General features: G+C 54.3%; 66 protein-coding genes (1 of these 66 cut by a window edge). 15 read left to right on the top strand and 51 right to left on the bottom strand.

From position 1 onward, the window contains the following. The 3 genes in view from ggt to ftsH are tightly spaced (at most 41 nt apart) and all read left to right on the top strand, a layout consistent with a single transcriptional unit that may run on beyond the window. Window positions 1-1,152, top strand: partial view of a gamma-glutamyltransferase gene (gene ggt / locus FCS96_RS14215; protein WP_138441053.1) — the 3' portion only. It extends 612 nt beyond the left edge of the window; only the last 1,152 of its 1,764 coding nucleotides appear in the window; the start codon falls outside the window, past its left edge; it ends in the stop codon at window positions 1,150-1,152. A gap of 41 nt (window positions 1,153-1,193) precedes the next feature. After that, complete coding sequence (locus FCS96_RS14210; protein ID WP_138441052.1) at window positions 1,194-1,442, top strand: YkoF family thiamine/hydroxymethylpyrimidine-binding protein; 249 nt, start codon at window positions 1,194-1,196, stop codon at window positions 1,440-1,442. Then, on the top strand, window positions 1,439-3,304 hold the full coding sequence (ftsH, locus tag FCS96_RS14205) for an ATP-dependent zinc metalloprotease FtsH (protein ID WP_138441051.1): 1,866 nt from the start codon (window positions 1,439-1,441) through the stop codon (window positions 3,302-3,304). Before FCS96_RS14210 ends, ftsH begins: the two co-directional genes overlap by 4 nt. A 36-nt stretch (window positions 3,305-3,340) precedes the next feature. Here the strand turns inward: ftsH and yghU are convergent, their stop codons facing one another. Then, a complete protein-coding gene (gene yghU, locus FCS96_RS14200; protein WP_138441050.1) occupies window positions 3,341-4,222 on the bottom strand; it encodes a glutathione-dependent disulfide-bond oxidoreductase in 882 nt (293 codons plus the stop codon). A 303-nt stretch (window positions 4,223-4,525) separates the two neighbouring features. Between yghU and FCS96_RS14195 the strand changes: the two genes are divergently transcribed. Beyond that, entirely contained in the window at window positions 4,526-4,903 is a 378-nt protein-coding gene (locus FCS96_RS14195) for a DUF4398 domain-containing protein (RefSeq protein WP_138441049.1), read from the top strand. A gap of 23 nt (window positions 4,904-4,926) precedes the next feature. Further along, complete coding sequence (locus FCS96_RS14190; RefSeq protein ID WP_138441048.1) at window positions 4,927-5,712, top strand: OmpA family protein; 786 nt, start codon at window positions 4,927-4,929, stop codon at window positions 5,710-5,712. 30 nt (window positions 5,713-5,742) lie between these two features. Here the strand turns inward: FCS96_RS14190 and FCS96_RS14185 are convergent, their stop codons facing one another. Beyond that, window positions 5,743-6,534, bottom strand: a complete 792-nt coding sequence (locus FCS96_RS14185; protein ID WP_138441047.1) for a bestrophin-like domain — start codon at window positions 6,532-6,534, stop codon at window positions 5,743-5,745. 232 nt (window positions 6,535-6,766) lie between these two features. Here FCS96_RS14185 and FCS96_RS14180 point away from each other — a divergent pair, with 232 nt between their 5' ends. After that, complete coding sequence (locus FCS96_RS14180; protein WP_138441046.1) at window positions 6,767-7,333, top strand: DUF2845 domain-containing protein; 567 nt, start codon at window positions 6,767-6,769, stop codon at window positions 7,331-7,333. A gap of 62 nt (window positions 7,334-7,395) precedes the next feature. Here the strand turns inward: FCS96_RS14180 and FCS96_RS14175 are convergent, their stop codons facing one another. The 3 genes from FCS96_RS14175 to FCS96_RS14165 form a co-directional block, all read right to left on the bottom strand. Further along, complete coding sequence (locus FCS96_RS14175) at window positions 7,396-9,582, bottom strand: OsmC domain/YcaO domain-containing protein (protein ID WP_138441045.1); 2,187 nt, start codon at window positions 9,580-9,582, stop codon at window positions 7,396-7,398. Window positions 9,583-9,776: 194 nt separating this feature from the next. Next, on the bottom strand, window positions 9,777-10,475 hold the full coding sequence (locus FCS96_RS14170; RefSeq protein WP_138441044.1) for a hypothetical protein: 699 nt from the start codon (window positions 10,473-10,475) through the stop codon (window positions 9,777-9,779). 178 nt (window positions 10,476-10,653) lie between these two features. Next, window positions 10,654-11,250: a hypothetical protein gene (locus FCS96_RS14165; RefSeq protein WP_138441043.1), complete on the bottom strand. Its 597-nt coding sequence runs from the start codon at window positions 11,248-11,250 to the stop codon at window positions 10,654-10,656. 191 nt (window positions 11,251-11,441) lie between these two features. Between FCS96_RS14165 and rrtA the strand changes: the two genes are divergently transcribed. The 4 genes from rrtA to FCS96_RS14145 all read left to right on the top strand — a co-directional run bounded on the left by rrtA (window position 11,442) and on the right by FCS96_RS14145 (window position 14,680). Next, window positions 11,442-12,056 (top strand): rhombosortase, encoded by a 615-nt coding sequence (gene rrtA, locus FCS96_RS14160; protein ID WP_138441042.1) that lies wholly within the window; start codon window positions 11,442-11,444, stop codon window positions 12,054-12,056. A 189-nt stretch (window positions 12,057-12,245) separates the two neighbouring features. Continuing rightward, window positions 12,246-13,418, top strand: coding sequence for an ADP-ribosylglycohydrolase family protein (locus tag FCS96_RS14155; protein WP_138441041.1), 1,173 nt, complete (start codon window positions 12,246-12,248; stop codon window positions 13,416-13,418). A gap of 55 nt (window positions 13,419-13,473) precedes the next feature. Beyond that, window positions 13,474-13,935: a MarR family winged helix-turn-helix transcriptional regulator gene (locus FCS96_RS14150; protein ID WP_138441040.1), complete on the top strand. Its 462-nt coding sequence runs from the start codon at window positions 13,474-13,476 to the stop codon at window positions 13,933-13,935. Beyond that, on the top strand, window positions 13,928-14,680 hold the full coding sequence (locus FCS96_RS14145; protein ID WP_138441039.1) for a siderophore-interacting protein: 753 nt from the start codon (window positions 13,928-13,930) through the stop codon (window positions 14,678-14,680). The genes FCS96_RS14150 and FCS96_RS14145 overlap by 8 nt, the downstream gene beginning before the upstream one ends. 36 nt (window positions 14,681-14,716) lie before the next feature. Here the strand turns inward: FCS96_RS14145 and FCS96_RS14140 are convergent, their stop codons facing one another. From FCS96_RS14140 to FCS96_RS14015, 26 genes are all read right to left on the bottom strand, one after another. Beyond that, on the bottom strand, window positions 14,717-15,463 hold the full coding sequence (locus tag FCS96_RS14140; RefSeq protein WP_138441038.1) for an SDR family oxidoreductase: 747 nt from the start codon (window positions 15,461-15,463) through the stop codon (window positions 14,717-14,719). 179 nt (window positions 15,464-15,642) lie between these two features. Continuing rightward, a complete protein-coding gene (locus FCS96_RS14135) occupies window positions 15,643-16,287 on the bottom strand; it encodes an FMN-binding negative transcriptional regulator (protein ID WP_138441037.1) in 645 nt (214 codons plus the stop codon). Window positions 16,288-16,353: 66 nt separating this feature from the next. Next, window positions 16,354-16,758 carry a VOC family protein gene (locus FCS96_RS14130; protein WP_138441036.1) on the bottom strand — a complete coding sequence of 135 codons (405 nt, stop codon included), beginning with the start codon at window positions 16,756-16,758 and terminating at the stop codon, window positions 16,354-16,356. 47 nt (window positions 16,759-16,805) lie between these two features. Next, entirely contained in the window at window positions 16,806-17,861 is a 1,056-nt protein-coding gene (locus FCS96_RS14125) for a LacI family DNA-binding transcriptional regulator (protein WP_138441035.1), read from the bottom strand. A 13-nt stretch (window positions 17,862-17,874) separates the two neighbouring features. Further along, entirely contained in the window at window positions 17,875-19,017 is a 1,143-nt protein-coding gene (locus tag FCS96_RS14120) for an ABC transporter ATP-binding protein (RefSeq protein ID WP_138441034.1), read from the bottom strand. Between the two features lie 50 nt (window positions 19,018-19,067). Further along, on the bottom strand, window positions 19,068-20,687 hold the full coding sequence (locus FCS96_RS14115) for an alpha-amylase family glycosyl hydrolase (protein ID WP_138441033.1): 1,620 nt from the start codon (window positions 20,685-20,687) through the stop codon (window positions 19,068-19,070). 15 nt (window positions 20,688-20,702) lie between these two features. After that, a complete protein-coding gene (locus tag FCS96_RS14110; RefSeq protein WP_138441032.1) occupies window positions 20,703-21,545 on the bottom strand; it encodes a carbohydrate ABC transporter permease in 843 nt (280 codons plus the stop codon). Then, window positions 21,542-22,534, bottom strand: coding sequence for a carbohydrate ABC transporter permease (locus FCS96_RS14105; RefSeq protein ID WP_138441031.1), 993 nt, complete (start codon window positions 22,532-22,534; stop codon window positions 21,542-21,544). The genes FCS96_RS14110 and FCS96_RS14105 overlap by 4 nt, the downstream gene beginning before the upstream one ends. Window positions 22,535-22,540: 6 nt before the next feature. After that, complete coding sequence (locus tag FCS96_RS14100) at window positions 22,541-23,812, bottom strand: ABC transporter substrate-binding protein (RefSeq protein WP_212747091.1); 1,272 nt, start codon at window positions 23,810-23,812, stop codon at window positions 22,541-22,543. Window positions 23,813-23,842: 30 nt separating this feature from the next. Continuing rightward, window positions 23,843-25,246 (bottom strand): carbohydrate porin, encoded by a 1,404-nt coding sequence (locus FCS96_RS14095; RefSeq protein ID WP_138441030.1) that lies wholly within the window; start codon window positions 25,244-25,246, stop codon window positions 23,843-23,845. Between the two features lie 316 nt (window positions 25,247-25,562). After that, window positions 25,563-26,315: an ABC transporter permease gene (locus FCS96_RS14090; RefSeq protein WP_138441029.1), complete on the bottom strand. Its 753-nt coding sequence runs from the start codon at window positions 26,313-26,315 to the stop codon at window positions 25,563-25,565. Next, window positions 26,315-27,262 (bottom strand): ABC transporter ATP-binding protein, encoded by a 948-nt coding sequence (locus FCS96_RS14085; RefSeq protein WP_138441028.1) that lies wholly within the window; start codon window positions 27,260-27,262, stop codon window positions 26,315-26,317. The genes FCS96_RS14090 and FCS96_RS14085 overlap by 1 nt, the downstream gene beginning before the upstream one ends. Before the next feature lie 21 nt (window positions 27,263-27,283). Beyond that, entirely contained in the window at window positions 27,284-28,441 is a 1,158-nt protein-coding gene (locus tag FCS96_RS14080; RefSeq protein WP_138441419.1) for an ABC transporter permease, read from the bottom strand. Window positions 28,442-28,474: 33 nt separating this feature from the next. Continuing rightward, on the bottom strand, window positions 28,475-29,398 hold the full coding sequence (gene osmF, locus FCS96_RS14075) for a glycine betaine ABC transporter substrate-binding protein OsmF (protein ID WP_138441027.1): 924 nt from the start codon (window positions 29,396-29,398) through the stop codon (window positions 28,475-28,477). Between the two features lie 118 nt (window positions 29,399-29,516). After that, window positions 29,517-30,053, bottom strand: coding sequence for a GNAT family N-acetyltransferase (locus tag FCS96_RS14070; RefSeq protein WP_138441026.1), 537 nt, complete (start codon window positions 30,051-30,053; stop codon window positions 29,517-29,519). Window positions 30,054-30,128: 75 nt separating this feature from the next. Further along, window positions 30,129-30,425 carry a hypothetical protein gene (locus FCS96_RS14065; protein ID WP_138441025.1) on the bottom strand — a complete coding sequence of 99 codons (297 nt, stop codon included), beginning with the start codon at window positions 30,423-30,425 and terminating at the stop codon, window positions 30,129-30,131. A 29-nt stretch (window positions 30,426-30,454) separates the two neighbouring features. Beyond that, window positions 30,455-30,880 carry an SRPBCC family protein gene (locus tag FCS96_RS14060; protein WP_138441024.1) on the bottom strand — a complete coding sequence of 142 codons (426 nt, stop codon included), beginning with the start codon at window positions 30,878-30,880 and terminating at the stop codon, window positions 30,455-30,457. 284 nt (window positions 30,881-31,164) lie between these two features. Continuing rightward, a complete protein-coding gene (locus tag FCS96_RS14055) occupies window positions 31,165-31,494 on the bottom strand; it encodes a DUF2834 domain-containing protein (protein ID WP_171040795.1) in 330 nt (109 codons plus the stop codon). Window positions 31,495-31,642: 148 nt separating this feature from the next. Continuing rightward, entirely contained in the window at window positions 31,643-31,981 is a 339-nt protein-coding gene (locus FCS96_RS14050; protein WP_138441023.1) for a TfoX/Sxy family protein, read from the bottom strand. 17 nt (window positions 31,982-31,998) lie between these two features. After that, the gene (locus FCS96_RS14045; RefSeq protein ID WP_138441022.1) at window positions 31,999-32,367 is read right to left on the bottom strand and encodes a VOC family protein; all 369 of its coding nucleotides are present in this window, start codon (window positions 32,365-32,367) and stop codon (window positions 31,999-32,001) included. A 74-nt stretch (window positions 32,368-32,441) separates the two neighbouring features. Next, window positions 32,442-32,843, bottom strand: a complete 402-nt coding sequence (locus FCS96_RS14040; RefSeq protein ID WP_228264134.1) for a methyltransferase family protein — start codon at window positions 32,841-32,843, stop codon at window positions 32,442-32,444. A gap of 216 nt (window positions 32,844-33,059) precedes the next feature. Further along, the gene (locus tag FCS96_RS14035; RefSeq protein ID WP_138441020.1) at window positions 33,060-33,578 is read right to left on the bottom strand and encodes a hypothetical protein; all 519 of its coding nucleotides are present in this window, start codon (window positions 33,576-33,578) and stop codon (window positions 33,060-33,062) included. 107 nt (window positions 33,579-33,685) lie between these two features. Then, complete coding sequence (locus FCS96_RS14030) at window positions 33,686-34,018, bottom strand: YnfA family protein (protein WP_138441019.1); 333 nt, start codon at window positions 34,016-34,018, stop codon at window positions 33,686-33,688. 15 nt (window positions 34,019-34,033) lie between these two features. Beyond that, window positions 34,034-34,957: a M14 family metallopeptidase gene (locus tag FCS96_RS14025; RefSeq protein ID WP_138441018.1), complete on the bottom strand. Its 924-nt coding sequence runs from the start codon at window positions 34,955-34,957 to the stop codon at window positions 34,034-34,036. Between the two features lie 45 nt (window positions 34,958-35,002). Then, window positions 35,003-35,665, bottom strand: coding sequence for a glutathione S-transferase (locus FCS96_RS14020; protein WP_407658113.1), 663 nt, complete (start codon window positions 35,663-35,665; stop codon window positions 35,003-35,005). Window positions 35,666-35,731: 66 nt separating this feature from the next. Then, on the bottom strand, window positions 35,732-36,082 hold the full coding sequence (locus FCS96_RS14015; RefSeq protein WP_138441016.1) for a RidA family protein: 351 nt from the start codon (window positions 36,080-36,082) through the stop codon (window positions 35,732-35,734). Between the two features lie 151 nt (window positions 36,083-36,233). Between FCS96_RS14015 and rlmF the strand changes: the two genes are divergently transcribed. After that, window positions 36,234-37,166 (top strand): 23S rRNA (adenine(1618)-N(6))-methyltransferase RlmF, encoded by a 933-nt coding sequence (rlmF, locus tag FCS96_RS14010; RefSeq protein WP_138441015.1) that lies wholly within the window; start codon window positions 36,234-36,236, stop codon window positions 37,164-37,166. Window positions 37,167-37,236: 70 nt separating this feature from the next. Here rlmF and FCS96_RS14005 read toward each other — a convergent pair whose 3' ends face one another. Together FCS96_RS14005 and FCS96_RS14000 are read right to left on the bottom strand one after the other, a co-directional pair. Further along, window positions 37,237-38,595 (bottom strand): sensor histidine kinase, encoded by a 1,359-nt coding sequence (locus FCS96_RS14005; RefSeq protein ID WP_138441014.1) that lies wholly within the window; start codon window positions 38,593-38,595, stop codon window positions 37,237-37,239. A gap of 395 nt (window positions 38,596-38,990) precedes the next feature. Next, window positions 38,991-39,227: a DUF1059 domain-containing protein gene (locus FCS96_RS14000; protein ID WP_138441013.1), complete on the bottom strand. Its 237-nt coding sequence runs from the start codon at window positions 39,225-39,227 to the stop codon at window positions 38,991-38,993. A 161-nt stretch (window positions 39,228-39,388) separates the two neighbouring features. On the opposite strand from FCS96_RS14000, the gene FCS96_RS13995 reads away from it, so the two are divergent. From FCS96_RS13995 to FCS96_RS13980, 4 genes are all read left to right on the top strand, one after another. Then, window positions 39,389-39,634, top strand: a complete 246-nt coding sequence (locus FCS96_RS13995; RefSeq protein WP_138441012.1) for a type II toxin-antitoxin system CcdA family antitoxin — start codon at window positions 39,389-39,391, stop codon at window positions 39,632-39,634. Then, entirely contained in the window at window positions 39,634-39,951 is a 318-nt protein-coding gene (locus FCS96_RS13990; protein WP_138441011.1) for a CcdB family protein, read from the top strand. The genes FCS96_RS13995 and FCS96_RS13990 overlap by 1 nt, the downstream gene beginning before the upstream one ends. Before the next feature lie 125 nt (window positions 39,952-40,076). Continuing rightward, window positions 40,077-40,349: a type II toxin-antitoxin system Phd/YefM family antitoxin gene (locus tag FCS96_RS13985; RefSeq protein WP_138441010.1), complete on the top strand. Its 273-nt coding sequence runs from the start codon at window positions 40,077-40,079 to the stop codon at window positions 40,347-40,349. After that, window positions 40,330-40,602: a Txe/YoeB family addiction module toxin gene (locus tag FCS96_RS13980; RefSeq protein ID WP_138441009.1), complete on the top strand. Its 273-nt coding sequence runs from the start codon at window positions 40,330-40,332 to the stop codon at window positions 40,600-40,602. Before FCS96_RS13985 ends, FCS96_RS13980 begins: the two co-directional genes overlap by 20 nt. 25 nt (window positions 40,603-40,627) lie before the next feature. On the opposite strand, the gene FCS96_RS13975 is transcribed toward FCS96_RS13980, so the two are convergent. The 18 genes from FCS96_RS13975 to FCS96_RS13890 all read right to left on the bottom strand — a co-directional run bounded on the left by FCS96_RS13975 (window position 40,628) and on the right by FCS96_RS13890 (window position 55,067). Further along, window positions 40,628-41,032, bottom strand: a complete 405-nt coding sequence (locus FCS96_RS13975; RefSeq protein ID WP_138441008.1) for a GFA family protein — start codon at window positions 41,030-41,032, stop codon at window positions 40,628-40,630. A gap of 38 nt (window positions 41,033-41,070) precedes the next feature. Beyond that, entirely contained in the window at window positions 41,071-41,358 is a 288-nt protein-coding gene (locus FCS96_RS13970; RefSeq protein WP_036148342.1) for a HigA family addiction module antitoxin, read from the bottom strand. Between the two features lie 10 nt (window positions 41,359-41,368). Continuing rightward, on the bottom strand, window positions 41,369-41,647 hold the full coding sequence (locus FCS96_RS13965) for a type II toxin-antitoxin system RelE/ParE family toxin (protein WP_138441007.1): 279 nt from the start codon (window positions 41,645-41,647) through the stop codon (window positions 41,369-41,371). 138 nt (window positions 41,648-41,785) lie between these two features. Then, a complete protein-coding gene (ltrA, locus tag FCS96_RS13960) occupies window positions 41,786-43,111 on the bottom strand; it encodes a group II intron reverse transcriptase/maturase (RefSeq protein WP_138441006.1) in 1,326 nt (441 codons plus the stop codon). A gap of 1,036 nt (window positions 43,112-44,147) precedes the next feature. After that, window positions 44,148-44,711, bottom strand: coding sequence for an Nmad2 family putative nucleotide modification protein (locus tag FCS96_RS13955; protein WP_228264132.1), 564 nt, complete (start codon window positions 44,709-44,711; stop codon window positions 44,148-44,150). A gap of 165 nt (window positions 44,712-44,876) precedes the next feature. Continuing rightward, the gene (locus tag FCS96_RS13950; protein ID WP_138441004.1) at window positions 44,877-45,563 is read right to left on the bottom strand and encodes a hypothetical protein; all 687 of its coding nucleotides are present in this window, start codon (window positions 45,561-45,563) and stop codon (window positions 44,877-44,879) included. Window positions 45,564-45,653: 90 nt separating this feature from the next. Continuing rightward, window positions 45,654-46,760 (bottom strand): DUF4238 domain-containing protein, encoded by a 1,107-nt coding sequence (locus tag FCS96_RS13945; protein WP_138441003.1) that lies wholly within the window; start codon window positions 46,758-46,760, stop codon window positions 45,654-45,656. 101 nt (window positions 46,761-46,861) lie between these two features. Beyond that, window positions 46,862-47,812: a hypothetical protein gene (locus FCS96_RS13940; protein WP_138441002.1), complete on the bottom strand. Its 951-nt coding sequence runs from the start codon at window positions 47,810-47,812 to the stop codon at window positions 46,862-46,864. Between the two features lie 107 nt (window positions 47,813-47,919). After that, on the bottom strand, window positions 47,920-48,336 hold the full coding sequence (locus FCS96_RS13935; RefSeq protein WP_138441001.1) for a hypothetical protein: 417 nt from the start codon (window positions 48,334-48,336) through the stop codon (window positions 47,920-47,922). Window positions 48,337-48,532: 196 nt separating this feature from the next. After that, window positions 48,533-50,104 (bottom strand): IS1182 family transposase, encoded by a 1,572-nt coding sequence (locus tag FCS96_RS13930; RefSeq protein ID WP_138441000.1) that lies wholly within the window; start codon window positions 50,102-50,104, stop codon window positions 48,533-48,535. Window positions 50,105-50,243: 139 nt separating this feature from the next. After that, entirely contained in the window at window positions 50,244-50,771 is a 528-nt protein-coding gene (locus tag FCS96_RS13925) for a hypothetical protein (protein WP_138440999.1), read from the bottom strand. A gap of 94 nt (window positions 50,772-50,865) precedes the next feature. After that, entirely contained in the window at window positions 50,866-51,192 is a 327-nt protein-coding gene (locus FCS96_RS13920) for a DUF2834 domain-containing protein (protein WP_138440998.1), read from the bottom strand. Between the two features lie 363 nt (window positions 51,193-51,555). Further along, on the bottom strand, window positions 51,556-52,101 hold the full coding sequence (locus FCS96_RS13915; RefSeq protein ID WP_138440997.1) for a DUF6624 domain-containing protein: 546 nt from the start codon (window positions 52,099-52,101) through the stop codon (window positions 51,556-51,558). 83 nt (window positions 52,102-52,184) lie between these two features. After that, on the bottom strand, window positions 52,185-52,598 hold the full coding sequence (locus FCS96_RS13910) for a GNAT family N-acetyltransferase (protein WP_138440996.1): 414 nt from the start codon (window positions 52,596-52,598) through the stop codon (window positions 52,185-52,187). A 112-nt stretch (window positions 52,599-52,710) separates the two neighbouring features. After that, window positions 52,711-53,193, bottom strand: coding sequence for a hypothetical protein (locus FCS96_RS13905; protein ID WP_138440995.1), 483 nt, complete (start codon window positions 53,191-53,193; stop codon window positions 52,711-52,713). 101 nt (window positions 53,194-53,294) lie between these two features. After that, window positions 53,295-53,732 carry a hypothetical protein gene (locus FCS96_RS13900; RefSeq protein ID WP_138440994.1) on the bottom strand — a complete coding sequence of 146 codons (438 nt, stop codon included), beginning with the start codon at window positions 53,730-53,732 and terminating at the stop codon, window positions 53,295-53,297. A gap of 270 nt (window positions 53,733-54,002) precedes the next feature. After that, entirely contained in the window at window positions 54,003-54,221 is a 219-nt protein-coding gene (locus FCS96_RS13895) for a hypothetical protein (protein ID WP_138440993.1), read from the bottom strand. A 402-nt stretch (window positions 54,222-54,623) separates the two neighbouring features. Then, complete coding sequence (locus FCS96_RS13890) at window positions 54,624-55,067, bottom strand: hypothetical protein (protein ID WP_138440992.1); 444 nt, start codon at window positions 55,065-55,067, stop codon at window positions 54,624-54,626. Between the last annotated feature and the right edge of the window lie 143 nt (window positions 55,068-55,210).

Genomic DNA, 55,210 nt, shown 5'->3' with positions numbered 1-55,210 from the left:
CTCGAACGATGGCCGGTGACACTGTCGACCTTCTACAAGGCCGATGGCAGTGCCTACCAACCAGGCGATACCTTTCAACAGCCGGCCCTGGCTGCCACGCTTCAACGCATTGCGGACCAGGGGGTAGACGGTTTTTACGAGGGTGAAACCGCTGATTTGATTGTTGCGGAAATGGAACGTCACGGAGGTCTCATTACCGAGGCTGACTTGAGCACCTACGAGCCGGTGGTTCGCAAACCCGTGCATGGCACCTATCACGGCTATGACGTTTACTCCATGTCGCCGCCCTCCTCTGGTGGCACCCACATCGTGCAGATCCTGAACATCCTGGAGGGCTATCCGCTCCGGGAGTCAGGCCATAATACCGCAGACACCATTCACTGGATGGCCGAGGCAATGAAACTGGCCTACGCCGACCGCTCCCAGTACCTCGGCGATACCGATTATGTGGATGTGCCCCTGGCAGGTCTGACCAGCAAGGCCTACGCCGAGACGCTGAGGAAGGACATCACAACCGAGCGGGCACGTCAGGCCAGCGAGATCGGGCCAGGCCAGCCCGCGACCTATGAAAGCCCCGAGACCACCCACTTCTCGGTAGTCGATAAATGGGGCAATGCGGTTTCTAACACCTACACCATCAACTTCAGTTACGGCTCTGGCATCACCGTGGAAGGTGCCGGCTTCCTGCTCAATAACGAAATGGACGATTTCAGTGCCAAGCCCGGCGTCCCCAACGCCTACGGCCTGATTGGTGGCGAGGCAAACAAAGTGGAGCCCGGCAAACGCATGCTCAGCTCGATGTCGCCCACCATTGTGAAAAAACAGGGTAAGAATTTCCTGGTCACCGGTAGTCCAGGCGGCTCACGCATCATCACCACCACCCTTCAGGTGATCCTGAACGTGATCGACCACGACATGAACATCCAGACCGCTGTCAGTGCGCCGCGGGTACATCATCAGTGGTTGCCGGATGAACTGCGCATTGAACAGGGTATCAGCGGCGACACTGTTAAACTGCTGGAAAGCCGTGGCCATGCCGTGGTCACCAATTCGGCGATGGGGGCCATTCAGAGTATTATGGTAGGAGAGGACGGAACACTTTACGGGGGTGCTGATCCGCGGCGTAGTACGTCTTCGGCTCAGGGTTACTGACACCGCCGCCGCGCCCGCCCCATCGAAACCAGGAGGCGATAATGTATTTGTCTGTACAATTGAGCTGCTATCCACTCAAGGAAGACTACAAGCAACCGATCCGGGACCTGATTGCCCGCCTGGAACAAACCGGGCTGGAGGTCTACCCGGGCCGCATGAGCACGGAGATCTTCGGAGAGTACGACGAAGTCATGAAAGTGCTCTCGGATACCATGAAATGGTCATTCGAAACTTACGGAAAATCCGTATTTGTGGCCAAAATCATGGAGGGTGACCGGAGACCAAAATGACCGCACCCAAAGAACCGGGCGACCGGAAACCGTCGGACTCACCTCAACCGGCCATTCCAAATCAGTACTCCTTCCTATGGCTGAGTGCTGCCATCTTTTTGATGGTGCTCTGGCTACAGGATAGCGGGCAGCCCAAGCTGCAGGAATTGGCTTACTCCGAGTTCAAGACCGCGGTCATCAATGGCCAGGTGGCCGCCGTTACTCTGAAGGACGAGCGTATCAGCGGCCAGTTTTCCGACGCCGATGCCGGATTCCAGACCATCCGCCCGCCGATGGAAGACCCGGCATTACTAAACCTGCTTGAAGAATCCGACGTCACCATCTCGGCGGCCCCATCCGGGCTGCCCTGGTGGCAGGAACTGATTCGCGGTTTTCTGCCCTGGATTCTGCTGCTGGCACTGATGTTCTGGTTCTGGGGCGTGGCCCAGAAACGGATCAGCCAAGGCGGTGGCCCCTTCGATTACGGCAAGTCGAAAGCCCGCCTGGCCCGACGGGAAACCTCCACCACCACTCTGGATGACGTCGCCGGCATCGAATCGGCGAAACGCGAGATCGCCGAGATCATCGATTTCCTCAAATCCCCTGAAAAATACCGGGCCCTGGGCGCCGAAATGCCCAAGGGCGTGCTCTTGGTGGGGCCACCGGGCACCGGCAAAACCCTTTTGGCGCGCGCCATTGCCGGCGAGGCCGAGGTGCCCTTCTTCAGCATCAGTGCCTCGGAATTTATCGAAATGTTTGTGGGTGTCGGCGCCGCCCGGGTAAGGGACATGTTCCTGAACGCCCGCAAGGCCGCGCCAGCGCTGATTTTCATCGACGAACTGGACGCTATCGGGCGGTCCCGGGGCACCGGGCTCGGCGGTGGCCACGACGAACGGGAACAGACCCTGAACCAGATCCTCACGGAGATGGATGGCTTCGAACCCCACGAGAATATCCTGGTACTGGCCGCCACCAACCGGCCAGATGTACTGGATACCGCCCTGCTCCGGCCCGGGCGATTCGACCGAAAAATCACCCTGGACCGCCCCCACAAGGAAGCCCGTACCGAAATCCTGAAAGTACACGTGCGCAAAGTGCCCCTCGCCGACGATGTCGACCTGGAACAGATCGCGGCGCGCACCATTGGCTTCTCCGGTGCGGACTTGAAAAACCTGGTCAACGAGGCCGCCCTGACTGCCGCCCGGGAAAACCTGCACGAAGTCACCGCCCACTGCTTTGAACTGGCCCGAGACCGAATCATTTTGGGAGAGGAGCGTGACGCCCACCTCTCTCCTGCAGAGCGCGAGGCCGTGGCCTACCACGAATGCGGCCACGCCATCATGGCCTACTACCTGCCCAAAGCCGACCCGCTAACCAAGCTCACCATCATCCCTCACGGCATGGCCATGGGTGTCACCGAGCAAACCCCCAGGGACGATCAGTACAGTTACACCGAAAGCTATCTGAAAGATCGGATCAAAGTCATGCTGGGTGGCCGCTCGGCCGAAAAGGTGATCTATGGCGAGGTCAGCACCGGCGCCCAGAACGACCTTAAAGAAGCCACCACGCTGATCCGCAAAATGATTGGCCAATGGGGTATGAGTGAAAAAATCGGACCTCTGGGCCTGAGCATTGGCGAGGAGCACGTATTTCTTGGCCGCGAAATGGGCCTGCCAAGGGAATTCAGCGAAAAAACCGCGGAGCTGATTGATGCAGAAATTCAGGCTCAGTTGATGGCGCTGGAAAAAGCCACGCTCGATTTCCTGACCGAGCACCGGAGCCAACTGGAAGCCCTGGCCAAAGCCGTGCTGAAACAGGAGACCCTGTCAGCGGAAGAGGTTGATAAAATTCTCAAGCGGGAAGACGACCGCAAGATTGCCTGAGCAGCCGCACGGCTGCCCAGGCCAAAGCCATCCCGATCAGGAATGGCCCAGAATTGCTGCCAGTTTGTCCTGAGTTTTCTCCTCGAAATCACTGGCATCATGGCGTTCGTGCAGCTGTTCCTCTGGCTCGCCCCACGTCCGGTTAACCATTCGCCCACGCCGTACCGCCGGGCGATGGGCAATTTCTTCCATCCAGCGCACCACGTTGGTGTAGGTATGGGCCTCCAGGAATTCGGCCGCATCGTAAACTTTATTGGCCACCAGGGCGCCGTACCAGGGCCAGATCGCCATATCGGCGATGGTGTACTCGTCACCCGCAATGTAGCGATTATTCGCCAGCTGACGATCCAGCACATCCAGCTGCCGCTTCACCTCCATGGTGTAACGGTTAATCGGGTACTCATATTTTTCCGGTGCATAGGCGTAGAAGTGGCCAAAGCCGCCACCCAGCATGGGCGCGCTGCCCATTTGCCAAAATAGCCAGTTCAGGGTTTCCGTGCGCTTGGCAATGTCCTTGGGCAGGAAAGCGCCGAACTTCTCCGCCAGGTACAACAGGATGTTGCCGGATTCAAACACCCTGATGGCTGGATCGGCACTGCGATCCACCAAAGCCGGAATCTTGGAGTTCGGATTCAATTCGACAAAGCCACTGCCAAACTGGTCGCCGTCACCAATTTTGATCGGGTAAGCATCGTATTCCGCGCCCTTGATGCCCTGCTCCAACAGCTCTTCGAGCATAACCGTGACTTTGACCCCATTCGGCGTTGCCAACGAGTAAAGCTGCAACGGATGCTCGCCCACCGGCAACTCCTGGTCATGGGTGGGCCCGGCAATCGGCCGATTGATTTTGGCAAAGGTACCGCCACTCTCAGACTCCCATTTCCAGACTTTGGGAGGGGTGTAGGTCGGGTCACTCATAACGAAATGCTCTCCTAACGGGCAAATGGACAACGTTGAATGGTCGCCCTTTGGATTTGCTGTAAGTGATACGCCGCTTAAGGCGGACAGGACCAGTCGGTCAAAAAATACCGATAACTCACAGGTATTGGGCCGGAAACAGGGGATTCAAGCACGGCACCTTATTGGGGATTACACGCACTGGCGCTACCACAGCAAGTTCCGAATTGACTGCTATAGTTGCATGGGTGCATTTCACAATTTTTGACAATCTTGTTCACACCGTCCAGTGACGGATTCCACTGTAAACAAGGGAGTTCACCCATGAAGCCAATCAATCATTCAGCACGGCCCTGGCTACTCGTTGCGATGTCCACTCTTTTGGTCGCCTGTGCCGGTCCAGGACCCAAACCGGACAGCGAGTTACAGGCTGCCGAGTCGTCGGTCCAGCAGGCAGAGTCGGCAGACGCCCGCAAATTCGAGCCGGTTTTGCTGAACCAGGCTCAGAATAAAGTAGCGGATGCCCGTGAGTTAATGGATCGGGAGGACTATCGGAAGGCAGAACGAATGCTGGAGCAAGCCGCTGTGGACGCTCAACTGGCCGCTGCTCGCTCAGAAACCGAGAAAGCCCGGCGCGCAGTCGCAGAGATCAACCGCTCTATCGATGAGTTGCAGGATCAGATCAACACCAACGAATCGTAAGCCCGAACCAGGAGATTGAGATAATGACTCGCACCTTTGCCACCAGCATCGCAGTCGGGCTGATTACTCTGATCACCGGCTGTGCCAGCACCCCACCCTACAACGCCAAGGTCGACCAGGCCCGCACCCTGTACCTGAACATCGAACAGGATCCGGATGTCGCCCGCAGTGGCGCCAGACAACTGCGGGCCGCCAAGCGGGAGCTTGACCGGGCGGAATCGTTGCTGGAAGAAGACGCCGATCTCGTCGCCATTGAACACGCCGCCTATCTTGCCAGCCGGCACGCGGAAATTGCCCAGCAACAGGGGCTACGCGCATCACTGGAAGACGAAATCAGCTCCGCTGAAGAGCGTCGACAGAAGATCATGCTGCAGATCAAAACCAACGAGGCCGATGCACTGCGAGCCCAGATGGCAGCCCTGCAGGCGGAAAAGACCGAACGCGGCATGGTATTGACGCTCGGGGATGTTCTGTTCGACCTGAACAAGGCCGACCTGAAAGCCTCGGGCCAGCGAACCGTGGCTCGATTGGCGGAATTCATGCTGCAGTACGACGACCGCCGTGTTCGGATTGAGGGTTACACTGACAGCACCGGCGAAGAATCCTACAACCAGCGGTTGTCTGAGCGTCGTGCCATGGCTGTCTATGACGAATTACTCAGCCACGGCGTTTCCAGCAGCCGTGTCGAGGTGGAAGGCTATGGCGAAGCCTATCCGGTGACCAGTAACGACACCAACGCCGGGCGACAGCAAAACCGGCGTGTCGAAATCGTGATTTCAGACGAAACCGGCCAGATTGAACGCCGCTAACGCAAACCAGGCCCGGAGGCGTGCATGATGCTATCGATTCAAACTGCCCAGCACCTCAACCATCGGGGCCTGGTTAACCTGAATGAAACCGCGCTTTGGCCGGTCCAGATCAATAATCAGAAACACAATCAGGGTAATCAGCAAAGACACCAGCATGATGGGGACGACCATCCGTTGCCCGCTCAACCCCGAGGAGTATCCCATGATCCCCCCGGACGCTATAAAGACGACAAACAGAAGGATCAGCACCACTTCCGGCACGTGCATCTGAAGTAAGGCATTGCGCTTGCCCTGGCTGTCGATGGCATCGTTCAGGGATTTGACAAACGCCCCCGTCGTAACCGGACGCGGATCAACGTTGGTAGCCGCAACCGCCAGCGCCCACAGCTCACTCTGCAGCTCGGCAATCTTGGCGTTGTATTCGTTGCGCTCATCAACCTTGGTCAGGTCAACCTGGCCTACCTCCACCCGTACCTGCGCATAATCACGCCACAGCTGTTTGGCCTCATTCTGAAATTCCTGCGGCAGCAACTCCACCCGCAGTACCGCCGTTCCGATGGCATTGGCTTCATCAATGACAGCAATGCTGCGATTGTCATAGCGCTGCATCGACATGCTGAAGGTAAAGCCCAGCAGCAATGCCAACAAACCCAGAATACTGGCCTGAACAGACCCTGTGAGCTCCTTCATTTCCGACGTAGTGCGAGCCTGAGTGAAACGGCCGGTTCTGAAACCCAGCTCGTTGCAGACAACAATTGCGACGAAAAGCGCCGCGGCAATCAGAACGCTGCTGAAACCGTACAGTACTTCCTGTTCGTTCATGGTCATTTCCAGGTGAGGCGAAAAGCGGAGGAAGGCGAGGAGTTGCCGCTCAGTGAGGCCATAACAACATACTCATTTTGGGCGACATTAAAGCATGGGAACGAGGCTTTCGCTAAATCCCCATGAGAAGGAGAAATCCGTAAAAGAGTGCGCTATCCCCGGCCATTTAGTCCATACGGGTGGCCCAGGAGTACAATGGTAGTAGACCACCTTGTGGAACAGTGATCAGACCATGACCAGCTATCGACGATTCCTATGGATGTTTTTGCTGATCGTCCTCGCTCCTAGCGTTCAGGGCGCCCTACGCTGCGGGACCTATCTGGTCGACAACGACGCCTGGCCCATTGAGGTGGAGGAGCGCTGCGGGCCGCCGGACTATGTGGTGGAATACCCCACGGCAACAATCCCCGGGCTGGGCGTGGTGCAAACCGAGATGCACTGGTACTACAACCCCGGGCCCCAGCGGTTCATAAGGCGCTTAACCTTCCGCAATGGCAAGTTGGCGCAGGTGGAAAGCCTGGGTTACGGATTCCACGTTTCCGACCGGGCCAGCTGCAACCTCAGTACCCTCCGGCACGCCCGAACCGAGTACGAGTTAATCGCCCGTTGCGGCGAACCCATTTCAAAACGGGTGGAATGGCAAACACCCAAGCCCAGACGCCGCCTGGAGACCTGGCAGGGATTGCGGCCGGTACTGGTCCAGCTATGGCTGTATGACCTCGCCGACAACCAGTTCCGGCAGGTGGTCACCCTGAGAAACGGACAGGTGGTGGACATTGAGTCCCGCCCCAACCGGTAACGTATCCGACCTCAGGATAACCCCGTCCAGCTGCCCTACCCGTTTTCGGGGTCAGGCGCGGACTAGCGTGCTGCCCGCGCTGCTCTCGCCGCATGCAACTTCTTATAGCTCTCAACCAGGCGCAGGTGCTTATCGAGGCCTTCAAGCTGCGAATTAGTTGGGGTAAGGCCGTAAAAGCGTGTACTGCCATTCACTGAGCCAACCACCGCGTCCATGGTTTCATCTCCGTACATACGCTTGAGATTGAACACGTAATCGTCCAGTTCAAGCTCATCATCCAGGGTGATTTCCAGCACCGCGTTCACCGCCCGGTAGAACAGGTTGCGCTCAACGGTGTTGTCGTTGAACTGCAGGAACATGTCGACGAACTCCAGCGCTTCCTCGTGCCACTCCAGCGCCAGGCAGATCAGCAGTTTCAGCTCCAGAATCGTCAGCTGCCCCCACACAGTGTTCTCGTCGAACTCAATGCCGATCAGGCTGATGATCGTCATGTAGTTGTCGAGCTGGCTGGCTTCCAGGCGCTCCGCCAGATCGGCAAGCTGCTCGTCGGTCAGGGAATGCAGATTGAGAATGTCCTGACGGTAGTCCAGGGCCATGTTGGTGTTATCCATGATCAGGTCCTCGACCGGATACACCTCGGAGTAGCCAGGCACCAGAATACGGCAGGTTGGCGCGCCCAGGTCTTCGTAAACCGCGACATACACCTCTTTGCCCATTTCCTTGAGGATATTGAACAAGCCGACGGATTCTTCTTCATTGGTGCCGGAGAAATCCCACTCACAGAACTCGTAATCCTGCTTGGCACTGAAGAATCGCCACGACACCACACCGGTCGAATCAATGAAGTGTTCAACAAAATTGTTGGGCTCAGACACCGCCAGGCTGTTGAATGTGGGCGGCGGCACATCGTTCAGGCCTTCAAAGCTCCGGCCCTGCATCAGTTCAGTCAGGCTGCGCTCCAACGCTACCTCAAAGCTCGGATGTGCACCAAAGGAGGCAAACACACCGCCGGTACGCGGGTTCATCAGCGTTACGCACATAACCGGGAACTGGCCGCCCAGGGAGGCATCCTTGACCAGGATCGGGAAACCCTGAGCTTCCAGCGCATCAATGCCCTCAAGAATATCGGGGTACTTTTCCAGCACGCTGCGAGGTATGTCCGGCAGCGCAATTTCCTCTTCGATGATCTGCCGCTTCACGGCCCGCTCGAAGATCTCTGACAGGCACTGCACTTCCGCTTCGAACAGCGTGTTGCCCGCACTCATGCCGTTGCTGAGGAACAGATTCTCGATCAGGTTGGAGGGGAAGTACACCACCTCACCATCGGACTGCCGAACGAACGGCAGGGAAACAATACCCCGCTCTGCATTGCCGGAGTTAGTATCGATCAGGTTGGAGCCACCCAGTTCGCCATCCGGGTTATAGATGGCCAGGCAGTAGTCGTCCAGAATGCCCTCGGGCAGCCCGTCTTCGGGCCCGGGCTTGAACCACTCCTCATTCGGGTAATGCACGAACTCGCTGTTGGCGATCTCTTCGCCGAAGAACTGATCGTTGTAGAAGAAGTTGCAGTTCAGGCGCTCAATGAACTCACCCAGCGCGGAACACAAGGCACTTTCCTTGGTGGCACCCTTGCCGTTGGTAAAGCACATAGGCGAAGCCGCGTCGCGAATATGCAGTGACCATACGTGCGGCACAATGTTGCGCCAGGAGGCGATCTCAATTTTCATGCCCAGATCCGCCAGGATTCCGGTCATGTTGGCGATGGTCTGCTCCAGCGGCAGGTCCTTGCCTTCGATGTAGGTGCGGGCATCGCCGTCTGGCTCCACCATGAGCAGAGCCTGGGCATCTTCGTCCAGGTTATCGACCTGTTCAATCTGGAACTCTGGGCCGGTCTGAACCACCTTCTTGACGGTGCAACGATCGATCGACCGAAGGATGCCCTGACGATCCTTGTCGGAAATGTCCTCCGGCAATTCAACCTGAATCTTGAAGATCTGGTTGTAGCGGTTTTCCGGGTCGACGATGTTGTTCTGGGACAGGCGGATGTTGTCCATGGGAATATCCCGCGCCTTGCAATACACCCGCACGAAATAAGCCGCACACAGCGCCGAGGATGCCAGGAAGTAATCGAAAGGACTGGGGGCTGAGCCGTCGCCCTTATAGCGGATAGGTTGGTCAGTAACGACAGTGAAATCGTCAAACTTGGCTTCAAGTCTGAGATTGTCGAGAAAGTTGACGTTGATTTCCATTACGAGGGTACCAGGATTGGAGAATTTGGCGCGCCGTGGCCTTATATTCCCGCCATTATCCAGTTTTTGGTGCCGCTCGTCTTGGGCATTGGCTTAACACCAATGCTCTGTAACGAAAGAAATGATCTGAACCGCAAGGCCGCAAAGCCTGCCAATCGAGAAAGCTCATCTCAATCAGCAGGCTGGCCCACCTCTTAACTGTTTAACTTTCGATTTCGAAGCTTGAAGGCAGCCAACGGTAGCAAAAGCATCAACCATCCGGCAGCTCCGCCACCGCCTTTCGGTTTCACCGCAGCCTCAAGAACTTCCAGCTCTTTCTCTGCCATATTCACCGGAGATTCAACTTCGTTGAGTCGAGTAAGCTGTTCTTGAAAAAGTCCCAAATCCAACTGCTCTTTTATGAGCACATCGGATTCTGCAATCGCATTGGCAACATGGACCAGGCGTCGTTTGAGCTCGGCACTTCCAAGACTAACCTGACCATCCGCTATCGTTGAGCCAATGCCCACTGCAACACCGGAGTTTGCAGTTCCTCCAGTTACCACGGCATCTCGCTGGATATAGCTACGGTAGGTTTGACAAAAAATCTCATCTTCAGCGGGCACTCCCTCAGGAATTACTCCTATTACAGGCTTCGGATCCGAAGAAGGAGTGGAGCAGTCATAGTCCGGAGCAGTGCCATCGCTATAAACCAGGTAATCTTCGAGGCTTTGCTGGTTAAAGTAGAAATAATTGTCACCACCATTGATGGACTGGTTCGCTTCCACCCTCCAGGACTGACCTATCACACCATAAACGAAGGTATTTTCGAGGCCATGTCGAATCAATCCACCTGGCATAACAGAGCTGTCGTACCACCGAATTCGCGTATTGTTTTCCTTGAGCTTTAGCACACCACCGGTAAGGTCTTCACCGTTATTGCAATCTTAGCCGACACACAGGTTTTGTTGCACAATCAGGTCATCCGATATGAGCTGATCTGCAAAAGACACTGACGCAGTCAAAGCGCTAATCAAACACAATGCATAATTTCGTACTTTCATGAGCAGAATTCCCAACTGAACCGACGTTTTAATTAACCTGAGCCGCAACGGCTTCAAGCCGCTCAACCAGATCAGTCAGACGCGATTCCAGCTCAGACAAACGAGTTTCAAGTGCAGTTACCTCTGTAGAAACCGAAGCCGTAGCTGTGGTTTTGAACGCGTTAAACTGGCTCAAAGTCACGGCATCGGAGTCATCAACAGCGTCAGCTACGGACGTGACCCTTCGCTCCATTCCCAAATCCCCAACCGACACCGCCCCCTCGACCACTTCTGCACCCGCTCCCAGGGCTACGTCACCCTCGGGTGAAATCATCAACGTGGTAAGTTCGGTTGTTAGGTTCTTGATGAAAAACGATGAAGGCATTGCGGTGCCCCCATCAGAAATGCCCATCACCCAATCCTGAGTAGGAAAGCTGGCAGAGGTACTGGTGTCCTGAAATAAAATCTGAGGTGTTGGCGATTGCAGGCGTAAAGTATCGAAACCGAATTCTGCGTCTACGACACAATCTTCCCCGGCACAAAGACTGCTTTGGACAATCAGGTCGTCCAGGATGACCTCATCCGCCTGTGTACTGAAGGGTAAAGCTAACGCTACAACGGGCACCACATAAAAGAAGCTTCGCATTCAAGTATCCCTATTTGATCGAACTACTGCTTATGATGGCCGTTCACAAATAACGTCGGCCGTCGGTCCATTCTCACCAGCCCCAAGGACTGGCGAACCGAAAGAGTTTATGTCAAAAAGTTAATAAAACAACATGAAACATTGTGAAACATTCAGTAACCCTGAGCGGAATCCCAAAATAAGCGCTAAAAATGAATGAACTATCACCTAAACTCGCTCAAGCGATTGCACGATTAACGTTTCCTGCCCTTTTAGGAGCATTGGCAATTGTGGTGTGGGCGTCGGGGCCTGAAATCGCGGGAGTGTTTCAGTATCAGCGTGAGGCACTTATTGAGGGGCAATACTGGCGACTGTTAACAGGCCATTGGGTCCATTTGGGGTGGCAACATCTCACAATGAATCTGGGCGGATTGGCGGTAATCTGGCTATTATTTGGCGACGCTTTGGGCGGCATTAAAGCCTGGATCATGACCGCCGGGATCGCGCTTTTTACCTCAGCTTCCCTACTTTTCGTTCAGCCTGAGATCGAATGGTACGTAGGCCTTTCAGGACTGCTACATGGACTGCTTTCGGCGGGAGCACTTCTATCATTGCGAGCCATTCCTGTCGTTTCCTCGTTAGCACTCGTATTGTTGGTAGGGAAACTCAGCGTTGAACTTGCGAGTGGTGGGAGTAGCCAAGTCGAAGCAATTATTGGAGGACCGATACTAATACATGCCCATCTCTATGGTTCGCTAGGAGGGGGCCTCTGTGCTGCGATTTTCGCGCTGAATCGATTGGCGAACACACTCAATATCCTCAGGTAACTTGAGTGCTTCAATGCAAACTACGCGTGCCTGAAAGCCGTCTCCCTGAACTATGGTCGAAGACAACCTCAACGTCCTACCAATGTTCTTGAATAGTAGGTGCCACACTCGGATCAAACGAACCAAACTGCCGGTGAGCCACGTATACCGATTTTAACTGACCATTCAGCTTCCTATTTTGCAGGCATCATGATGAACAAATTGCCGAAAGATACCCAAACACGCATGACCGCTGCCCTCGCAGGCGGCTGGGTCGCAGATGCCGCCAGCCTTGGATTGCACTGGCTCTATGACAGCAACCGGATACTGGAGGTTGGTGGCCAGGAGCCAGAGTTTCTAACGCCCAGCGCTGATTACTTTGGAAAAGGCTTCGGGTTCTTTGCCCACGGTGGCAAACAGGCCGGTGATGTCAGTCATTATGGTGCCGCAACCAAGGTGCTCACTGACAGCCTGCTGGCCTGCCGGGGTAAGCTCAGTGTGCGGGATTACCAACGCCGCTTTTTAGCCTACTTTGGTCCCGGTGGTGACTGGCGGGGCTACATCGACAACCCCACCCGCATCACTCTGCAAAACCTCGTCGCCAACGAACAGAAGGCCATTGGAGCAGGCCAAGCGTCCATCCAGACGCCCTTGACCGACAAACAGAAGCGCATCCTGGTACAGAAAGTACTGCCCTACACACGCCGGCTGAGTGGTGACCAGTTGGCGAAGCCTGTCCGCGAAGCCATCAGCCTCACCTATCAAGAACCTGAGATACAGGAAGCGGGAGTCTTGTTGGCTGAAGCCATTGACCAGCAGTTGCTGCCCGAAAGTGGCGCCGATGACATGCAATTGCCCGCAGTATCCAAACTGCCGCCCCTGGTTGCCTGCTATGCAGGACAGGATGACCTCATGGCACAGGTCGAAGCGGCAGTGCGAGTGACCAATCACAACGACGATGCCGTGGCCTGGGCCCGGTGCGCGGCACGGCTACTGGAGCAGCTGTATCTCGGTCAGTCACTGGCGGAGGCGATAGACAAGGCCGCCGCAGAAGCGCCTGATCGCAAGAATCTGGACCAGGCCCTCTCGGCGACGTCACTGGATGCAATAAACGCTGGGAATACCTTCGGCCGCACCTGTTACCTCCACGAGGCCATGCCGGTGATCTTCCACATCATCAGCCAGGCTAGCTCCTTCACTGAGGTCATTCGGGCAAACATACACTGCGGAGGCGATTCCTGTGGTCGCGCCTGGATTATCGGGCCAGTCATAGCCGCTCTCCATGGCGCAGGCACTTCCCAGGGCGTGCCGTTAAGTTGGCTTGCGCGGGTCACGGATGCTGCCAGCCTTTATGATGATGCAGAAGCGCTCACAAGTAGTTGACAAAGTCCACCAAAATGAATAAGGTTGACTCTATCAACTATCTATAGAGAGCAAAATGGCAAACTCCTCCCTCAGCGATGCTTTGCACCGACTTATTCACGCTTACAAGCGACAGCTCAGAGCGGGTATCCAACAGCAGCAAATCCCACTTCCCATCACTCACATCCGCGTTCTGAAAGGCATCTGCCGGCTCCCCGATGCCACCGCGCGCTCGATTGCCCAACGCATGAATCAGGACAAAGCACAGATCACGCGCGTATTGAATGAGTTGATGCAGTCAGGGCTGATCGAAAAAACCGAGAACCCCGACGATCGCCGCAGCCAATTCCTGACCCCGACTTGCGATGGAAAGGAAATGATGTCGAAAATCGATGCTCTCGAAGAGCAGGCAGCGGAACACATGACCCGCAACCTGAGCAATAGCGAACTCGACACTTTCGTTCGCATCGCCGGCACCATGATCGAGAATTCAACAAGTGATAGCACCACAGACAAAGGAGCGACCGACAATGGCTAGGCCTCCCACGAAAGAGTTGGTGGTTGTTCGTTCCGCACAGTTAACAGAGCACATGCTGCGCATTACCCTTGGTGGGGAACAACTAGCGCACCTCCCGGAAGATCAGGAAAGCGCCTACATCAAACTGATTTTTCCTCAGGGTGAAGGCGAGCGCCCTCTGATGAGGACATACACCATCAGGCATCAGCGGCAGTCTGAAATCGATGTCGACTTTGCCCTGCACGACCAAATGGGGCCAGCGTCACGTTGGGCACTCAACGCCCAACCGGGGGACAGGATTCTGATTGGTGGCCCAGGCCCCAGGAAACTGATCAATCCTCAAGCTGACTGGTTTCTGTTGGTCGGCGATATGACTGCGCTCCCGGCCATCAGCGTCAATCTGGCTGAGTTACCAGCCAATGCTTCCGGGTATGCGGTGATAGAAGTAACCAGCGAATCAGACATCCAGACTCTGGATCATCCGGAGGATGTGGAGCTGCACTGGGTGATCAACCCCCATCCTGACCCTGAGGGCATGTCTCTTGTCTCCAGAGTTAAAGCCCTGCCCTGGCTTTCAGGACAAGTCGCGGTGTGGGCCGCCTGCGAATTCAATGGAATGCGTGCGTTGAGGAAGTTCTTCAAACAGGAACGAGAGATTGCCAAGAGCCATCTTTACATCTCAAGTTACTGGAAACTGGGTCAATCGGAAGATGGGCATAAGCTGGCAAAAAAACAGGACTGTGAACAGTTAGCAACGGCCGTTTGAGACCTCACTGCTCAACCGCGCGCCCCGAGATGGATGCTATTTTCCACCAGCCAGATCAATGAACGTGCCCGTGGTGTAAGAGGCTTCATCAGACAGCAGCCACAGGATTGCATTGGCAACTTCGGAGGGGTGCCCGCCACGTTTCATCGGCAGGGATTCCGCAATGCGGTCCACTCGGCCCGGCTCGCCACCGTCGGCGTGCATGTCGGTGTAGATAAACGCAGGGCGTACGGCATTTACGCGGATGCCCTCTTCCGCCACCTCCCGTGACAAGCCGATGGTTAACGTATCAATCGCGCCTTTGGAGGCTGCGTAGTCCACATACTCCCCTGCGGCCCCGAGTCGTGCTGCCGCCGACGATACATTGACGATTGCTCCACCTTGGCCGCCGTGCTTTTTCGACATGCGCTTCACAGCCTCTCGCGCACACAGGAACGAGCCGACGACATTGGCCTCGAAAATCCGTTTCAATCGCGCCGCGTCGATCGCTTCAACTCGCATTTGTTGCTCAAGGATGCCGGCGTTGTTGACCAGTGCGGTGATCGGCCCCAGCTCCTCGTCGACGGAGCTGAACAGGCGCTTTACATCCGATTCATCTGACACATCTGCCTGAACCGCAATCGCAGCTCCTCCGGCTGCCGTAATGTCATCAACAACCTGATTGGCCGCAGCCTCGTTCTTGTGAAAATCCACACAGACCTGATAGCCGCGCGACGCCGCGAGCTTTGCTGTCACGGCGCCAATTCCGCGGCTGCCGCCGGTTACTATCATTACCTTCTTCATGCGCACCGATCCTTGCAGATCTTCTCAAAGCCCCAGACCCAGGGACAAACCGAAGCTGTCGACACCGATCCATGTATGAAGCAATGCCACCAGTACACCAACGATGCCCATATCCTTATTCACCCCATAATTAAATCTTCAACCGAGACTGCAGAAACGTTACCGGACGAAGCCGGCCATCATTCCTTGGTATCCGGCTCGCTGATCAAGTCAGCCATGGCTTCGGCGTGCGTAACGCCTTCGGCCTTGAGGCCGGCTTTAACGCCAGCTCGATTGCGTTCGGGCTGGTTTTGGCTGGCCTTAAGCTTCCCGGTCAGTTCTTCAATGCAGATCTCAATACCCACAATTCCCTGCATCAGGCGCTCAGTGTATTCCTCCGGGGCATCGTCCACGGACCAGGGCTGCGCACGATCGCGTTCGTGTTGGTCAGTGAGCTTGTGGAGGTGCTCTTTGAGCCAGCTTGGGTCCTGCACCACCCGAGCTGTGCCCTTGGCATGCACCGCGAGATAATTCCAGGTTGGCACTACCCGGCCGGTTTCGGCCTTGGAGGCATACCAGGAGGGGGACACATAGGCGTCCGGCCCCTGAAAAATAGCCAATACAGAACTGCCCTTCTCTATGCGCTGCCACACCGGATTGGTTCGCGCCAAATGACACTGCAAGGTACCGAGTGAGCCGTCTGGCTCCACCTGCAAATGGAATGGGACGTGATTCGCCTCGATGCCATTTTCGTCGGCAATCACAAACAAGCCAAAGCTGTAATCGCGGATATAGCGATGCAGCGTCTCTGGGCCATCTTCCTTAAAGTGCTTGGGCACATACATTCTGAGGATGCCTTTCTACCGGGTTTTATTGGGTTGGCGTCAGCCTAACGAGGTTCAAACCAGAATTCACGTCAGGTCCTGATAGGGATTGTACGCCACTTCCCAGTAGTGCCCTTCGGTATCCTGAAAATACCCGGAATACCCACCCCAGAATACCTCTTGCGCCGGCTTGATCAGAGTCGCGCCCGCCGCAATCGCCTGCTGTAGCACGGCATCAACGTCTGACTTGCTGGCGACATTATGGGCCAGCGTAATTCCGGAGAATCCAACCTCAACAGGAACTGGCAATCCAATGTCCTTGGCCAGCTCCTCTCGCGGATACAGAGCCAGCCAGGTTCCTTCCAGGCTGAAAAAGGAGATTCCACCACCTTCGAACTCATGCCGTGGCAGGCCGAGCCCTTCGCCGTAAAAACGGGTGGCTCGGTCCAGGTCATCAACACCCAGTGTGACTATGCTGATCTTTGGCTTCATGATTCCTTTCCCGACGATCAAGGTTCTGTCACATCATAATAGACCGGTCAGGGACAACTCTCCCGGACTTGCAGGCAAGTTGGCAGCAACACGTTGCGATCTTCCTGTTCACCGAGGAACAACCGAGCAGCAATACGGCCCTTTTCAGCGCTTTGCTGGTAAACGGTGGTTAACGAAGGGTGCAGGTTGGCGCCCTCGGGAATACCGTCAAAGCCGACAATGCGAAGGTCTTCTGGTACCTTCAGCCCCATTTGCAGGGCGGCCTGGATAGCCGCCAGGGCAATGCGATCACTCATGCACAAGAGCAGGTCAGGTCTTGGGCTGGAAGTTAGCGCTTCCCGTGCGGCCTGATAGGCATCCTGATGGGTATTGGTGGGTGTGGACCAGATGCGATCTGGCGACACCCGATAACCAGCAGCCTCCAGCGCGTCAGTGTAACCATGCAGCCGGCGTACCGAAATTGCCCTGGCTTCGTTGAAGAGTTCCCGGTCACGAACCCGGCAAACCCGATCAGTGTCCACCAGCCGAAGTCCAAGGATCGCCACGTTATTCGGCGACTGTTTAAGCGCGTGCTCAGCGCTATGCCGGGCTCCCTCATAGTTGTCGATGTTCACCCAGGTGCAGCCTTCCAGATCAAAGTCCACGGCAACCATGGTCTTTCCATGCTGCAACAGTCGGTCGTAGGTGCGCCCCTTCTTGAGCCAACCATAGATGATGAATCCGTCCACCATCGATTCCTGCAACCGGCTGCGATCCTCGTCGTCATCCTGCGACGACAGCAGCAGCATATTCATCTTCCGTCGGTCAAACACCTCAGCCAGGCCGTGCAGGAATTCGCTGGCTACAGGATCGGTCAGACTGTAGGCCAGGTTATCAGCCAGCATCACACCGACGTTGCCCGTCCTGCCCGTGCGCAGGCTTCGGGCCGCGGCATTCGGCCCCATGTAACCAAGGCGCCGGCATTCTTCCAGAATCCAACGGCGACGGGCCTCCGACAACTGGTCAGGCCGATTGAAGGCGTTAGAAATAGTGGCAGTGGAGACGTTGAGCATCTCCGCCATCCGTTTCACCGTCAGGCGTTTTGGCTTGTCGCTGACGTTCATGCCGGTTTCTCCATCAGGCTCTCCGAACGGCGGCCTGCTCGGCATCATCGCCTGCTACCCGCTCGGCTTTGCTCCCCAGGGCCAAGCCCTGGCTATCAAACAGATGCACACAAGCCGGCTCAGTGGTTAATGTTACACGCTGACCTGGCTTAACTTCGCAGGGAACCGGCTGGCGCACAACCATCAGTTCATCCATGCCGGGCAGTGCTGCATAAACATAAGCCTCATTTCCCAGGTATTCCACATTGACCACCTCAAGGCCGGTGTCCTGTCCGCCCAGGCTGAGCTGAAAATGTTCAGGCCTGATACCCACGGTCACGTCGTCGCCAGTCTCCAGCGCAGAGGTATCCCGGTCGGCTGTCACCTGGCCCAGGCCATCAATGGCCACTCTGGTGGTGGCACCACCGGTGGAACCGATGACTTTACCGGGCATCAGGTTCATCTTAGGCGAACCGATAAAACCGGCTACAAACAGGCTGGCCGGAGTTTCGTAGAGCTCATAGGGGGTGCCCACCTGCTCGACGTTGCCGCGATTCAGCACCACGATCTTGTCCGCCAGGGTCATAGCTTCAACCTGGTCGTGAGTGACGTAAATCATGGTTGATTGCAGGCGATCATGAAGCTTGGCGATCTCCGTACGCATCTGAACCCGCAGGCTGGCATCCAGGTTCGAAAGCGGCTCGTCGAAGAGCATGATCTTCGGCTCTCGGGCCATGGCACGGCCAATCGCCACCCGCTGGCGCTGACCACCGGACAGTTCCCGGGGCTTGCGGTCCATCAGCTTATCCAGCTGCAGCACTTCCGCTGTTTTTTCCACCCACTCCCGAATCTTTTCCTTTTTAGCCTTGCCCAGCTTCAAGCCGAAAGCGATGTTCTCATACACCGACATGTGCGGATAAAGCGCATAGGACTGGAAAACCATGCCCACGCCCCGCTCTTTCGGCGAGAGGTCTGTTACCACCTCGCCATCGATATCAATGTCACCGGCGGTGGGGTCTTCCAGGCCGGCAATCAGGCGCAACAGGGTGGACTTACCGCAGCCCGACGGACCGACAAACACTACGAATTCACCATCTTCAATTCGCAGGTCTACGCCCGGCAGAACTTCTACTCCACCAAAGGTTTTGTTGATTTTTTTCAGTTCCACACACGCCATGGTGGGGACTCCTCTGTTGGGCGCCCGGCCAACCCGGGCGCTCGAAGGATTTACAGTTCCGCGAACAACGCCTGATACGGCGGTAATACCAGTTCGCCCTCGTCAATACGGCCGGCGAAACCCGGTTCGGAGAACACTCGCTTTACGTCACAGGGTGCGGGCAGCCGCAGCGGTTTTCCGGTCAGGTTCAGCGCCACCAGAATGGCCTGATCGCCACTGCGGCGAACCCAGCACAGAGCTTCACCCGTGTCCTCAATCAGGCTCAGATCACCCCGGATCAGTGCTGGCTGCTGCTGACGCCAACGAATCAAACGGCGAACCTGATTCAGGGTAGATTCGGAATCGTCTTCCTGGATCTGTACCGACATTTCCAGATGTCGACGATCCAACGGCAACCAGGGGCTGTTGCCGGCGGTAAATCCGCCATGTTCATCGGCGGTCCAGGGCATGGGCGTGCGACAACCGTCCCGGCCCTTGAACTCTGGCCAGAACTCGATGCCGTATGGGTCCTGCAGGGCCTCAAACGGCACTTCGGCCTCAGGCAGCCCCAGCTCCTCGCCCTGATACAGCGAGACACTGCCGCGCAGGCTCAGCAGCAAGGCCATGAGCACCCGGGCATGAGCTTGAGGGTCATCCACGCCTTCACCCCATCGTGATACCACCCGCACTACATCGTGGTTACTCAAAGCCCAGCAGGGCCAGCCATCACCAAGGCCATCCTGGAACCGGCGGACCACATCCCGGACCCAGTCCGGCCCCTGCCGGTCCGACAGCAGGTCGAACGAATAGGCCATGTGCAATCGCTGATCGCCATGGGTGTACTCGGCCATTCGCTCAAGCGGTTTGTCGTCACCGATTTCACCGACCAGGGTGGAATCCGGAAACTCATCCATCAGGGCCCGCAGGTCCTCCAGGAAGGCCAGGTTTTCCGGCTGGCTAAGATCGTACACGTGGCGCTGGTAGGTGTAAGGATTCACACCATTGGCCACGAAAGTCTTGTTCTCCCCTACCGGAACGGGCGGATTATCCTCGAGCCCCTGGCTGTGGTAGTAGAAATTCACGGTGTCCAGACGGAAGCCATCGGCGCCCAGCTCCAGCCAGAAGCGCATGTTGTCCAACTGCGCCTGGCGCACTTCCGGATTATGGAAATTCAGATCAGGCTGACTGGTCAGGAAGTTGTGCAGGTAATACTGCCCCCGACGGCTGTCCCAAGCCCAGGCGCTGCCACCGAAAATCGAAAGCCAGTTGTTCGGTGGAGTGCCATCCGGTTTCGGATCGGCCCAGACAAACCAATCGGCTTTTGGGTTGTCACGACTGGCGCGGCTTTCCTCGAACCAAGGATGGCTTTCCGCGGTGTGGCTGAGAACCTGATCAATGATCACCTTCAGCCCCAGACGATGCGCTTCCGCTACCAGTGCACGATAGTCATCCATGGTTCCGAACGTCGGATCCACGCCCCGGTAATCGGAAACGTCGTACCCGAAGTCTTTCATCGGTGAAGTGAAAAATGGCGATAGCCAGATCGCGTCCACCCCAAGCGAGGCGACATAGGACAACTTCTGGGTAACGCCTCTCAGGTCACCGATGCCATCCCCAGTACTGTCGAGAAAGCTGCGGGGATAGATCTGGTAGATAATGCCACCTTTCCACCAGGGCAGAGAATGGGTCATACAGTAACTCCTTAATTAACCTTTCACCGCACCCGCCGTAAGGCCGGATACGATACGACGTTGGAAGATCAACACCAGTACCACCAGTGGCACCGTCACAATCACGGAGGCAGCCATCAGGTTGCCCCAGGGCAATTCGTGCTGGGAGCCGCCAGTAATCAGGGCAATGGCTACGGGCACCGTGCGCTCGCTGTTGGTAAGGGTGAAGGTGAGTGCAAACAGAAACTCGTTCCAGGCGGCAATGAAAGCCAGCAACCCGGTGGTTGCCATGGCCGGCCACATTAACGGGATGAACACCCGGAACAAGGTGGTCAGTGGTGAGGCACCGTCTACAATGGCGGCTTCCTCCAGCTCCTTGGGCAGTTGCCTCATGAAGGTGGTCAGGATCCAGACCGTGAACGGCAGCGTAAAAATGGTGTAGGAGAAGATCAGGGCCAGCGGATCGTTGTACAGGTTCATGGCGCGAATCACCTCGAACAGGCCCGAAAGCACCGCCACCTGAGGGAACATGGAAACGCTCAAAACAATCATCAGCACGGCGCCGCGCCCGCGGAACTTCACCCGGCCAAGGGCGTAGGCCGCGGTCAGGCCGAACGCCATGGCAATGACCACCGTGGAGGACGCCACCAGAATGGAGTTCCAGATGCTCGTGACAAACGAAGCTTCGCCCAAAACTGACTTGTAGTTGGCCAGATCAAACGAACTGAACCAGTACTCCACCGTGAACAGGTCCGAACCGCTCTCGAACGAGGTCAGAATCGCGTAGTAGAACGGGAACACCGTGAAGATCAGGATCGCCGCCAGCAGAATCAGGAAAGCGACCTTGGCGAGCAGCTTTTTAGCCAGTTTGAGGTTCATGATTCGCCTCCGATTTTCTTACGGCCAAGGTACAGGTAACTGATAGTTAGCAGCGCGATAATCAGGAACAACACAGTGGACGCCGCCGAGCCATACCCCACATCCTGGAACTGCACCAATTGCTGCCGGGCGTAAACCGACATCGACATGGTGTCCTCACTGTTGGACGTGAGCACATAGATCACATCAAAGACTCGCAAGGCATCCAGAACCCGGAAGATAATGGCCACCATCAGGGCCGGCATGATCAACGGCAAGGTCACCTTGAAGAACACGCTCACCGGATGGATTCCGTCCACTTTTGCCGCCTCGTAACAGTCCGAAGGCAACATTTGCAGGGCTGCCAATGTCAGCAGGGCCATGAAGGGTGTTGTTTTCCAGACATCCACCATGATCACTGCCCACATCGACAGGTCAGCATTGGCGGTCCAGTTCAGGGGCTCGGCAATGATGCCCAGGGTCATCAGCATGTCGTTGATGATTCCGAACTGGTCATGCAGCATCCAGCCCCACATCTTGGCCGAAACAATGGTGGGCACAGCCCAGGGAATAAGCGTGGCAGCCCGGATCAGCCCCCGGCCTCGGAACTGGGCATTCAGGGTCAGGGCGATGATCAGCCCGAGGACGGTTTCCGCACCCACGGAAACCACCGTGAAGAACAACGTGTTCCATACCGATTGCCACCAGGCGGGGTCGGCAAGCACACCGAACCACAGGCCGTCCTCATAGACCAGATAGTTCTCCAACCCCACCCAGCTGTATTCGCTGATGTTTGAGAAACTGGCGTCGGTGAAACTGAACCAGATGGTGCGCAGCAGAGGCCAGCCAGCCACCGCAGCCAGCACAAGCAGCATGGGAATCAGGAACATCCACGCTGCGAACAGGCGCTGCCGGTGAATTCTGCTGGGCCGCCGGTGAGCGGTGGACGAAGCGACCGGCGATGTGCCGAGCGCTTCAGTTTCTGCAGGTGCCGAAGTTGAATGTGCCATGATGACTTACCAGCCCCGACGGCTCAGACGACGAAGATCGCGTTCCAGGCCACTCAGCGCCTGTTCCGGGTTCGCATCGCCCGACAACACATCGTGCACACTGTTGAAGAAAGCATTGGATACCCGCCCGTATTTCTCACCGGTCACGGAGGAAGGACGGGGAACCCCATTCTTGAAGGTTTCGAACAATTCGCCAAAGAACGGAACCGCCGCCAAAACCTCGTCATCTTTGTACAACGCGGGAATGGTTGGGTTGTAACTGCCCTGTATTGCCCGACGCTTCTGCTCCTCATAGCTGGTCAGGTAACGCACCAGATCGGCCGCCAGCGGGGCGTCGTCAGAGTACTTTGACACCGCCAGCTGCCAGCCACCCAGAGTACCCGCATGCCGGCCATTCTCGCCGCCGCGGGGCAAGGCGACCACACCAACCTTTCCCTTCACCGGGCTGTCATCGCTCTGGGCCAGGCTCCAGGCATAAGGCCAGTTGCGCATGAACAGGGCGTTGCCGGACTGGAATACCCCGCGGGCTTCCTCTTCGGTGTAATTGAGCACACTCTGGGGAGAAATGGTGCCAATCCATTCACTCGCCAACGCCAGGGCTTTCCGGGCCTGAGGGTTGTTGATAGTCACATCACCTTCGGCATTCACAATGGTACCGCCGTTGTAACTGGCCACCCATTCCAGGGCATCACAGGTCAAACCTTCATAAGCCCTGCCCTGCCACACAAAGCCCCAGAACTTGTCCTGACCGGCTTCACGCTCTGCGGCCATCACTGTCTCAGCCGTGGTGGTCAGTTGCTCCCAGGTCTCCGGCACTGACTGGCCGTACTTTTCGAGCAGATCCTTGCGGTAATAGAGAACGCCGGCATCGGTAAACCAGGGCATGGCCACCAGCTTGCCATCCACAGTGTTGTTACGGATCAAGGGCTGGAAATGGTCGCTCTCAGTTCCCTCGGTGTACTCGGACAGATCAATCATGTGATTGGCCAGCATGCCCGGCCAAACCACATCAATCTGGAAAACGTCGACATCACCGGACTGGGCAGCGAGCAACTGCTGATAAAGTGACAGGCGCTCAGTGGCCGAGTTTGGCGTAGACACCACCTGCACATCATGACCGGTTTTTTCCGACCACAAACGAGTGCCTTCTTCACAGAGTTGGCGCTCGGCACCCACTGCACCACACGAAATGGTGACGGTTTTGGCGTGCAAGCCACCGGCGAGAAGGCAGACAGCCGCACCGCCGAACATCAAGTGTTTGATCGTAAAACGAGACATAACAGTTACCTCATTTTGTTGTTGTTTGTCTTAAAACCAAATTTCCATCTGGGTGCCAAAGGTCCACTGACTGCTGGCAAAATCGCTATCTTCGCCCAGCGCATCGCCGCCGGCGTAGTTATCCAACTCATCGTCCCAGGTAGAATAGCTAGCGAACACGCGAATTTCCGGACGATTCCAGAAACCGCCAACCTGGGGCTTGAACGTTGGGGCTACAGTCAACCGTGTGTAATCACCATCAACGGCGGAACGTCCCTCGTACCCGAGAGGCTCAATGTCCATGGTCTGCCAGGAGCCCTCGTACTGCATCTCAAAGTTGGTTCCAATTTCATGTGCCAACCGGGCGTTCAGAGTCAGCCACTTATAGTCATCTCCCTTGATATAGCGGTCTTCACTGGTTTCAGCCAAGATCGCTGGTGCAAAGCGCCAATTGTCGCTGAGGTAGGTGGTGCCATAAGCGCCAATCCGCGTGCTCACGGCATCATCGTGCAGATTGCCGTCGGCACCGAGATTCTTCGCTTCTGCACCGAGCCCCACACCGTGCATCGCTGCCACCTTGAAGTTACCTCCGGATACCCCGAAGAAACTGTCCCCATGGTAGGCAAGCATTGTATGGATGCCGGTCTCTGCCGCTTCGATATTTCCTGCTACAACGCGCTGGTCGTTATCCTCGGCGGTCATGCCGTTGATCATCCACTGCACGTTGCCGAAATAGTTATTCGCCGTGAGGATAATGTTGTCGGTTTTGGACGTGCCATCCGAGCTGTCCGGATCCGACGGAAAATCAATGAAGCTGCGGCCGTAGATCGAGAAATTGGAGCTTATCGAGTCGCTGAACTTCACGTCGTAAATACCGGCGCCGGTACCTGCCAGGAACACGAAATCACTGTCGAGCCAGTGAATATCGAAATTATCCCGATCAAAACGCTTGCCAGCCCAAATTGCCGAGTCCCGGAAGATACCGTCAAAACCGGCTACATTACTGAACTCAACGTACGCCTGACGTACGTTTACGGCACCGTCGTTCGCGGTCCAGTCGTTACTGGAGGTGGTTGAGTCAGCGATCATCAGACGGTAATGAGATTTGGTACCGTTTTCAGCTTCCTGCTTGTAATTCAGGATGGCTTCCAGGTAGGTGTCTGGCTCGTTACCGAGCCGGCCAACGGCGCCACCAACCGAACCGGCTGGAGTAAGGTAGGGGCCACCTGGCGCACTTTTCAGATCATCGTTGAGCAGCAACCCAGAACGGGCATAGGTGTTGAAGGAAAAGCCCTCTTCGCCGGTAGCCTGTGGCTTCACATCAGCAAACTGGGCTTCCAGAGCTGAGAGTCGTTCTTCGACACTGTCTTGCGCCTGAGCGGCCAATGGCAAAACGCTGGTCAGTGCTACGGCCGCAGCCAGAGGGGTACGGCGCAATGCTTTTGCGAATATCATTTGTCGGAACCTCATTTTGTTTTTGTAAGGTTTTTGATGGATCTAATCGTTGACTTAATGCATTAAGTTTTAAAGGCTAAAAAAAATCGTTGCCCTCACCGATGGAACTAATCCTGACACTCGGTTCAAGCTCGACGCTGTGTATCCTGGACATTCAGCTATCGAAAATTGGATCAATGAAATCACTACTTAATTGATTAAGTCGTGACCAACTTTAGAAGCAATGGATAGTATCTGCAACCTTTCAAGAAGCTTAAATTTAACTTAAATTTTTAATAAGATTATTAGACTCGCAACCTCGGGCGCAAAGCCGATTTCAAAGGCTCATAGTGGCCACCTGAGGCGAAAACCGACGGTCCCAGGTCCGCTCCAGTGCCTCGAACAAACTATCGGTGGTGAGGGCCAGCAGCCCAATCAGAATGGCCCCCTGCAACACGTAGGCTGTGTTGCCATTCACCAGCCCGGCAATGACCGGATCTCCCAGAGTACGCGCGCCTATGGTTGAGCCAATGGCTGCAGTGGCGATGTTGATGGTGACTGAAGTCCGGATGCCAGCCAGGATCACCCTCCCTGCCAACGGTAACTCTGCCCGAAACAATACCTGCCCCGATGACATGCCCATGCCTCGTGCAGCCTCGCGCACGGTGGGATCAATGCCTTCCAGGCCCGCCAGGGTGTTGCGCAGAATGGGCAGTAAGCCGTACAGGATCAAGGCGACGAGGATTGGCGCCTCACCAAAGCCGAGCACCGGCACCGCCAGCGCCAGGACCGCCACCGGAGGGAAAGTCTGGCCAATGGAAGCCACCTGACTAACCAGGGGCAGGAAATCACGGCCCGAGGGACGGGTAGCGAAGATTCCACCGGCCACCGCCACGAATGTGCCAACAGCGGCAGACACAGCTACCAGCAGCAGGTGATTTTGCAGCAGGAACAGAAAGCTCTCCCGCTCATAGACCACTCGCTGCTTGTCGGGCTGAAGCCACTGAAACAACGGCTCCAATACCGGCATCCCGACGCTCAATCCGAACAGCAGAGCGGCAAATAACGCAGGAGGCAGCCAGATTCGCATCAGACGCCTTCCTGAATGATGCTTGCGCGGGTAATGACACCGGTTTCCAGACCACGTGCGTTGAACACCACCACTTCAGGCAAGTCCTTCCAGAGCATAACGGACAACGCCTGGCGCAGGCTGTCCTCCTCGTTGACCCCACCCTCCCCGGCTTCCGAATGCTTTGGCTCGGCGTGGGGCTGCATCAGGTCACGCACTGGCCGCAGGCTCATCAGCTTCAGGCCACGATCTTGCTTGCCCACGAGGTTCTCAACAAAGTCCGAGGCGGGATGCCGGAGAATATTCTCTGGCGTGTCGTGCTGGATGATGCGGCCCTGGTCCATCACGGCAATACGGGTGGCCAGCTTCAGGGCTTCATCGATATCGTGAGTCACGAACACCGTGGTTTTACGAACCTGCTTCTGAATCCGCAGCATCTCCATCTGCAGGTTATCCCGGGTGATAGCATCCAGCGCGCCAAAGGGTTCATCCATCAACAGTATGTTGGGGTCTGCCGCCAGTGCCCTGGCCACACCTACCCGTTGGGCCTGACCACCAGAGAGTTGCTGGGGATATTTGCTGGCGTGAGAAGCTGGATCAAGATCCAGCAAGGTCATGAGCTCCTCCACGCGCGCATCAATCCGCTCCTTTGGCCACTTCAACAAGTGAGGGACCATGGCGATGTTGCGTGCCACCGTCCAGTGGGGAAACAGTCCTGTCCCCTGAATCACGTAACCCATATTCAGGCGCAGTTGCTCCGGATTCATGGCGGTTACGTCCTCACCATCCACCAGAATCTCGCCGGCACTATGAGGCAACAGGCGATTGATCATCCGCAGCGTGGTGGACTTGCCACAGCCGGAGCTGCCTACCAGCACGCAGACCTCGCCGGTCTCAATGGTCAGGTTGATGTTGTCCACGGCGACGGTATTGCCGAAGCGCCGGGTGACATGTTTCAGTTCAATCATCCAGGCAAGTCCTTTCCAATATCAGGTTGCCGCCGGCGTCGGCTTGAGACTGTCAGCAAGCATCGTAAATAAGGCATCCGCCAGCAGCGCAAGCGCGATGGTGGGCAAGGCGCCCAACAAAACCAGATCCATTGCCGCCTGCCCCAGCCCCTGAAAGATAAACCCTCCAAAACCGCCTGCACCGATCAAGGCAGCGACCGCCGTCAGGCCAATGGCCTGAATGGTAGTAATGCGCACACCCTCGATGATCACCGGCAGCGCCAAGGGTAATTTCAGTTGGAAGAACAACTGCCGCTCGGTCATGCCCATGCCCCGGCCAGCATCGGCCAGGTTTTCCGGAACTTCGGTGATCGCAACGAAGGTATTTCGCACCATCGGCAGCAGGCTGTAGGCGATCAGTGCCAGCAGTGCCGGCGCCCAGCCAATGCCCCGAATACCCAGCGACTGCAGCAACGGGAACGCCGACGACAGCGCCCCCAGAGGCGCAATCAAAAGGCCAAACACCGCCAGGCTGGGGATGGTTTGCAGAAAACTGACGGCGCCAAGAAGAGGCCTCTGCCAGGCAGGACTGCGGATCATTTTCAGCGCCAGAACAAACGCCAGGCAGGCACTGACTGCCACAGCACCGAAGGCCAGCGCCAGATGCGTCCACAGCGCCTGCTCAAACTTATCCGGCCGGGCATTGAATTCCCGCACCAGTGAAAGGCTCGCCAGGCCATCACCACGCAACAGCACCAGCCAGCTTCCAACAATCAGCACCAACAGCATGAGCTGCAGCGCACGTCCGGCCCGGAGCCGACTAAGGATCTCAATCAGCATCAGTGACAACAGAAACAGCAAGCACCAGAAACCCGAAGCAATGGTCGAGCGCGCATAGGGCGATGCCTCTGGCAGATGGCGGCCGGCAAACATGTCGAGCAGCAAAGGCAAGGCTGCCAGCGAAAGGCCCACGACACCAAGAAGAAGTGAATATCGCCGCCGCAACGGCAAGACGGAAATCAGGATGGACGCAGCCAGTGTCAGGGTGACCAGCCCTGCCCCCAGCCATCCAACAGCTGACAGCAGGCCATGGCCGGTACCGGGAACAATGCGGTTAGGTTGTATGGAGCCAACATCGAGTAGCCAGACCAGCGCGAGGGCAAGCACACCCAAGGCTGGAACGACCCGATTCGGCACCATTAGGTTGAAAGCGGGTTTGGTAACGGGCAAACCTCAGTCCTGGCCCAGGGATTCCAGATAGTCCCGGGCCACTTGCTCGGCCAGCACACCGTTTACCGCGACCTGCCCATTCAGGCGTTGAAGGGTTTCCAGGTCCAGGGATTCGAAGATGGGTTCGAGAACCTCACGAATCTTCGGATAGGCTTCCAAAACCTCGGCGCGCACGATGGGCGCAGGCTGGTAAACCGGCTGAACGCCGAGAGTGTCATCCATCACCTTCAGGTCAAGCGCGTTGAGGCCGCCATCGGTGCCGTAGGTCATGGCACCATTTACGTCGTTGTTGTTCAGGGCTGCGGCCCGAATTGTCGCGGCGGTGTTGCCGCCGGAGAGAACCAGTAACTGGTCAGAATTCAGCGTGAAGCCGTAGGCCTTCTGGAACGCCGGCAACGCACTTGCGGATTCGACAAACTCGGCGCTGGCCGCAAACTTGAAGGCGCCACCGTTGTTAACGTAATTCGCAAGATCCTCAAGCGTCTCCAGATTGTTCTCCCGCGCCAGATCCCCGCGCACACTCATGGCCCAGGTGTTGTTGGCCTTGGCTGGCGTCAGCCAGACGATGTTGTGTGCTTCTTTATCCAAGCTTGCCGCCTGCTCGTACGCCTTATCGGCATCCTTCCAGATATCCCTGTCCGCCTGATCATGAAAGAAAGCCGCGTTGCCGGTGTACTCCGGGTAAAGGTCTATTTCACCCGCCTTGATGGCATTACGAACAATGTTAGTTGCCCCCAGCTGGATTCGGTTCTCAACCGGAATACCGGCCTTTTCCAGGGATTGCAGTACCATCTGGCCCAGCACGGCGCCCTCGGTATCGATCTTGGACGATACCACTACCGGGTCCGCAGCCATTGTCGGCCCGGCGAGTGCCAGAAGGGTCAAAGCCGCGGCGCGGCGAAAGCGGGAAATTGGAAACACGGCCATTCCTCTTGGTCGTTGGTTCATTCTTGAGGCTTTCACGCTGCGGCCTGGGCCGAAGAAACCTGGCCGACAGCTGTTATTAGTCTATTGGACGTACACACGAAGGCAAGGGCAAATGGTTTTAACCAAGATGCTGCGCTGCGCTTACCTTATACAGAACGTGCTCCCTTAGCGGGCTGGACACATCCAGATCCGGGTGCATGAAATGCCTGTCAAAGGTCATGCCAATCTTTTTCATAACCGCCTGGGAGCGAAGGTTTCGGATAGTGGTAAAAGACACCACCTCTTTCAAATCGAGATGGGCAAAAGCATAGTCCAGCGACGCTCTCGCAGCCTCTGTGGCATAGCCCCGGCCCCAATATTCTTTGGCCAATCGCCAGCCCACCTCAACACACGGATGAAACGGCATCGATGCCCGGGGAATGTGCAAGCCAACATAACCTATGAACCTGGCTTGACCTGGAACCTCGAGTGCCCAGAACCCCCAGCCACGATCGGCAATGAGAGATCGCATCCTGTTAGCCAGCCTGTAGCTTTCCACCTCAGTTAACAGCTGCGGGAAGAACTCCATTACCTCGCTATCTCTACACATCTCTGCAAATGGCTGGAGATCGGCATCATCCCATTGGCGCAGTAGCAGCCGTTCTGTCGTAATCATGGGTCAATTGATATCTTCGGGCAGTTAAGGGTTAACGGTACACGTCGAGAAACAACGCCTGCTGAAAGCCGTTAGTCAGGCTCCAGAATTCTTCTGTTTCCCTTTGCGCATTAACCAATTTATCGCCAACAACACGGCGACAAACAAAGTAAATGCAGCAATAACGAAAAGCTGAAAAAAGAAGGCCGCGATACCGCCCTGATCGCCCGTGTAGGCCGCAAAATAATAGGATGTTGCGCTGCCACAAAATACGATGATCGCACCGACTATTCGATACAGCCAACGCAACAAGGGCTCAAACTTCCCAGAGAACGACAGTGAAGCCAAATAGACCACAGGCGGCAGAAGTAGCAATAACAAACCAATCATCATTCATCGGCCTTCAAATTGCTCTAAAATATCTAGTGCTCTGCAGCTTTTTTCAGTGCATTGAGCAACGCCATATAGATTGGATCGCAAAATTCCGAGACCTCATTATCGTTCTCCGATTCAAATGTCGATGACCACTCCACCAGGCAACCGTTGTCAGATTCAGTCACCTTGACGACACCTTTGTAATTGCTCACCGCATCTTTCGATACCGGTCCGGGGCCATCATCAATGCTGTATGAAAAGGTTCTTCGCTGCGGATCGATTTCGATCAAAGTTTCATGAATGGCTTCATTAAGAACTCTCTTTGCACCTACTTCATGGCCACCTTTTTCTCCCACCTTTGACAGCGAGGCAATAACATCCGGTGCCCAGGACATATCGTGAAAGTTAGAAACCGTATTCCAGACCTTATCAGCCGACGAATTTATTTCGATTTTGTTGTAGCAAGTGCCCATCTCTCTCCCTCCCTAAAGGTTCCATACGATTATAGTTGTATGTGGGCGAGACGAAGGCTTGACTGAAATCCATCCGCATTACATAGATTGATTCCGCCAGCTCAGTCGTACTCCGCATGCTGCGGGAGCACATCGGTGAGGGCACCGTGTATTTCAAACTGAACGCCACCGCAAAGACAACTTCCTGAATGCTTCATAGTCTACTTCCCTGTTTGAAAACCTCAGCCATCAGACACCCCATGAAGAACATTTGATGCCCATTAGCCAAATCACGGTATGGATAATTAAACCTTGCTAGGCGAGGCATCAGCCTCACGCTGGTCGCCACGCAGCACCAGATATAGCAGCGGCCCTGCAGACACGAAGATTGCTGTCACTATGAAAAACGGAAGGAGGTAGCCCCATCCTTTGCCACGGCTTTTTCCATCCTGGTACATCCAGACACAAGCCAATGCAGCGAGTATGTAGAGATCGATAACAACCTGGGCTGTATCTGGACTCGACATGAGCTGGGCACCAAAGGCCAGAAGCGACTGCTCTGCACCGGCCATAACCCAAAAGGTGAAACCCATGAACAGGCAAAGAATAATTAGGGGAAACGTAGATACTCTCATGATCTTCCTTGATTGACGTCTTAGAAAAGTAACATCCAATATTGCAGCACCCGAGCTCAGACTTTAAGTGCACCACACTCATTCCAGAGTAATTGTGCACTCGCAGACTGAAAACACGGAACAACCTGACGACTTAATTGCAGGACTTCTAATTCGGCTTCCTTGCCCTCAACGCTGCGCCATATGCTTGAGCAGCCCATTCCCGCGCTTGTTCCAGATCATCAAAAATCTCCTCCGGCGCGGCGTAGTAAGACATCCGCATAAGCTTACCGTTTTTCTCATACTCGAACTGCTGAAGCCCGAGTTCGACAAATGCACCGGACGTACTGTCGTCCGCTTTCAAATAAAGAACATCATCGGCGACAAGCGCAAACATCAGGCCGTCGTGATAGATGCCATACCCGCCGAACATACGTTTGGCTTCGATAGCACCGAACAGTGTAAAAACATCGTTGAGGTTCTTAACAAATTCGCTTGTCGCCTTCATGTACTCAGCACCAGTAGTCAGGTGTCATCGCCAGACGCTACCAGGTGAATGATGTTGGACGGGCTTGATATCCAAAAGGCTTTCAAGTCATCCGGGAGTGGCTCAATTTCATCTCGGCGATGGCAACCCTGTTGCATGAGATACTTGGCCGCCTCGCCAATGTCGTTGGCAATGACTTCCAGCCAAATCTCAGCCTGGCTCAAACCAGGCACCTTATCGAGCCATAGCACCTTGTCCCCGAATTCGAACCTTGGAGTGTCATCATCGCCAGTGGCAGGCATCTCTTTGAAGCGCAGAATATCTCTGTAAAAGCGCACCATGTTCTGATGCTCGTGGGGTGGGATTTTCATCGCAATGTTACGACCGGGCTGAAATTCTACGTCCATGGATTTATCCCCTCTCTAATCTTGGCCTCTCTAATCTTGGCCTAACTAATTTCAAGCAGTTCCGAACAACCTCTTTATAGCCACCGGCGCACCTGAGACCTGTACTTGTCGTACAACTCCCCAAACTGATCGTGCATAAATCGCTCCTCAGGGACGATCTGAAACCGGGTCATATAAACAATGAACACGGGAAGGATTAGTAGAGAAATTACACTCCCCAAGTACAGGCCCCAAGCACACAAGGCCAGGAAAAACCCCAAATACATCGGGTTTCGGCTATACCGGTAGACTCCATTCACCACCAGATTCGTGGATTGGCCCGGCACCCGAGGGTCTACCGTTGTTCCGGCTACTCTGAACTGCAAAACACCGAGAATGGCAATGCAAACACCGACCACTGCAATGCCGGCTGACCACAACGCTATACCAGGAATCGCAAAATGCAGATTAGGCGAGATACCAGAAGCTGCCCACATACCGCCAGCTGCAATGGCGACGAGTACAGCTGGTGGAACTTTGAGCTCAAGTGCTTTCATGAGTTAGGAGGCAAATTCTCTGCTGGACTGCGCAGCAGGTTGCCGACCTCCCAAGAAAAATGCCGCGACAGCCAGAGTGATAAGTATTCTAGATATCATTCTTCCTCCCAATGCCTTTGTTTGGCTGCGGCCGCAGGATGCGAACAGCTGCACTAGTTAAGTGTTGCCTGGGCTAACAATCCTGGTTTCCAGCTCCCTTAGATATTTTCTTTCCTTTACATGCCCCAGCACTAGCGTGTAATTCAGAGCGACGACGCCAAGCAAGAGGAGCACGGAAAGACCCCAAAAGTCCTTCAGAGCAAAAGCGAGAACCACTAAAAGTAGATTGCCAAAGACGAAAGCGTTCCACTCAAAACCACATTTAGCACGGTTCCGGAGTGAAGCTTTCGATGACCGGATTGACCCGCACAGTTGTTCAATCCGATCACAATACTTCTCAAGAGAGAAGTCAGTTTCTCTATCATTTATCGAAAAGCAAACGCCGAACTCTAGCTGCACCTCATCCCAAAATGCGTTGAAGCGGCGCAGGCCCGAAAAACTGTTTCGGAAGGCGCCCTTTCCTTTTGGTTTATCCAGCAAGTAATCGAAGAAATGCGAGTCATCAAACTCGGCACCAGGCGATTTTCTGTGCTTACTGAAAAGCTCTAAAACTCTATGGCACGTGTCTTTTGTCATGCTTACATTAAATACTGAGTGAAGATGAGAACATAACGTAGCCCTGCCCGATTAGGAACCGGCACTCACCCCGCGGGGCAAGGTCCGAGACAAACTACAACAGCTAGTTATGTGGTGCGCGGCGCAAACATGATGATAGCCATACCCAACAGCGCAACGCCCGAGCCAACCAAATCCCAAAGGGTTGGCCGAATACCATCGACGGCCCAAAGCCACACGATTGCCATGAAAACATACACACCACCATAAGCAGCATAGACCCTGCCAGCTGCCGTGGGGTGAAGCGACAGTAACCACGCGAATGCTGCCAGACTCAGCGCGCCCGGCACCAGCAGCCAGATGCTTTTGCCCTCACGAAGCCAGAGGTAAGGTAAATAACAACCTACGATCTCTGCCAGTGCGGTGACCAGAAACAGACCGATTGTTTTTAGTTCAAGCAATGGAAAAGCCCCTTTCTACCGGTTCGCCAACGCATAATCAATCGCGGCGCACACCGCCGCAGCCTGTGCGGCATTGCATTGCTCGGGAGTTGAACGGGAGCTGTCCGGATAGACCTCAGTGGTGGTTTTGTAGGGCGCCCTGGTGACACTGGCGCACAGGCCCAATTGACTGAGCGGATACTGAATCACACCCCGAGCGACTACCGTTGAGCCGAAAATCTCGCCACTGTCATCAGCCGGAGCGATATGAGTGATTGGCTCGACCGCTTCGATTATCGCCTGCTGGAATTCAGGTTGCGGGTTCTCGCTGTCAGCGACCAGATAAAAACCGTCGGGAATCCCGCCCGGCTCAAACGGCTTGCCATCCCGGGCGGCGAGCGCGGGGCGAAACTCAGATTCGTCGGTGTCCGTGGTCTCGTGCAGGTCGATATGCAACAGCGCACCATCACCCACAGGCGCCACCAGTCGCATGAGTGCAGCCGACTCTTCAGCCGGACTGTCTTCGCGGAACGAACGGTTCGGGTCCACTGCGTTCGGGTTCCAGCGGTGGATGCGCTCGTAAGCCCAGGGGCTGACACAGGGTGCAACCAGCAGGTTAACGCGGCCCGCGTATGCTTCTGCATGCTGATCGAGAAACTGCAGCCCGCCGTGCACACCGCTGGTTTCGTAGCCGTGTACGCCCCCGGTTATCAGCACCACCGGCAACTCGTCACGCCAGTCGCGGCTCCGGATCGCCATCAACGGATAGTCATCGGAGCCGTAGTCCAGATGGCCATACTCTTCCACGTCGAAGCGCGGGCGCAGGCGCTCGATCACACTCAACACCTCGGACTCGTAGCTGCGTTGCCGAGTCTGTCGAGACAACCACTCGGCACGTTCAGCGTCACCCCAGGGAGTGCCAGGCGTGCCGATTGGATAGGGCGTGGGCGTCGTGTTCATGTTGCGTTTTCTCCAGTAAAAATCGATGCCGGCGGGCACAGGTGTTCAGATTTGGCGGCTGTCGCCTGGAAACACCACCAGGTCATCACCTTCGTGCCAGGGCTGATATTTGACCATAACCTGCTGGAATACTGGGTGTTCCAGCCAACCCCGCAGCCATTGCTGTAGATTCGGATAAGGCAGGCTGTAAAACACCTCCCGATCGACATGGGCGAACTGGCGTACAAACGGCATGATGCCAACATCAGCGATGCTGATGTTTTCCCCCAGGAGATACCTATTCTTAGCCAATAAGCTTTCCAACTCCTGCAAAAACACCTCGCCCTTTTGCCGGTAATCGAGCTGGGTTAGTTCTGGATGACGGTCAGCGTATTTATAGCGATCCAGCCAGTGTTTGAATTCGTTATCGTTACGGTCGATCAGGGCGTTAGCGCTTACGAAATCGACGTTTAGCAAACCTTGCGGATCGCTCTGCTGCAGCGCCCACTCCAGTATTTCCCTGCTTTCCTCAATAACGAGGCTCCCAGAGTAACCACCCTCGGCCAGCTCCAGAACAGGAACCGTGCCTTTAGGACTGATAGCCAGCATCTGCGCCGGTTTGTTTTTCAGCACTATCTCCCGCAGCTCCACCTTCAGCTCGGCAAACAAGATACCGAAACGAGCGCGCATGGCGTACGGGCAACGGCGGAAAGAGTACAAACGATGCAGTGCGACAGTAATGGCGCGCCTCCTGGCTGAATTGACTGAGGTGATTAATTGGGCGACGCTTCTCGATCAGGAAGTGGCAGCCACTACCGAAATTTCGACCTTCAGCTCCGGAGACGCCATCTGCGCCTGCACACAGGCCCTGGCTGGAGCCTCGCCTTCAGGTATCCAGTTATCCCACACCTCGTTTAAGGCTTTGAAGTCAGCCATATCCGCAAGGTAGATGGTTGCCGACAGAATTTTGTTCCGGCCGGAACCGATACTCTCCAGCAGCTCGTCCACTTTCTCCAGCATCCCGGTTACCTGGGTATGAATGTCACCGTTTCTGTCCTTGGCCACCTGGCCGCAAAGGTAAGCGGTGCCATTGTGTTTTACGATCTTGCTCATGCGGCTATTTGTGGAAATGCGCTCAATAGTCATTGCTGTCGCCTTTTGGGGAAATGAATGTACAGTCAGAGGGCTCTCACGACCCTCAAATTGCCGGGTATGCCCAACACCTGCATTGAGAATATAATCACGGACCAAGCCAGACCTACTCTACTACTGAACTCCAAGCCTCGGGCCTATTACTGTGAGCAACCTGCATCGAAGTGAAAAACGCCAAGCCAGGCCGGCTAACAAAGGTCTGCACCCGAGGAATCTACACAACCAGGGCTATGACTTCCAAGGCCTCGTAAAAAGCCACCCAGCACTAGCCCCTCATGTGAAACCGAACGCTCATGGCGACCTTTCCATCGATTTCGCAGACCCGTTGGCGGTAAAAACTCTCAACGCCGCGTTGTTAAACCAATACTACAACATTGTCGATTGGGATATTCCAGAGGGCGCGCTCTGCCCCCCAATCCCAGGCAGAGCGGATTATATCCATCACATGGCTGACTTGCTTGGGCCTGAACAGTCCGGCATCAAGCTGCTCGATATAGGAACGGGAGCCAATGGAATCTACCCGCTACTGGCCTGCCAAATTTATGGCTGGCAGTGCGTGGGGAGTGACATTAACTCTGAGTCGCTTGAGAACGTAGTCACGATTATCGCCAACAACCCCGCACTCAAAGACCGCTTCACCCTGCGCACGCAGCACGATAAAAACCACATTTTTGAAGGGATCATTCAGGCTGGGGAGTTCTTTGACGTCAGCGTGTGCAACCCACCGTTTCATGCTTCGCTCAATGAAGCACTTAAAGGTAGCCAGCTTAAGCTCAATAACCTTGCTCGTAGTCGCGGTGAACAAAACGCAAAAACCAAATCTCCTACCCTGAACTTTGGCGGATTGGGAGCAGAGCTTTGGTGTAAAGGGGGCGAACAGCTATTTCTTAAAAAGCTAATAAGAGAAAGCGAGCGGTATTCAACTCAATGCCGCTGGTTCACCAGCCTGGTTTCAAAAACCGACAATGTTAAGCCTGCGGAGAAATTGATTCGAAAGCTCGGTGCAGTTGATGTGCGGGAAATAGAGATGAAGCAGGGAAATAAGATCACGCGGATATTGGCCTGGACGTTCATCTGAGCCACACCTGAGGTGATGCAGATTATGCGGAACCTGCCCTGATAGAAGGATCCGGTTCATGGCCTGGTTCTTAGCGGTCCGGTAGGGTGAAGAAAAACTCGCTACCGCCCGTCTCTCTGGACCGATAACCAATTTGTCCACCGTGCAACTCAATTATCCCCTTGCTGATGTACAGACCGAGCCCGGAGCCTCCGGAGCGTCGACGTGTGTCGGACGTTTCCTGGGCAAAACGCTCAAACAGATGGTTGCTGAACGCCTCTGACACACCCTCCCCTTCATCCTGGACGTTGCACATGATCCCTGCCTCTGACGGTGCCAGATGGACCACTACCTCACCACCGGCATGAGAAAACTTGATGGCATTGGACAAGAGGTTTTGTACCACCTGTAACAGACGATCAGGATCGGCCATTACCGACGACACGGGCTCGAGCCGGGTGCGCAGTACAATGCCCCCTTCGTCTGCCAGGTATTGCTGAATTTTCACGGCTTCGTCGATGACGCCCGCCAGATCAATGGTTTTCAGATTCAGCTCAAAGCGGCTTTCGGACAATCGCTCAACATCCAGAACATCATTAACCAGACCAATTAGTCGTTCGGTATTGCGGGTCGACATCGTCAGCAATGTTTGCTGCGTTTCCGGCTGCTCGTCCAGTTTGCCATTGGCCAGCAGTTTGAGGCCGCCGTAAAGGGAAGTAAGGGGCGTTCTCAACTCATGACTGACCATGCTCACCCAATCACTCCGGGTACGACTCAAGGCGTCCCTTTCCTTATCGGCCTGGCGCCGGGAATCCTCGTACGCATAGGCAATGGCCGAGACAAAAAGCATGGAACCAAAACCGGCTGTTAGACGCCCGACCAACGATTCGTCCGGGTAGCTGCTAGCGATCCACTGCATTTCATGGGCCGCCAAAAGCATCAACAACCCAAACAACACGAGCAGGGTCGTTCGCATAGCAGTCAGTCGGGCTGAGGTGAAATTAGCAATCAGCGGCAACGAAGGCAGCCAGGTGAGCACCCGGGAATGCAGCCCGTTGTCGTTAATGGCCGTCATGAAGATAACGGCAACACCACTCAGAATCAGCAGATCCCCAGCCGCCCCGCTCTTTCCTGTTCGGACAAAGAACACAAGGCTGGCAACGATGGCAAGTACCCCGAAACACACCACCAGGGACACTGGTCCAATCCCTTCTGTCGACAAGCGGACAACGGCCATGGCCGAAATTGCCAAGATGCCGAAAATCAACAAAGCCACCATCACCCGACTGCGACGTAACTCCTGCTGGGACAGGCGGGACAGATGGCGCCTTAGGAACAGGTCAAGAAAACGCCTCTGGGCATCAAAATAGGCAGTTGCGACACCGCGTGTATCGGTTTTCTTCGGGTGGTGTAAGTGGTCCAACTCGCCGATGCCTCTTTGCAGTGCCAATCACATTAGTCGAGATTACCCGAGATGAGGAGTAATGGCTCCTGTCATTTAATGCCCAGATTCATGAGAATAACACCGAACTTTCCTTTCTCGCTTACGCTGTCCATGTGAATCCCATGTGTAGAGCGACAATTGACCTAACCTAGCCCATGGCGCGAGAAACCAGAACACGAACCTCTCAGATTTTTCAGTGTTTTGCGGGGAGACGAGCTCGACAGTGGTGAACATTTGAACGCAACTCCGTGCTTTACTGCCTGAATACTTCCGAGGCCTTGGCTATTAACGCCCACAGCAGCGGAAAAGTGGTGTGGCGGCGGTTTTGCGTTTTTTGCAAAACGGGTGACGTTCCAACTTTTCCGACTGCCTGTGATTGTTATGTGATTTTTTGGTGCAGACTAGATCTCCGGCAGCTCATCGAACTCTTTGCGCTTTGAGTCCTGCCAATTTTTCATTGCATCTGGAGTCTTCATGAGCTCCCCCATTGCCTGCATTGCTTCCAGATGAGCGGCGTCTTGCTTCTGGTGCATTTCCATTCCGTGTTTCTGGCTTAGGGCCGCCATTTCATCGAATGTGTTTGCGCGAAATTCTAGGTCACAAGCTCCGCCTAACTGTTTACAAGTCATACTCTTCATGCTGATCCTCCCCTTGGTTGATTCACATAACGCCTTTGCTTTGCGGCGCAACGGAGCGCCAGCGTAGGTGCGTCCGACAACAGCCTTTGGTTAAATGCTTGAATGCGCACTTCCATGCGCATAGACTAGACCATGCATTAAATAGCCACTTGGAGGCTCAAATGGCCGAACTCTACAACGCAGCCGCACCGAAAAAAGCGGCGAATCTCTCAATCAATAGCGATCTGCTGCGTAAGACCCGTGAACTGAACATCAACCTTTCTGCTACCCTGGAGCGAGCGTTGAAAGAAGAGCTCTCCAAACGCGAAACAGAACTATGGGTTGAAGAAAACCGCGCTGCCATAAAAAGTTACAACGACTTTGTCGAACAACATGGATGCTTCGGCGACGAATTTAGGGAGTTTTGATGGCACAGTTCGATGTCTACCCTAACCCAAGCAAGACCAGCAAAGCGCACTACCCTTACCTTGTCGATATTCAGAGCAGTCTGCTGAGTGAGCTGGCAACTCGCATCATAATCCCTTTGGGAAAACGCTCCGCATTTGGTGGCGAAGCCATGCAGGGACTCACGCCGGAAATCAGCTTTGCAGACCAAGAGCTTCTACTTTTAACCCCGCAAATTTCCTCTGTCTCTGAAAAGCACCTCAAAAACCCGGTTGGTTCCCTCGCACATTTCAGGGACCAGATTGTCGGAGCCTTGGACATGGCTATCACTGGCATTTAACGCCTGCCAGCATGCGCGGTTACGGAATGGAGGCGAAGCCGCAATGCAGTAACCGTGCCCTGACTGGCCTTGTTAGGGCTATTGCGATATGGTTGTACGGTGTTTCCGTACGTAATGGTGGAGTTATGGATATCATCAGTGTAAACAAATTCAGAGACAACCTGAAAAGCCTTGTAGAACAGGTGATTAATAGACACGAGCCTCTCAAGGTGACACGCCGCGCTGGAGAGGCTTTCGTGATTATTAGTGCTGAAGACTGGGAAAGGGAACAAGAAACCCTGCATGTTCTTCAGAGCAGAGACCTGATGCAGCAAATTGCGGCCTCCCTCGATACTCACAGCCGTGGCCAAGGATATACACCTAATGATGAGCAGATGAATGAGATCACTGGTATTTGAGGGCAGCACCTGGGAAACCTATGAGAAGATGCGAGAGAAGGACAAGAAGCTGCACAAAGCTCTCTGCAAGCTACTGAAAGAGATGCTTTGTTCTGATGAACCATCAACTGGCATCGGAAAACCTGAACCGCTTAAACACAACTTATCAGGCTTGTGGTCACGACGCATCTCACAGAAAGACAGACTCATCTACCGATTCGACGACAAATCCATTTATGTTTTCGCCATCGGTGGGCACTACGACCAGCACTAACGCCAGCGTCCGGTTGACCGCCTGGTTATGCATTGTTTGGGCCCTGCTCATGATATTGAGTCACCGTGTCTGGCAAAACTTCCCACGTAGCCTTGGAGCCCACAAAGATGTGCATGCCAATCTCGATTTCCGGATCGCCGTTCACGCATCCCAAAGTCACACCATGAATGACTCCATTAAAAATGCCACAGAGCGTAGACCCGCATTTGCTACAAAACCGAAGCCCAAAGCCATGGCTGCCCACATAGGATGTAAGCAACTCCTCGCCGGACAACCAACTGAACTCAGATGGTTCAACCAATGCATATGCTGAAGCCTGGGAGCTGAAGGCTTTACGGCAGCGGGAGCAGTGGCAGGACCTGGCATCACGAAGCCTGCCATCGACTTGGTAGCTCACCTCACCACAGAAACACTCGCCGGTTATCGGCACTTCATTCTCCTCGGTGCATGGCTTGGTTATGTGCCACTTCAGGCTGCAACAAGCTTCTTTACATTGAGCTCTTTGCGATGTTGTTCTGCATGCCAGAGTTCATATTGGGACTGCTGATTCAGCCAGCTTTCTGCTGAAGTATCGAAAGCAATAGAGAGCCGGATCGCCATTTCGGGACTGATACCGGCCTTGCCATTCAACACGGCACTCAGCGTTTTGCGGCTAACGCCCAATGCCTCTGCCGCCGCCGTGACAGAGAGACCAAGGGGCTCAAGACAAAGCTCTCGCAGTACTTCACCCGGATGCGGAGGGTTGTGCATTAACATTGGCGGTACCTCAGTGATAATCCTCGTAGTTTACAATCTCGGCATCTCCGTCTTCGAACCGGAAGGTCACTCGCCAGTTACCACTGACTGTCACTGACCAGATTCCGGCTCGGGTGCCAGAGAGTTCGTGCAAACGAAGACCGGGTAAGTCCATATCTTTGGCATTCGCCGCTGCATTCAATCTACCGAGAATGAGCTGAAGCCTCTTCGCGTGAGCGGCCTGAATCCCTGCAGTGCTGCCGGACTTGAAAAATTTTGCCAAGCCCTTGTGTTTGAAGCTTCGAATCATTCCTTGAATGTACCCTGTAACGTATCAGGTGTCAAAGCACATAATCGGGATAGGGAGGCACCTCACGATGCCCCTCCTCCCACATCACCGGGCATACGGATCACGTACCACGGCGATTCAGTGACTTGGTTCAACCCGTTACCGCACTGCCAATTTTGGCAATCCATAGCTCCGGAAGACCCGGGCCGGCAGTGCCTGCGCCAGCGCCGGTGATCGGCTCAGGCGCCACGGTCCATGGGCTGATTTCGCGGTGTTCCAGGCCAGCTCGACTGAGACACCCCGCTTTCTCAGCTCACGATACCCCCTTCGGCCCCATTGCTTCCACACGTAACATCTCATTCTCCGCCGTATCCACTTGTCCAGGTCCCGCAGCGGGCTCAGTACTTCGGCTTCATCGAAGTACGCTTTCCAACCAAGCAGGGTCTCTTTCAGGTCTGCGTTCACCTGGGCCAGAGAGTGGCCCCGTGTTCGGCGGCTCAGTATCCGGATCTGGGTTTTCAGCTTGGTGATAGCTTTGCTAGCCACTTTCAGTCGCTGCCCTTTCCGGCTGAGGGTGAAGCCCAGGAAGCTTCGCTTCCAGGGCCGATCCACTGCGCTCTTTCGTGTATTCACTGTGAGCCTCAGCGAGTCCTCGATAAAGCGCGTCAGACTCACCATCACTCGCTCACCTGCCCGGTGACTGCCAACGTAGATCTGACAATCATCCGCGTAGCGGGCGAAACAAAGGTTGCGCCGCTCCAGCTCCCAGTCCAGTTCGTCCAGCACCACATTCGCCAACACCGGAGACAGTGGCCCGCCTTGCGGTACGCCTTCTGGTGTCGGGGCTTTGCGGTGATCGATCTGTACACCTGCCTTCAGGTACCGGTTGATCAACCTGAGCAGCGGCCTGTCCGGCGTATGCCGTTTCAGCCGGGCCATCAGGCGATCGTGATTTACCCGGTCAAAGAAGGCTTCCAGGTCCAGATCCACCACCCAGTTACGGCCTTCCCGGGCGCAACGTTGTCCGTACCGGACCGCCTGATGGGCGGAGCGCCCCGGGCGGAAGCCATAACTGTGTGGGTGGAAGCGGGGGTCCCAATCCTGCTGGATAACCTGAGCGATGGCTTGCTGGATGAAGCGATCCAGCACCGTCGGGATGCCCAGGGGGCGGGAACCGCCGTTGGCTTTGGGGATGGTCACCCGCCGCACCGGTTTCGGTCGGTAGGTCTGCTGGAGCAGTTGTTGCCGGATCTCGGGCCAGTGTTGGCGCAGATGATCCGGCAATGCATCCACGGTCATACCGTCGATACCCGGCGCTCCCTTGTTACGTCGAACCTGTTTCAGGGCGCGATTGAGGTTGTCCCTACTCAATACACGCGCCATCCACGGTGAGGATTGAACGGAGTGCAAGTTTTCCCGCTTTCCGGCAACGGGTTCATCCCCTGGAAACTCCAGGGGCAGCGCTAGCTGCTTTGCGGATGCCATCCCGTTACCCTGCACGGAATCTCGACTCCTGTCTCTGTTCGGGCCTTCGGTTCACGGGCGAACCTACTATGCCCTCGGCTGATTTCTGCCACGCGATCAGAGGCGATCGCTCGTCTCTCAGTGGCTCCGTCCACACGCGGCAGACCTCCCGGGGTAAGGCACAGAGCTTTCACGGCATGAATCCGAACGCGGCCCGACCCGATTTATAAAGCACATCCCGGTCGCAGACGGAGGGCTTCGCGGTCACGTGCCCGCTCGCCCCGGATGTACCACACCTCGTATCGGGTTCCTGTTCGTCGCCCCGCCGCTTTGGATTGGGCTTACTTCCGGCCGGCGCTCCGGAGACCCCACCTCGCGATGACGCCCTTGCCCTTCTCCTAGCCTTCGGCTCTGCGAACACCTGGCAGGAGGACTTTCACCTCCCTAGTTCTGTGCCATGCCCGGCACACACGCTGAGCTAAGCGGCGCCCTGAAAAGGGCGTCCGGTGGAGTCCAACGGCCGGAACGAACTACAACAATTTGTTAGGCTAAGATACTGTTCAAGCTCGCAATTAGCGCAGCAATTCCCGAACCGAGTAAGGGCATTAGCAGCCACAGAGGCATTTTTTGGGCAACGCCGTAGGCAAAAAACGATTCTGTGATTCTATGCCCCCGAATTATCGACCAAGTCAGTAGTATCAAGGTTGGCCCAAGGCAACTCACACCGAAACCGATCCCCATTCCTCGCCAATCATTCCTCTCAAAATATCCCTGAATGTAGAGAAACAACCCAAAGAATATCCCAATGATGAAAGCCGAATTAGACAAATAAATGGCTGCCTTATGCTTTCTCACCAAAGCCTCGGTCGATATGCCCGACCAAGATCTCGGCAGTTTTCGAGCCATGTAATTACCAACCCAAATGGCTATTACACCGCCGAGCAACCCACTGAAAACTGGTCTGATACTCTCAAGTCCCATACGAGCCTAACGCCCGCCATCACCGGTGACAAAACCGCAGCGAAGCGGAGGTTTTGGCATCCGGTGCATGGGTTGGTTAGGCATTGTTGCATGAACTCAGCTCGCAAGTGCTGGATAGCGCGGCCCCTGATTGCGTGCAACTCTTGGCCTCTGCATCCAAGGGATCCGCGGTGATACCTGGCTTAAAGTTCTTGCGGACCCACCACATAAAGCTTTCCGGTAAACCTGCAGGATGGTTTACCCTTGCGCCCCGACCTCCGATCATAGCTAAGAATTCCTTTGGTACGTCTGAACGAGCTCTTCCCAAATACCAAAACTCTTCACCAACAAACACGAATGGGACACGGGTGTCTTGATCCAGCATTCCCCCATGAAAGGGATTGGCCAGCTGAAGCCACGCCCCTTGGCCATCTTGCCGATAAAAGTTGTCGCCGCATCTTTCTTTCCATCCCCCGCTCATTATTGGCTTCTTGGATTCAAACCGAGGATCGTGGAAATAGTCATTCATGTGGATGCGCTCATCTACCTTCATCGCATAGATGAACCGGTAGCCATCACTCTTGGGAGAAAATCCAGCGATCCAATCTCCTGGTTGCACAGCGCTTCCTTGGTGGTTCGGAGTACAGACCGCTAAATGGATTTGGCGCTAATCCTGAATCGACCTTGACGATGTAGGTATAGAGCCTGCTCAAAATTCCTCCAAATGCCTAACGCCGATAATTAGCGGCGGCCTTTGCGTAGCGAAGCGAAGAAAAGGCCGTCCGGTGGAGGCCCTTACAGGGCCGGAACGAACTGGATTGACTGGTTAGGAGCCCTTAGTCAATTCTCCTCTGAATGCTGCATGCACTCCGTAGAGAAACTCGCAAAGGTCGGCCAGAGCGCTTTGGACCTTGCTCAAAGTGTCAGCATCCAGATCGTATGACTCTATTAAATTGTCGTTCTCATCAAGCATAACAACAAGCCTTGCAGGCTTTTCTGGGTTATCAAACGCTTTTTGGAAGTCGGTTTTTTGAATCTTTGATTTCTTTTTATCTTGTTGTTGGCTTCCAGACTTTGGGTACCTGAAGAAGGTGCTCTTAGGATCAGTTCCGCTAACCAAATCAATTTTTGACCTTATATCTGCCGGCAGTTCCCACCTCGTTGTTGAAGGCAGTAACGTCTCGCATTGATCAAAAAGTACTTCGAAGTATGCATAAAGGTCCGATAAGTTGTGGGTATTCTCCATAGCTACCCATTTATCGCGAACTTTTATTCCAGGCTTATCAAGGGAGAACCCACTACCGAACTCGATCGCGTATTTTTTATGGAGAATAAACGTTACTGATTTTAGAAAAAGCTCTACGGCATGGCGATAGAGATAACACAGAGGTAGCACACCATCTAGAGATGAACCATGCTCCCGCAAGGTTTCTGCAGCATTTCTGAAGTTGCATGCTGTAATACCGATGCCACCATCAAAATGGGAAGAGGGAGGTGTGATTAAGAAGTTCACGAGTCTTGTAACTCCTAACGTTTGCAGCATGCGCGCCCATCGAATGGAGCCACAGGCGCAATATAATGGGCGTCGCCGTGCCTGCACTTGTCAGGCCCGCGATTTTCTTAATTTTACCGGCTCTTTATAGAACCCTTCGTATTCAGGAAGAATTTGTCCTTTCCGAACGTAGCCGAGCCCAGTATCGTTCGTGTAAACAGTTCCACTATTTCTCCATCGAATGACACTAGGCCATGACAATGGCCTTGAATGCACTGTTTCACTGTGAACAATAGCTCGCTCATGCTCACCTGCTTCGCTAGAGTCTACAACTTTATAGCGCGAGTGCTGTCCATCAGTATAGTCAAAAACGGCGTAGTGAATACGGTGCCTTTCAGATGGTCGATTGTCGATCACACCTCCAAAAGACTCCTCTACAAAGCTACAGTCTTCTGAATTCTTGAAGAAAATGTTTGCCCTACATTCCAAAAATTGATGTTGATTAAATGCCTTAACATCGCTCTCTTTGGAGATGGAAGCCCAGCCATTTTTCTGTGGAATACTATATACATCACCATCATAACCTACACACATAATTTCTGGAGTAAGTGGTAGAAAAAGCATGGCGCCACAAGCGTTCAGCCCAAACGACTTAAATTTTGTTCTCGCGTCATTTAAGTGCCATCTATTAGTTAAAATCGCAGGATTGTCGGAAGTTAAAAATGGAACCTTTGTCTTGTTTAAAATAAAGCAAATCTTTAAATCGTCTACGATGTCCATATTTTCAGCGAAGGTGTGCATCGCCGTTTGTACAGCCTCTTTTATCTCAAATTTAAACTCCTCAGGACTTACACCTGCTGTTTTAGTAAAGTCATTAGACATTTCGACTGATCGCTTCGATGCCGCTTCAGTCCTCAAATATTGGAATAGCCAGAAACGTCTAATCACAATTTTTTGGTCGTCACTAAGTTCTCTGGGACCCTCGAGGATTTCCCTCAATATAGTGGCATAAGAGCCCTCCAAAAATTGAATAGCCGCCTCTAGCTTTTCATCCTGACCGTAAAAATAGTCCTTGGAGCACTGGCTCTTTACTGGTGCGTTTGAAATGAACTTCTTGTTATCTATGTTAAATAAATTTATGGCCTTGTTTTCAGAGTCATGAGTGAACTCCCGGAGGTAGCACCTCGGCACGAAATGCTGATTTTTATTTGAGGCCATAAATTCAACTCAACCTTTTCGGCCTATAGGCCTAACGCCTGGGCTCAGCGGCCGATTTGGAGGCGCACCACGCCGGAAAATCGGTCCGCTGCAGCCCTTGGTTATAGCAGGCTTTGCTGCCCATTTTCTTCATAATTTGAAAGCTCTTCCTTCGATACTTTTATTGTTTCAATTTTTAGTAGCTTATTGGAAATAGCAGACTGGAAGTAATCAATAAATCGGTCGTTACCCCACGGCCTATCCGTATCTTCCCCTTCTATATCAAGCAATACAAGAACTAGCTCAGCATATATAGCCTTAGCTCGCCTATAGAGATGAATTTTGTTTAGCATTACGTACAAGCGATCATAAAAAATAGGTGACACAGAGCCTTTAGATCTTACTTCAATGAAACGCTCTTGGCTTGGATCTTTATAATAGCCATCAAATATTATTCGCCTATTCATAATAGGGTCAATTTCATCGAAGGCTTGTGAAAATTCGGCACCTTGCATTATTTCGGACTGCGGAACATTGAAGGTCTCAGCATACTTTTGAATACCAATATTCTCAGCAGCACGTCGCAATTTCATTCGAGCACGCGATTCCTCCCGTGCCTTCTCTCTTTCAGCCACATACGCCATTGCTCTTTGGGCTTCTTTTTGCTCTTCTTGTTCTTCTTCTTTCTCAGAGTCTTTTGCCTTGACCACCCCAAGGAGCTTTAGCCACTCATCTGATGGAGCGTTATAGGTATTATTTACTTGAGATTGCTGGATATTGGATACAATTTTGAAGAGCTCTTGCCTGAGCTCACCATTTTCCGCTTTTACCTGATTCTTCTCTTTTTCTTTTTCCTCAACCTTTCGACTCAGAGACAAGACTTTCCCAATACTTAGGTTGTTAAAAGACTCCGACAAAACCAAGATAACAATAAAACCCAGAACTGTAATAACCCCTGCAGTTATCTGGTACCTCGGGTTGCCCAAATAAAAGCTCAAAAAAGCCATTATGAAAAGCGCCAAAACAAATGCAACGATCATTGCACGAACAAAATAATTCGGTTTTTCCTGCATCCCTTATCCTTTTTGTGGACACCTAATTGCTATAACGCCGCCAGCATGCGCGGCTACGAAGTGGAGGCGAAGCCGCAATGAAGTAGGCGTCGCCGTGACTGGCCTTGTTACACCCCATCGAAATGGCCCTGCACAATGAAGAAGATGGGCATCAGGAGAACGAACGCGACACAGACCGCTGGATACAATGCCCTACCCACCAATGACGAGAAGGTAGGCTTTGTGTTCAAGACCACACCGGGAAGTTCATCTGAAACCCAAACTTCCATCTCGGCACCAACCTCCAATTCTTCGTCGGGAGTGTAGGGTGGAGGCGCGATAAAGTGTATAGGGCCCCTGCCTTCAATTCTGATTCCCAACTGAACCAACCGGTCCAGACGAGCGCGATGATTCTGCTCAACCAATGCCAAGGCTTGTCGGGCCCCAAACAATGGTTTCAGCTTAGAAAAACGCACCAGTGAAATCAGCAAAAAGATCGCTGATACCGCTATTAGATAGTAAACGACGAACTCAGTTGTATTCATGCGGTGTAACGAGGCTGTAGAAAAACCCGATTTCGAGCCGTTCCCAGCGCCTGGTTCTTAAAATTATTTGTCGCGGCCATCAACTGACCGATGATTCCAATTTCAGTGCTCAGCGCATCAATTCGACTCCTTGCCGCTTTCAGTGCCGGTATTGCTGGCACCCAAGAGCCACATTTCCAGTCTTCTGATCCCTGTATCACGCGGCTAACCGCCCATAATTCGCCAGTTTCTCAATATTGTGCACCAGGCAGTATAGCTGCCACTGGCCCTGGACCTTTTTCCTGCCCCGCAAGCTGAACCGGTTCAGCCGTTTGTTGGTGCCAATGTTGCCGAACACCGGCTCCACCACCGACATCCGGTGACTATAAATCTCTTTGCCCTTTTGGCTGTCGACGCGGTGCTTCATCCAGTCGGTGTAATTAGGCAGGCGCTTGTTCTCGAGGGTGAACGAAACCTGTCGGCCTTTACCCTTCCGGTGGTTGGCAGCCTCCGGGTTCTGCATGCACTGATGTTTCTTTGGACAGTTCCGGCACTGCATCAGACGTCCCTGGAAGTAGGCCCGGCTTTGGCCGTTTGGGTCCGTGCGGGTTGCATGGTATTTCAGGCTTTCGCCCGCTGGGCAGATGCAGGTCAGGTTGACCGGATCGAACTGAAACTCACTGGCCGGAATGATGTCTTTCCAGCCCGTGTTCAGCTGGCTCTGATGGCGCTTGCCGTACTTGCCTTTCTGATTCTGGAACTTCGGGTCTCGGCTGCGGAATCGGTTGTCCGGTACGTAGCCGTTGATCTGTCGTTCGTGCAGGTATTTCATGTTGGCTTCGTTGGAAAAGCCGGTGTCGGCGGTGATGACCGTACCCTGCTGGTAGATGTTATCGGCGATACCCAGTTTCCTGAATCGGGCTTCGACCGTTTCCAGCACCGGTTGCAAGGTGTGGTGTTCCTGGCCTTCGCCAAAGGCCTGGGCATCAATAATGATCTGGTGTTTCTTGTCCACCGTGGCCACACCGTTGTAGCCCTGGATCGTGCCCTTGCTGGTCGTCATCTTGGCGCTTTCGTTATCGGTGATGTTGCTCTTCACTTCCTTGTTCCGCTTCCCCCGGCCCATCCTTGGGCGGTTCGTCTTTAGGAAGCGGTCCACTTTCTTCAGGGATTCGTCCAGGGAGAGAACCGTCTTTGCCCGGCGGATGTTCCGGTCCAGTTCGGCTTCGGTTTCCGCCTCGTCCCGCTCATGGTGCTCCTTCAAGTGGTGGCGGATCAGTCGTCGCAACTTCTTCCGTTTCTCTTCCAGTTCCTTGAACGTGCCGGACCATTCCTTGGCGGCATTCGAGGGCATCTTGCAGCCGTCGATGGCGAAGAGCTCGTTCCCCAGTAACCCCTGTTCGTGGCACACCAAAAGCACCTGCTCGAACAGCGCCTCAATCTCATCCGCATGGCTGCTGACGAACTTCGCCAGGGTGGTGAAGTGGGGAACGGTATCGCAGGACAGGGCCTTGAAGGTGATGTTGGTCTCGCAGCACCACTGCATCTCGCGGCTGGTCTTGATGCCCTTGGAATAGGCGAACAGGATGATCTTCAGCAGGATCGCCGGATCGTAGGCAAGCCGACCAGTGTCTTCGTTGCGGTACTTGGGGTGGAACACTGACAGGTCCAGCTTGTGTTCGATGAGATAGTGCACCGCGTGTTCAAAGGTGCCGGGCTGAAGCTGTTCCTGGTAGTTGATCACGACCATGGCGTCCTGATCGTAATTGTAATGCTTGAAACGGGGCATTCCGACGACTCCTTGTCTGTTTGCCTGATCCTATCAAACCCGAGGGGGGATTTCGGGGTTTTTCTACAGCCTCAACGCCAGCCATAAGCGGCGCCCTGACAAGGGCGTCCGGTGGAGGGCCATCGGCCCGGAACAACCTTCATGGCCTTGTTAAATTTTGATAGTGGAACTGCATTCGTTCCAGTGCCTGAGGTTTAAGCTTTTCTGCAGTGGCTTCACCATCACCATATGACGTTGAAAAAGTTTTGAGTGCTGAATATGTTCTTTGTAACTCCGAAAACTCAGGCCATTGCAATTGAAGGTATTGCTCTGCCGGCCGCTCCAAAAGCATACATTGGTAGAGTTGTTCAGTAACCTCGTCGATATAGCGTTTTTGATCTGGGCTAATCTCTTTTATCCAATCTCGCCCTTGCAGGCCTGCGTCGATGATGTTTCCGATATCGTCGATCGCAAATTCGTAGGCTTCACGGTGGAGTTGCTTGCAACTCATTCCGATGCTCGACTCCACTTCATTAATTCTTTCCTCAAACATATCGTTTGTAGCATTGTGTGGGTCAAGATACTCGCTTTCAAAATGGGGCAAGGCGTACGAGAAGACGAATAAAATACCAAGAGAAAACCCTGCACCAGCAAGGATAGCGATCAAAAAATAACGAAAATATTTCATACTGCCTCTAGAAATTTAACGCTGAGCTAAGCGGCGCCACGACAGTGGCGTCCGGTGGACGGCCGACAGGCCGGGAACAAACTTAAGCGGCTTGTTATATTTTGCTGGCTTCGGCTTCCGGCTCTCGCCCGCCACGCAGCACCAAATATAGCAGCGGCCCAGCAGATACAAACACCGCTGTTACGACGAAGAATGGGATGAGATAGCCCAAACCTTTGCCACGGCTTTTGGCGTCTTGGTACATCCAAACACAAGCCAGCGCGGCCAGAATGTAGAGATCAACGACGACCTGAGCGGTGTCAGGGCTGGACATGAGCTGGGCACCGAAAGCCAGAAGCGACTGTTCTGCGCCTGCCATAACCCAAAAGGTGAAGCCCATGAACAGGCAGAGAACGATTAGGGGTAATGTAGATATTCGCATGATCTTCCTTGATTGAGGTTTAAGAAATATAACGCCAGCGGCAGGGGCGCGACGAAAGGAGCGTCCCTTGACCGCACTTGTTAATGGCCGGTTACCCGGCGGTTGATCCCTGGCACCCAAATCTGAATGCCCTCTGCAATTCAGCTTGCACCAACCCTAGCCCATGGCGCGAGGAACCAGAACACGAAGCTTCCAGATTTTGCAGTGTTTTGCGGGGAGACGAATTGGACGGTGGTAAACATTTGAAAGCCACTCCCTGCTTTACTGCCTGAATCCTTCCGAGGCCTTGGCCATTAACGCAGAGCGCACCGGCGACCTTGACGCAGCGAAGCGGAGACAAGGGCGTCCGAGTGCCGCGTTTTGTTAACTGGTTTGTTCGACATTGGCACGGCGCTTCCGCTCCTGCTCAGTCATTTGTTCCTGGCGTTCCTCGATGGAGTTAAGCCCAAGACGCGCACGGCGTTCATTAACCGTAGCAGAATCCTCAATAGGAAACGGTGTTGGCCAACCTTTTTCATCAGTATCAAACTGGGTACCGTAGTATTGAGGCTCGCCGGATAGAGTGCGCACCCGATCCTTGAGGAATGCCAACTGCCAGCCCGCCACATCCTCTCTCGCGGCGGCATCTTCTAGCAGGGAGACACACTTGCCCATGAACTCAGGATCTGAAACAGAATGCTGAACGACCAGCCATGCGGCTTTGGCAGTCTCTTCCCCAACTAACGAAACGCTGGGCCAACCGTGCGCACCAATAATCTCTTTCAGGCGAGAAGCATTCTGCTCATGCAGGGCTTTCATCCGGGGATGATAAGAGTCCAATGGCAGTTCTCCGGAATCGAAGAGTTGCTGCAACAACCGCTGGTCTTCGGTCATCATCGTGAACAGCTCATCCGCAAGATTCTGATTCATGGGCTCCTTCCCAGTAACGCCGAGCACAGCGGCGCCACGACAGTGGCGTCCGGCGGCCGCAGGCCGCGTACTGATGCGCCTTGTTATAAATCAGTGGCTTTGGTGCTCATGAGAGCACTATTTCTAGAGAAGCCAAACTTCTCGTACAACCCCTGAGCATCGCGTGTTTGCAACACCATTTGAGTTCCCGTTATGCCAGGGTGCGAAACCAAACATTCCATGATCCACTGTCCCAGGCCAGCGCCCCGAAACTCCGGCTCAACCACAATGTCCGCAACCCAGGTAAACGTAGCACTATCGGTGACTGCACGCCCAAAACCAATCTGCGTGGCACCACGGTAAAGACTGAAGCAGATGGAGCCAGCAACCATGCGCTCTACGGTTTCTCGGGGACGGCGGTCACCCCAATAGGTTGCCGCAAGCAAGCGGTGGACGATATCCAGTTGCACCTTGGAATTATCGTCAGTGATTAGGTAATCGTCCTTGCGCCACTCCATTGATGGCTACTCCCTGATTTATAACGCTTTTGTTTAGCGGCGCCCCGACAGGGGCGTCCGGTGGAGGCCGCAGGCCGGAACGAACTACAACAACTTGTTAATAGACTTAGCCTCATGAGCACGATCCAGTTTCGTAGTCTCGAGGCTTGAGTTCTTTGCTGACGAGCTCTCCAATGAAACTCTTTAACTTTGCTAAATTCGTCGCTGCAGTTTCGTACAACATTTTTTTAAAGCTTTCGGGCACATTCTCATCAGCAACTCGAAGATACCTACTGAAATCTCCCTCAAGCATGATGAAGCTGGTCGGTTGTTCCTTCCAGAGCTCTCCGGGGAGCCAGCCCGTCACGAGAATCGTGCATTCGATTTCCCTATCTGCATTTTCCTCGAGGTATGAACTCAATTTGACGATCAAACCTGTTTTTTTATCAGTAAGATTGACCTGAAATTCATCCAGGCGATCATGAATTTTTCTAAAGTCGGACTGGCATGATTTAACGTTAGAGGGGATTCCGTACTCCGTCGAGGCAGGGTCACAGGCGAACGCCTCCGCCCCGAGGATGCAGAGAAATGCGAAGAGAATGTGTTCAAATCTCACGATGCCTGGTCCTTGAGTTCTATTAACGCTGAGCTAAGCGGCGCCACGACAGTGGCGTCCGGTGGACGGCCGACAGGCCGGGAACAAACTTAAGCGGCTTGTTATGACAGTCCATAAAACAGGCCTGCCGCGATGCATAAGCTACTAATTGCTCCAACGCCGCAATGCAGACGAAAGAGTCCCGGGGATCGCTTGAAGAGATAAACCATATAGAGGACCAACCAACACACAAGCCCCAGTATCCCCAAGTTGACTATTACTGCAGCTACCCCCTCCACCTCATAGGCATTACCGAACTTATCGCCGTAAGTCGCTTGACCTGATAGGAAGTTTTCCAAGGTCAGGAAAAGCAGTAACCCCACCACAAAGACAACCGGGATCAGTCCGACAATGTATATGAGGTTTACTCTGCTATTTTTCTTCATAACGCTTGCAGCATGCGCGCCCATGAAATGGAGCCGAAGGCGCAATGTAATGGGCGTCGCCGTGCCTGCACTTGTTAATGGCCGGTTGCCCGGCGGTTTATCCTTGGCACCCAAATCCGAATGCCCTCTGCAATGCAGCTTTCACTCACCCTAGCCCATGGCGCGAGAAACCAGAACACGAAGCTCTCAGATTTTGCAGTGTTTTGCGGGGAGACGAGTTGGACGGTGGTAAACATTTGAAAGCCACTCCCTGCTTTACTGGCTGAATCCTTCCGAGGCCTTGGCCATTAACGCTGAGCTAAGCGGCGGCCCGTCAGGGACGTCCGGTGGACGGCCGCCAGGCCGGGAACGACCTTAAGCGGCTTGTTAGCACGTTTTATTTGGTTAATCCTGATCTGCAGGCGGCGGATAATATCTGCCTGTCTCGCTCAGATCAGACTCGTGAATCTCGATTGAGCGCGACTCAATGACTTGATGATCTTTGGTTGGATCTTTTTCCCGCATCCCTCGAATGCTTTCTTCGGTACACATTCCTGCGCCTTCACGGCGAACGCCCTGCTCTGCATCGTAGTATGTAAATGGAAACACTCTGATTGTCGGCATAATTTGGATCCCTCTATCATGCTAACGCCGCCAGCATGCGCGGCTTTGTAGTGGAGGCGGAGCCGCAACGAAAAAGCCGTCGCCGTGCCTGGCCTTGTTAGTGGCCGGTTACCCGGCGGCTTATCCCTGGCATCCCAACGCGAATGCCTACTCCAAAATAGCTTGCACTCACACTAGCCCATGGCGCGAGGAACCAGAACACGAAACTTAAGGATTTTGCAGTGTTTTGCGGGGAGACGAGCTGGACGGTGGTGAACATTTGAAAGCAACTCCCTGCTTAACTGCCGAATCCTTCCGAGGCCTTGGCCCATTAACGCTGATGGTAACCGGCGCCGGAGCGCAGCGGAGGGAACCAAAAGCGGTACGCTTTTGGTGTCCGGTTGACCGCTTGGTTAGCACCTGTCACTGTGCACACCTTTCAATTTCCAGCGCCAGATCTCGCAGTTTAGTAAATACCTCAATCAACTCACTCAAAGAGTGCGCCTCAGGTCGAGGATACGGAGGGGCTGGCCTTTCTTTGCCAGCAGCCTCTCTAGCGGCTAAACACAGGGTGGCGAAACTGGACACGTGCTCCAATTTCAGACCCCGGACTTCCAAGTGCGTCTCAACCCGTGTTCGGCTTTGTACGATGAACCTCAAAAGAATAGAATCAGGTACATCTTGAACCTCATAGCAAGTTCCAGGGCCCTTTAACTTTTGAATACCGACTCTTCCATCTGCGGCCTTTAATACTTCCCGCGAGGGCATCTTTTCAATGGGACTACCGACTCTCAATGGGTATTCGCTGCAAAGATCGTAGTACTTGTCGGTGAGCCCAAGTGAATCGATTTTCTGAAGCTGCTCCATGAAGCTCCTTAAGTGCTAACGCCTGCCAGCATGCGCGGCTACGAAATGGAGGCGAAGCCGCAATGTAGTAGGCGTCGCCGTGACTGGCCTGGTTATGTGGGGCCAGATATTTCTTCTAGGTTAATTATTGAGTTCTGCCCTAC

The organism is Marinobacter alexandrii, assembly GCF_005871205.1.
GTDB lineage: Bacteria > Pseudomonadota > Gammaproteobacteria > Pseudomonadales > Oleiphilaceae > Marinobacter > Marinobacter alexandrii.
The sequence above is the reverse complement of the archived record's forward strand: the minus strand, read 5'-3'. Positions and strand labels throughout refer to the sequence as shown.

Excerpts from the sequence above, each read along its gene's own strand:
- FCS96_RS14210 (WP_138441052.1), top strand. The coding sequence starts at position 1,194 with ATGTATTTGTCTGTACAATTGAGCTGCTATCCACTCAAGGAAGACTAC.
- ftsH (WP_138441051.1), top strand. The coding sequence starts at position 1,439 with ATGACCGCACCCAAAGAACCGGGCGACCGGAAACCGTCGGACTCACCT.
- yghU (WP_138441050.1), bottom strand. The coding sequence starts at position 4,222 with ATGAGTGACCCGACCTACACCCCTCCCAAAGTCTGGAAATGGGAGTCT.
- FCS96_RS14195 (WP_138441049.1), top strand. The coding sequence starts at position 4,526 with ATGAAGCCAATCAATCATTCAGCACGGCCCTGGCTACTCGTTGCGATG.
- FCS96_RS14190 (WP_138441048.1), top strand. The coding sequence starts at position 4,927 with ATGACTCGCACCTTTGCCACCAGCATCGCAGTCGGGCTGATTACTCTG.
- FCS96_RS14185 (WP_138441047.1), bottom strand. The coding sequence starts at position 6,534 with ATGAACGAACAGGAAGTACTGTACGGTTTCAGCAGCGTTCTGATTGCC.
- FCS96_RS14180 (WP_138441046.1), top strand. The coding sequence starts at position 6,767 with ATGACCAGCTATCGACGATTCCTATGGATGTTTTTGCTGATCGTCCTC.
- FCS96_RS14175 (WP_138441045.1), bottom strand. The coding sequence starts at position 9,582 with ATGGAAATCAACGTCAACTTTCTCGACAATCTCAGACTTGAAGCCAAG.
- FCS96_RS14165 (WP_138441043.1), bottom strand. The coding sequence starts at position 11,250 with ATGCGAAGCTTCTTTTATGTGGTGCCCGTTGTAGCGTTAGCTTTACCC.
- rrtA (WP_138441042.1), top strand. The coding sequence starts at position 11,442 with ATGAATGAACTATCACCTAAACTCGCTCAAGCGATTGCACGATTAACG.
- FCS96_RS14155 (WP_138441041.1), top strand. The coding sequence starts at position 12,246 with ATGATGAACAAATTGCCGAAAGATACCCAAACACGCATGACCGCTGCC.
- FCS96_RS14150 (WP_138441040.1), top strand. The coding sequence starts at position 13,474 with ATGGCAAACTCCTCCCTCAGCGATGCTTTGCACCGACTTATTCACGCT.
- FCS96_RS14145 (WP_138441039.1), top strand. The coding sequence starts at position 13,928 with ATGGCTAGGCCTCCCACGAAAGAGTTGGTGGTTGTTCGTTCCGCACAG.
- FCS96_RS14140 (WP_138441038.1), bottom strand. The coding sequence starts at position 15,463 with ATGAAGAAGGTAATGATAGTAACCGGCGGCAGCCGCGGAATTGGCGCC.
- FCS96_RS14135 (WP_138441037.1), bottom strand. The coding sequence starts at position 16,287 with ATGTATGTGCCCAAGCACTTTAAGGAAGATGGCCCAGAGACGCTGCAT.
- FCS96_RS14130 (WP_138441036.1), bottom strand. The coding sequence starts at position 16,758 with ATGAAGCCAAAGATCAGCATAGTCACACTGGGTGTTGATGACCTGGAC.
- FCS96_RS14125 (WP_138441035.1), bottom strand. The coding sequence starts at position 17,861 with ATGAACGTCAGCGACAAGCCAAAACGCCTGACGGTGAAACGGATGGCG.
- FCS96_RS14120 (WP_138441034.1), bottom strand. The coding sequence starts at position 19,017 with ATGGCGTGTGTGGAACTGAAAAAAATCAACAAAACCTTTGGTGGAGTA.
- FCS96_RS14115 (WP_138441033.1), bottom strand. The coding sequence starts at position 20,687 with ATGACCCATTCTCTGCCCTGGTGGAAAGGTGGCATTATCTACCAGATC.
- FCS96_RS14110 (WP_138441032.1), bottom strand. The coding sequence starts at position 21,545 with ATGAACCTCAAACTGGCTAAAAAGCTGCTCGCCAAGGTCGCTTTCCTG.
- FCS96_RS14105 (WP_138441031.1), bottom strand. The coding sequence starts at position 22,534 with ATGGCACATTCAACTTCGGCACCTGCAGAAACTGAAGCGCTCGGCACA.
- FCS96_RS14100 (WP_212747091.1), bottom strand. The coding sequence starts at position 23,812 with ATGTCTCGTTTTACGATCAAACACTTGATGTTCGGCGGTGCGGCTGTC.
- FCS96_RS14095 (WP_138441030.1), bottom strand. The coding sequence starts at position 25,246 with ATGATATTCGCAAAAGCATTGCGCCGTACCCCTCTGGCTGCGGCCGTA.
- FCS96_RS14090 (WP_138441029.1), bottom strand. The coding sequence starts at position 26,315 with ATGCGAATCTGGCTGCCTCCTGCGTTATTTGCCGCTCTGCTGTTCGGA.
- FCS96_RS14085 (WP_138441028.1), bottom strand. The coding sequence starts at position 27,262 with ATGATTGAACTGAAACATGTCACCCGGCGCTTCGGCAATACCGTCGCC.
- FCS96_RS14080 (WP_138441419.1), bottom strand. The coding sequence starts at position 28,441 with ATGGTGCCGAATCGGGTCGTTCCAGCCTTGGGTGTGCTTGCCCTCGCG.
- osmF (WP_138441027.1), bottom strand. The coding sequence starts at position 29,398 with ATGGCCGTGTTTCCAATTTCCCGCTTTCGCCGCGCCGCGGCTTTGACC.
- FCS96_RS14070 (WP_138441026.1), bottom strand. The coding sequence starts at position 30,053 with ATGATTACGACAGAACGGCTGCTACTGCGCCAATGGGATGATGCCGAT.
- FCS96_RS14065 (WP_138441025.1), bottom strand. The coding sequence starts at position 30,425 with ATGATGATTGGTTTGTTATTGCTACTTCTGCCGCCTGTGGTCTATTTG.
- FCS96_RS14060 (WP_138441024.1), bottom strand. The coding sequence starts at position 30,880 with ATGGGCACTTGCTACAACAAAATCGAAATAAATTCGTCGGCTGATAAG.
- FCS96_RS14055 (WP_171040795.1), bottom strand. The coding sequence starts at position 31,494 with ATGAGAGTATCTACGTTTCCCCTAATTATTCTTTGCCTGTTCATGGGT.
- FCS96_RS14050 (WP_138441023.1), bottom strand. The coding sequence starts at position 31,981 with ATGAAGGCGACAAGCGAATTTGTTAAGAACCTCAACGATGTTTTTACA.
- FCS96_RS14045 (WP_138441022.1), bottom strand. The coding sequence starts at position 32,367 with ATGGACGTAGAATTTCAGCCCGGTCGTAACATTGCGATGAAAATCCCA.
- FCS96_RS14040 (WP_228264134.1), bottom strand. The coding sequence starts at position 32,843 with ATGTGGGCAGCTTCTGGTATCTCGCCTAATCTGCATTTTGCGATTCCT.
- FCS96_RS14035 (WP_138441020.1), bottom strand. The coding sequence starts at position 33,578 with ATGACAAAAGACACGTGCCATAGAGTTTTAGAGCTTTTCAGTAAGCAC.
- FCS96_RS14025 (WP_138441018.1), bottom strand. The coding sequence starts at position 34,957 with ATGAACACGACGCCCACGCCCTATCCAATCGGCACGCCTGGCACTCCC.
- FCS96_RS14015 (WP_138441016.1), bottom strand. The coding sequence starts at position 36,082 with ATGACTATTGAGCGCATTTCCACAAATAGCCGCATGAGCAAGATCGTA.
- FCS96_RS14000 (WP_138441013.1), bottom strand. The coding sequence starts at position 39,227 with ATGAAGAGTATGACTTGTAAACAGTTAGGCGGAGCTTGTGACCTAGAA.
- FCS96_RS13995 (WP_138441012.1), top strand. The coding sequence starts at position 39,389 with ATGGCCGAACTCTACAACGCAGCCGCACCGAAAAAAGCGGCGAATCTC.
- FCS96_RS13990 (WP_138441011.1), top strand. The coding sequence starts at position 39,634 with ATGGCACAGTTCGATGTCTACCCTAACCCAAGCAAGACCAGCAAAGCG.
- FCS96_RS13985 (WP_138441010.1), top strand. The coding sequence starts at position 40,077 with ATGGATATCATCAGTGTAAACAAATTCAGAGACAACCTGAAAAGCCTT.
- FCS96_RS13980 (WP_138441009.1), top strand. The coding sequence starts at position 40,330 with ATGAGATCACTGGTATTTGAGGGCAGCACCTGGGAAACCTATGAGAAG.
- FCS96_RS13970 (WP_036148342.1), bottom strand. The coding sequence starts at position 41,358 with ATGTTAATGCACAACCCTCCGCATCCGGGTGAAGTACTGCGAGAGCTT.
- FCS96_RS13965 (WP_138441007.1), bottom strand. The coding sequence starts at position 41,647 with ATGATTCGAAGCTTCAAACACAAGGGCTTGGCAAAATTTTTCAAGTCC.
- ltrA (WP_138441006.1), bottom strand. The coding sequence starts at position 43,111 with ATGGCATCCGCAAAGCAGCTAGCGCTGCCCCTGGAGTTTCCAGGGGAT.
- FCS96_RS13945 (WP_138441003.1), bottom strand. The coding sequence starts at position 46,760 with ATGGCCTCAAATAAAAATCAGCATTTCGTGCCGAGGTGCTACCTCCGG.
- FCS96_RS13940 (WP_138441002.1), bottom strand. The coding sequence starts at position 47,812 with ATGCAGGAAAAACCGAATTATTTTGTTCGTGCAATGATCGTTGCATTT.
- FCS96_RS13935 (WP_138441001.1), bottom strand. The coding sequence starts at position 48,336 with ATGAATACAACTGAGTTCGTCGTTTACTATCTAATAGCGGTATCAGCG.
- FCS96_RS13930 (WP_138441000.1), bottom strand. The coding sequence starts at position 50,104 with ATGCCCCGTTTCAAGCATTACAATTACGATCAGGACGCCATGGTCGTG.
- FCS96_RS13925 (WP_138440999.1), bottom strand. The coding sequence starts at position 50,771 with ATGAAATATTTTCGTTATTTTTTGATCGCTATCCTTGCTGGTGCAGGG.
- FCS96_RS13920 (WP_138440998.1), bottom strand. The coding sequence starts at position 51,192 with ATGCGAATATCTACATTACCCCTAATCGTTCTCTGCCTGTTCATGGGC.
- FCS96_RS13915 (WP_138440997.1), bottom strand. The coding sequence starts at position 52,101 with ATGAATCAGAATCTTGCGGATGAGCTGTTCACGATGATGACCGAAGAC.
- FCS96_RS13910 (WP_138440996.1), bottom strand. The coding sequence starts at position 52,598 with ATGGAGTGGCGCAAGGACGATTACCTAATCACTGACGATAATTCCAAG.
- FCS96_RS13895 (WP_138440993.1), bottom strand. The coding sequence starts at position 54,221 with ATGCCGACAATCAGAGTGTTTCCATTTACATACTACGATGCAGAGCAG.
- FCS96_RS13890 (WP_138440992.1), bottom strand. The coding sequence starts at position 55,067 with ATGGAGCAGCTTCAGAAAATCGATTCACTTGGGCTCACCGACAAGTAC.